The sequence below is a fragment of the Mesomycoplasma ovipneumoniae genome (assembly GCF_033343935.1).
Lineage (GTDB): Bacteria > Bacillota_I > Bacilli_A > Mycoplasmatales > Metamycoplasmataceae > Mesomycoplasma > Mesomycoplasma ovipneumoniae_G.
The window spans coordinates 57,672-115,342 of record NZ_JAWPGQ010000002.1 but is presented as its reverse complement, the minus strand read 5'-3'; the positions used below and the strand labels follow the sequence as shown (position 1 = coordinate 115,342).

The 57,671-nt window shown below is 28.6% G+C and carries 34 protein-coding genes and 5 tRNA genes (1 of these 39 only partly in view); 21 read left to right on the top strand and 18 right to left on the bottom strand.

Translation table 4 applies throughout. The features are described from left to right. From R7X45_RS00955 to R7X45_RS00945, 3 genes are all read right to left on the bottom strand, one after another. Nucleotides 1-700, bottom strand: the 5' portion of a protein-coding gene (locus R7X45_RS00955; protein WP_318055577.1) for a P97 family adhesin. 2,198 nt of this gene lie to the left of the window's left edge; the window shows 700 of its 2,898 coding nt (coding positions 1-700); its start codon is at nucleotides 698-700; the stop codon falls past the left edge of the window. Nucleotides 701-1,022: 322 nt separating this feature from the next. Further along, complete coding sequence (locus R7X45_RS00950; protein WP_318055576.1) at nucleotides 1,023-7,046, bottom strand: SGNH/GDSL hydrolase family protein; 6,024 nt, start codon at nucleotides 7,044-7,046, stop codon at nucleotides 1,023-1,025. A 1,212-nt stretch (nucleotides 7,047-8,258) separates the two neighbouring features. Further along, nucleotides 8,259-9,641, bottom strand: coding sequence for a DUF2130 domain-containing protein (locus R7X45_RS00945; protein ID WP_318055575.1), 1,383 nt, complete (start codon nucleotides 9,639-9,641; stop codon nucleotides 8,259-8,261). A gap of 138 nt (nucleotides 9,642-9,779) precedes the next feature. On the opposite strand from R7X45_RS00945, the gene R7X45_RS00940 reads away from it, so the two are divergent. The 6 genes from R7X45_RS00940 (at nucleotide 9,780) to R7X45_RS00915 (ending at nucleotide 19,950) form a co-directional block, all read left to right on the top strand. Further along, nucleotides 9,780-10,115: a hypothetical protein gene (locus R7X45_RS00940; protein WP_318055574.1), complete on the top strand. Its 336-nt coding sequence runs from the start codon at nucleotides 9,780-9,782 to the stop codon at nucleotides 10,113-10,115. Nucleotides 10,116-10,317: 202 nt separating this feature from the next. Continuing rightward, on the top strand, nucleotides 10,318-12,834 hold the full coding sequence (locus R7X45_RS00935; protein WP_318055573.1) for an RNase J family beta-CASP ribonuclease: 2,517 nt from the start codon (nucleotides 10,318-10,320) through the stop codon (nucleotides 12,832-12,834). A gap of 3 nt (nucleotides 12,835-12,837) precedes the next feature. Continuing rightward, the gene (uvrA, locus tag R7X45_RS00930; RefSeq protein ID WP_318055572.1) at nucleotides 12,838-15,681 is read left to right on the top strand and encodes an excinuclease ABC subunit UvrA; all 2,844 of its coding nucleotides are present in this window, start codon (nucleotides 12,838-12,840) and stop codon (nucleotides 15,679-15,681) included. A gap of 489 nt (nucleotides 15,682-16,170) precedes the next feature. Continuing rightward, a complete protein-coding gene (locus tag R7X45_RS00925) occupies nucleotides 16,171-16,725 on the top strand; it encodes a hypothetical protein (protein ID WP_318055571.1) in 555 nt (184 codons plus the stop codon). A gap of 46 nt (nucleotides 16,726-16,771) precedes the next feature. Beyond that, nucleotides 16,772-17,584, top strand: coding sequence for an MAG4940 family membrane protein (locus R7X45_RS00920; RefSeq protein WP_318055570.1), 813 nt, complete (start codon nucleotides 16,772-16,774; stop codon nucleotides 17,582-17,584). 20 nt (nucleotides 17,585-17,604) lie between these two features. Then, a complete protein-coding gene (locus tag R7X45_RS00915; protein WP_318055569.1) occupies nucleotides 17,605-19,950 on the top strand; it encodes an MSC_0775 family lipoprotein in 2,346 nt (781 codons plus the stop codon). A gap of 701 nt (nucleotides 19,951-20,651) precedes the next feature. Here the strand turns inward: R7X45_RS00915 and R7X45_RS00910 are convergent. The 5 genes from R7X45_RS00910 to R7X45_RS00890 form a co-directional block, all read right to left on the bottom strand. Then, a complete protein-coding gene (locus tag R7X45_RS00910) occupies nucleotides 20,652-21,131 on the bottom strand; it encodes a PTS sugar transporter subunit IIA (RefSeq protein ID WP_303571599.1) in 480 nt (159 codons plus the stop codon). Between the two features lie 33 nt (nucleotides 21,132-21,164). Continuing rightward, nucleotides 21,165-21,455: a PTS sugar transporter subunit IIB gene (locus tag R7X45_RS00905; protein ID WP_069099495.1), complete on the bottom strand. Its 291-nt coding sequence runs from the start codon at nucleotides 21,453-21,455 to the stop codon at nucleotides 21,165-21,167. 777 nt (nucleotides 21,456-22,232) lie between these two features. After that, nucleotides 22,233-24,002, bottom strand: a complete 1,770-nt coding sequence (locus R7X45_RS00900; RefSeq protein WP_277446685.1) for a PTS ascorbate transporter subunit IIC — start codon at nucleotides 24,000-24,002, stop codon at nucleotides 22,233-22,235. A 69-nt stretch (nucleotides 24,003-24,071) separates the two neighbouring features. Next, on the bottom strand, nucleotides 24,072-25,133 hold the full coding sequence (locus R7X45_RS00895; protein WP_303466394.1) for a phospho-furanose lactonase: 1,062 nt from the start codon (nucleotides 25,131-25,133) through the stop codon (nucleotides 24,072-24,074). A gap of 922 nt (nucleotides 25,134-26,055) precedes the next feature. Continuing rightward, nucleotides 26,056-27,888, bottom strand: a complete 1,833-nt coding sequence (locus tag R7X45_RS00890; protein WP_318055568.1) for a P68 family surface lipoprotein — start codon at nucleotides 27,886-27,888, stop codon at nucleotides 26,056-26,058. Nucleotides 27,889-28,026: 138 nt separating this feature from the next. Here R7X45_RS00890 and R7X45_RS00885 point away from each other — a divergent pair, with 138 nt between their 5' ends. The 5 genes from R7X45_RS00885 to R7X45_RS00865 all read left to right on the top strand — a co-directional run bounded on the left by R7X45_RS00885 (nucleotide 28,027) and on the right by R7X45_RS00865 (nucleotide 34,561). After that, nucleotides 28,027-29,187, top strand: a complete 1,161-nt coding sequence (locus tag R7X45_RS00885; RefSeq protein ID WP_318055567.1) for an ABC transporter ATP-binding protein — start codon at nucleotides 28,027-28,029, stop codon at nucleotides 29,185-29,187. Then, on the top strand, nucleotides 29,174-30,103 hold the full coding sequence (locus tag R7X45_RS00880; RefSeq protein ID WP_318055566.1) for a hypothetical protein: 930 nt from the start codon (nucleotides 29,174-29,176) through the stop codon (nucleotides 30,101-30,103). Before R7X45_RS00885 ends, R7X45_RS00880 begins: the two co-directional genes overlap by 14 nt. Continuing rightward, on the top strand, nucleotides 30,087-30,926 hold the full coding sequence (locus tag R7X45_RS00875) for a hypothetical protein (protein WP_318055565.1): 840 nt from the start codon (nucleotides 30,087-30,089) through the stop codon (nucleotides 30,924-30,926). Before R7X45_RS00880 ends, R7X45_RS00875 begins: the two co-directional genes overlap by 17 nt. Before the next feature lie 9 nt (nucleotides 30,927-30,935). Beyond that, on the top strand, nucleotides 30,936-31,424 hold the full coding sequence (locus R7X45_RS00870) for a YigZ family protein (protein WP_318055564.1): 489 nt from the start codon (nucleotides 30,936-30,938) through the stop codon (nucleotides 31,422-31,424). Nucleotides 31,425-32,260: 836 nt separating this feature from the next. Further along, nucleotides 32,261-34,561 carry an ABC transporter ATP-binding protein gene (locus R7X45_RS00865; RefSeq protein WP_318055563.1) on the top strand — a complete coding sequence of 767 codons (2,301 nt, stop codon included), beginning with the start codon at nucleotides 32,261-32,263 and terminating at the stop codon, nucleotides 34,559-34,561. A gap of 28 nt (nucleotides 34,562-34,589) precedes the next feature. Here R7X45_RS00865 and R7X45_RS00860 read toward each other — a convergent pair whose 3' ends face one another. Then, nucleotides 34,590-35,204, bottom strand: a complete 615-nt coding sequence (locus R7X45_RS00860; protein WP_318055562.1) for a thermonuclease family protein — start codon at nucleotides 35,202-35,204, stop codon at nucleotides 34,590-34,592. A gap of 11 nt (nucleotides 35,205-35,215) precedes the next feature. After that, nucleotides 35,216-35,653 carry an SsrA-binding protein SmpB gene (smpB, locus tag R7X45_RS00855; RefSeq protein WP_129644446.1) on the bottom strand — a complete coding sequence of 146 codons (438 nt, stop codon included), beginning with the start codon at nucleotides 35,651-35,653 and terminating at the stop codon, nucleotides 35,216-35,218. A gap of 61 nt (nucleotides 35,654-35,714) precedes the next feature. Between smpB and R7X45_RS00850 the strand changes: the two genes are divergently transcribed. Then, complete coding sequence (locus tag R7X45_RS00850) at nucleotides 35,715-38,330, top strand: cation-translocating P-type ATPase (RefSeq protein ID WP_318055561.1); 2,616 nt, start codon at nucleotides 35,715-35,717, stop codon at nucleotides 38,328-38,330. Here the strand turns inward: R7X45_RS00850 and R7X45_RS00845 are convergent, their stop codons facing one another. From R7X45_RS00845 to R7X45_RS00825, 5 genes are all read right to left on the bottom strand, one after another. Beyond that, entirely contained in the window at nucleotides 38,331-39,281 is a 951-nt protein-coding gene (locus R7X45_RS00845; protein WP_318055560.1) for a nucleotidyltransferase, read from the bottom strand. 62 nt (nucleotides 39,282-39,343) lie between these two features. Continuing rightward, complete coding sequence (yihA, locus tag R7X45_RS00840; RefSeq protein ID WP_318055559.1) at nucleotides 39,344-39,886, bottom strand: ribosome biogenesis GTP-binding protein YihA/YsxC; 543 nt, start codon at nucleotides 39,884-39,886, stop codon at nucleotides 39,344-39,346. Between the two features lie 56 nt (nucleotides 39,887-39,942). Continuing rightward, complete coding sequence (locus R7X45_RS00835; protein ID WP_318055558.1) at nucleotides 39,943-41,241, bottom strand: hypothetical protein; 1,299 nt, start codon at nucleotides 41,239-41,241, stop codon at nucleotides 39,943-39,945. Between the two features lie 21 nt (nucleotides 41,242-41,262). Then, complete coding sequence (locus tag R7X45_RS00830) at nucleotides 41,263-42,519, bottom strand: hypothetical protein (protein ID WP_318055557.1); 1,257 nt, start codon at nucleotides 42,517-42,519, stop codon at nucleotides 41,263-41,265. 280 nt (nucleotides 42,520-42,799) lie between these two features. Beyond that, nucleotides 42,800-43,105, bottom strand: a complete 306-nt coding sequence (locus R7X45_RS00825) for a hypothetical protein (protein ID WP_318055556.1) — start codon at nucleotides 43,103-43,105, stop codon at nucleotides 42,800-42,802. Nucleotides 43,106-43,335: 230 nt separating this feature from the next. Between R7X45_RS00825 and R7X45_RS00820 the strand changes: the two genes are divergently transcribed. Next, on the top strand, nucleotides 43,336-45,117 hold the full coding sequence (locus R7X45_RS00820; protein ID WP_318055555.1) for a surface lipoprotein: 1,782 nt from the start codon (nucleotides 43,336-43,338) through the stop codon (nucleotides 45,115-45,117). A 732-nt stretch (nucleotides 45,118-45,849) separates the two neighbouring features. Here the strand turns inward: R7X45_RS00820 and R7X45_RS00815 are convergent. From R7X45_RS00815 to R7X45_RS00805, 3 genes are all read right to left on the bottom strand, one after another. Next, complete coding sequence (locus tag R7X45_RS00815) at nucleotides 45,850-47,508, bottom strand: MIP family Ig-specific serine endopeptidase (protein ID WP_318055554.1); 1,659 nt, start codon at nucleotides 47,506-47,508, stop codon at nucleotides 45,850-45,852. Between the two features lie 127 nt (nucleotides 47,509-47,635). Further along, nucleotides 47,636-50,668 carry a P110/LppT family adhesin N-terminal domain gene (locus R7X45_RS00810; RefSeq protein WP_318055553.1) on the bottom strand — a complete coding sequence of 1,011 codons (3,033 nt, stop codon included), beginning with the start codon at nucleotides 50,666-50,668 and terminating at the stop codon, nucleotides 47,636-47,638. A 10-nt stretch (nucleotides 50,669-50,678) separates the two neighbouring features. Next, a complete protein-coding gene (locus R7X45_RS00805; RefSeq protein ID WP_318055552.1) occupies nucleotides 50,679-53,801 on the bottom strand; it encodes a P97 family adhesin in 3,123 nt (1,040 codons plus the stop codon). Between the two features lie 270 nt (nucleotides 53,802-54,071). Between R7X45_RS00805 and R7X45_RS00800 the strand changes: the two genes are divergently transcribed. The 8 genes from R7X45_RS00800 to R7X45_RS00765 all read left to right on the top strand — a co-directional run bounded on the left by R7X45_RS00800 (nucleotide 54,072) and on the right by R7X45_RS00765 (nucleotide 57,638). After that, the gene (locus R7X45_RS00800) at nucleotides 54,072-54,752 is read left to right on the top strand and encodes a hypothetical protein (RefSeq protein ID WP_069099377.1); all 681 of its coding nucleotides are present in this window, start codon (nucleotides 54,072-54,074) and stop codon (nucleotides 54,750-54,752) included. Nucleotides 54,753-54,760: 8 nt separating this feature from the next. Next, on the top strand, nucleotides 54,761-56,917 hold the full coding sequence (locus R7X45_RS00795) for a phenylalanine--tRNA ligase subunit beta (RefSeq protein WP_318055551.1): 2,157 nt from the start codon (nucleotides 54,761-54,763) through the stop codon (nucleotides 56,915-56,917). A 25-nt stretch (nucleotides 56,918-56,942) separates the two neighbouring features. Next, nucleotides 56,943-57,140: a 50S ribosomal protein L32 gene (gene rpmF / locus R7X45_RS00790; RefSeq protein WP_010320856.1), complete on the top strand. Its 198-nt coding sequence runs from the start codon at nucleotides 56,943-56,945 to the stop codon at nucleotides 57,138-57,140. Between the two features lie 71 nt (nucleotides 57,141-57,211). Next, nucleotides 57,212-57,286 (top strand) — tRNA-Asn (locus R7X45_RS00785). A 2-nt stretch (nucleotides 57,287-57,288) separates the two neighbouring features. Further along, nucleotides 57,289-57,364 (top strand) — tRNA-Glu (locus R7X45_RS00780). Between the two features lie 6 nt (nucleotides 57,365-57,370). Next, nucleotides 57,371-57,446 (top strand) — tRNA-Val (locus R7X45_RS00775). Nucleotides 57,447-57,449: 3 nt separating this feature from the next. Further along, nucleotides 57,450-57,525 (top strand) — tRNA-Thr (locus R7X45_RS00770). A gap of 29 nt (nucleotides 57,526-57,554) precedes the next feature. After that, nucleotides 57,555-57,638 (top strand) — tRNA-Leu (locus R7X45_RS00765). The last annotated feature ends 33 nt before the right edge of the window (nucleotides 57,639-57,671 follow it).

The window sequence follows — 57,671 nt, the reverse complement described above, 5'->3', positions numbered from 1 at the left end:
TCTCATCAAGGTTAAAATATTTACTAATAATTTCTCTAGCTTCAGTGTCATTTTTTGCACTATTAACTTCTTTTTGAAAATCTTCAACTGAAATTAGCTTTGTTAATTCTTTTTTAAATGAAAAATTAACCTCACTATTTGTGTAAGGTCTTAATTTTTTGAGTTGTTCTTCTGAATAAGTTGAAAAATTAGAAAGTGAATAATCTGGAACATAATTATAAGCAACTTTTTGTTTAAATAAGTCAGAAATTGCTGTTTTATTGTCATCTAATTTTTGTGAAACTCTCCAAAAAACCTCGAATGTTTGCTCATTATCGTCAGGTTTGATATCAAAAATTTCCAGTTTGAATGGTTTTCAATTATGATCGGTTGAAAAATTAACGGGAATACTAGAGTTATTGGTCTGGTAAAAATCAAAAAAATCTGTTAAATCTATGTCAGTTTTTTTGGTGTTATCGTCGTTCAAAAGTTTCTTTTTTAGATCTAAATAGTCAGAATTAGCATTTAAATATTTGTCCTTTATACTAATGAAAGAAATTGATTTTGCTTGGTTTTGCACATCAATTCGCGGGTTTTTTAGTTCTAAATTCGCAAAAACGAGTAGCGGAGTGGCAATAATTACTCCACCAGCAATAGTGCTTAGCCCTAAAAGAAAAATATTTTTTTTAGTTAGTAGTTTTTTAGTGATTGTACTTTTCATCACCTTTCCTCCTATGTATTCTATAAAAAATTTTAACAAAAAAAAAAAAAAAAAAGAAAGGAATTCCTTAAATAAGTAAATAAAGAAACTTTTTTATAATAAAATTTTTTTAAATTTTTAAAATAATTACTTTTATCATAGGAAGAATTTATGAGCGAATAGCTTAAAAGTTGAAAAGACTAACCTGAAAAAATCTTGATTAATTAGGAATCTTAATTTTTATGAGATAATCAAAAAATAAGTTTTAAAGAAGCAATTAATCCAGAATTAACTAAAAAATCAATTATTTATTGCGCTAAAATTAACTATAAATTAAACAAACTTATCTTTTTGTAGTTGGATTTTCATAGTTATCAGGATAAGTTCCGTCATGGATTTGTTGAAAAATTTGGTCTCTTAATTTAGGTTGACCAGTATCATGAAAAAATCGATTAGCATCTAAATTATAATAAATCATTGTTAGCATATCGTTTAATTTTACGTCGTAGGACTTATATCAAGTTGTTCATCAACCGCTGGATTTGACAGGATTACCTATTATTTTGTCGATGAAAGTTTTATATTCATCATCTTTTGTATTGTTTTTATCAGATTGTTCGCCACTTTGTAGCGATGCGCGGATTACTTCAGATGCAGTATAGGAAGACAAAAGACCACCGTAAAATGCTGAGGATTGAATTATATAATTAGCTTGAGAAATTCTTGATTCGTATGTATAAAAAAGAAGAATTAACACTAATCTATAAAGAAATCTTCCTTTCGCGGAGTCTTTAAAGTTATCAATTGATATTTTTGACTTTGTTTTTTCAGAATACCATATTTTGTGAAATAACTTTGAAATTGCGTCTAATTGAGAATCTTTTCCACCCGATCCATTATTTACACCTGATCCACCTTTTCCGCCGGATCCTTTATTGCCGCTGGATCCAAAAACTTCCTTTAATGAAATTCCGGTGTATTCTATGTTATTTAATTCGTTTAAAATTGGAGAATTGTTATCTTTATTTGTAGAATCTCATTTTGGCGAGGTGAGGAAAAGTGTATCAAAAAATTCGGCAAACAACTGTGTTGATATTTTTTGACCAGTTGGTGTTTTTATTGACAAATTAGTCTCATCTATCAAATTTTGGGTTTCTGTTTGCGAAGTTTGTTGAGTAGAATCACCAATTTTTGGTTCAATTTTGACCACTAAATCAAGATTGAGAACTTTTGAAAGGTCTAATTTATTAAACAAGGTTTCAAAAAAACTTTTTGCTTGTTGGCTAGTATCTGAATTTTTAATTGATTCAACAATTTGATCCAAAATGCCAGAAATAAGGGGATTTTCGAGACCTAAACCAATAAATTTTCTTAAAAACTCTTTTAGTATGTCTCTTGGTTTTTCAATTTTAGAACTATAATCCTTATTATCTAAATTTAGCTTTAAATATGAAGCAATTACGTCAATCACTAAATTAGAAAATTTATCATTTTTTACTAAAAAATGCACCACGTATCATAAATATGATTTTAAAAATTCACCATTATTTTGTACTTCAGATTGGCCTTGACTTTGGGTGCTTTGAGTTGATGATTCATCCTTTAAAAAATTAGCCAAAAGAGAAGAGAAAGTTTTTACATCTTTAAAAACCATTGGATTTTCATTTATATACTTCAAAAGTCTAAAAATTAAAACTTTGTTTGCAGAATCTGGTAAAAATTGCAATAACAATTCTTTGAGTAATGGCTCAATTCCCTGTCTTTTTTCTTCTGACAGATTGCTAAACAATGAAAAACTACTTACATCACCAATAGTTAAGGAATTAATTTTATCTTTAAAAAACTTAGATTGGAAAATTTTAGTTATAACTTTTCAAAGATTATCTTTTTCAGATTCATCAATTTTATTATAAACTGATGCAACTTGTTTAATAAGTTCAACAATAAATTCTTCTTTTGCAATTTCTGATTCTAAAAGCAAATTTAAATCTGAAGCTGAAAAATCACCGCTAGTGAACTTGCCTAAAATTGAAATAAACTTTGTAAGTAATGCATTATCTTTTGTATAATTTGCCTCGGATTTAGACAAGGTTGTTTCGCTAGAAGTTGTTGGTGATGAAGAATTTTGGTCAACATTAGGTTCTGTATCACTGAAAAGTTGAGTTTTTGCTAGCCCTTCAGAAAAATCCCGACTTACATTAACAGTAGTGGCTTCGGGAATGATAAGTTCCTTTGGATCGCTTTCATTCTTGTAAAAATTATCAATGTTGTTTTGTATTATTTCTTTAACTAATTTAAAAAGTGGCTGAAATTCAGTTTTTTCGAATTGAGTTTCAAATATTTTTCCTGCTAGTTTTCCAAAATTATCAATTAAAGTGTCATTGTTTTCATCTAATTTAACAATAAATTCACCAATAATTTTATTGAAATATTGTTTTTCAAATAATGTTTTAATTAATGAAAAATTATCTAAAGGTTTTTGGATTTGTGCTTTTGCAACTATTTTAAAGTAAGAATTAAACAAATTTTTTAGTTCTGGTGATTTTAAAAATCAATCAAAAATTGGGAGAATATTCTCAAGATAGTCTTGTGGAACATTTTTTAAACCTGCACGAATTTGTTCAGAAATTGGGGTGCTACTAATAATTTCAGAAATCAAAGTTGAAATACTATTTTGAGAAATTTTGCCTTGATTTTCTCTATTATCTAAAGTGTTTGTTTGCTCTGTTGAATAATAATTATTTGCAATATCAACGCTAAAACTGTCAAATAAAGTCTCAAGAACTGGTTTTTTAGGGGTAGAATTACCTGAAATTGCATCAAATATAATTGAAATTAATGCTTTTATTATTAGTGGGGAATGAGTTTTTGTTTGATCATCAAAATTTAAAGTTGAATCTTTTAATTTTGAGAAAATATCACGAACTAAATCCAAAATTGTCTGAACTGATTTTTCTGACAATTTTAAGTTATATTCTTGCAAAATTATTTTTAAAAAGTCAGAAATTGAATTTCAAGTTGAAGAATCTCCTAAAAAAAGTCTAAAAACTTCCTCAATTAGCGAAGTGTTTTCTTTAATAAAATTTTCAACTAGTGAATTAAAGTTTGGATATAATACAAATTTCTTTTCGTCAAAAAAATACTTAATAAGTTCTGAAAGTAATTTCTCAACTTCCTTTGATTCAAAAAAGTTTGTTAAAATGCTTAAAAGTGAATTTTTGATTTTAGGCTTGCTAAAAAAACTATTTTGGTTTAATTTTTCAAGAAGTTGTTTGTGCAAAAATGATTGTCCAAAAAGATTTTTGAAAAATAGAATTAAATTGTCATTTGAGATTTTAGTTTTAAAATCAAGACTTGCAAGATTTTTTAAAAGTTTATAAATTGTTTCCTGACTAAAAAAATTATTTAAAAAGTATGATGAAAAATTTTGAAAAGATAATGTTTCATCAAGTGAAGCCATTTTGTGAGAATATTGTGCAATTTCAACTGCTTTTTGTTGTTTTTGGGCCTCTTCAAAACGCAATTTTACTGAATTATATTCGTCAAAATTTTCTTTAGTAAAAGCTTTAAAATTTTCTAAGGCTGACTTTACAAAGGTAAAAATTAAATTATCAGTAGGGCTTGTATAGTCTTCTTTTAAAGCTTGATATTTATCTCGAAAATCTTGGAAAATTAGTTTAATTATTGATGTAAAAGTTGAAATTGATTGCTCATTTAATCCTTGTGAACTTAATGAATTTGAAATCAAACTAGTAAGATTGGACAAAAATTGGCCATTTTCTACATTTCTAGCGATAAATTCGTAGATATTTTCCTCAAGTTTTGGCAAATTATTAGCTAAAAACTGAAACCCAAAACGATTTAAGCTGTCAATTTGCTGATATGTGCTTTTATTTACTAAAAAATCGTTAATTGCTTGATTTACAATGTCAGCAAGTGGTTTAAATGAATTTGAAGCCAAAAAATCTTTAGCTGAGTCAAAAAAGAATGAAAAACTAGTATAATTAGGGTCTGAATCATCAATAAAATTAGTTATGTCAAATTTTGTTAAAATTGGGTAGAATTTATTGAGTAATTTTTTTAGTGAATCAATTTGGTTTTGGCTCAAATCAAAACTTAGAAGTTCGTGAAATAAATCAAGTAAATTTTTGGAATCTTTAAAAAAAGATGAATAATTTGTGTAAATTTGCTCTGAAAAAATTGAAGCAATATTTTCAGCAATATCAGTAGTTTTGATTCCTTTAATTACACCTAAGAAATTTTTGGCTGCTTGATCATTTAATTTAGCCCAAACATTAGTGCGAACAACAACATCGGCAATTGAAACTAAAAGATTAACAATCGCACTCTGATCTGCCTCGTTCAAATTAAACTCAAAATTATCGTTAATAATCGATACTAATAATTTAACAGATTCATGATGTTTTAGTGTTTCAGAGATAAAATTTCGAATAAAAATGACATTATCATTGTCATTATCAGGATTTTCTAAATAAGTTCGAATTATTTCGTGAAAATTCTGTGAATTCTTATATTCACTTGAGCGAAGATGGTAGTCAGTAATTATTTTAGAAAATAATTTTCTTATTGAGTCAAAAGTAAAGACAACTTTTAAGTCTTCTTTATTTTTAAGGTCGATTTTGATAATGTTATTTATTAGCAAATCTTGGATTATTGTTTGGCCAAAAATGGATGAAAAAATTAATTCTTTAATTTTTTCAGGATTTTTATCTGCAAATTCAGAAGTTACAACAGTATTTAAAACATCAATTATTTGTTTTTCGTCAAAATCAGCAAAAATATAATTAACAAGGCCAGAAATTGTTGCTTTTTCTCAATTTTTGCTATTAGTTACATCTTGAACATAATCCTGAAAACGGTTGATAATTTTGCTAAAAAATCCACTTGAGTAAATTTTTTGCAAAATTTCGGAGAAAGAAGCCCCTGAATTTTGGTTTTGTTGTCAAAAATCAGTCAAAACTTTTTGTACGCTTGAATTATTTTGAACAGCTAACTGAACAAAACGGCTTAAAAACGCACCAAAATTATTATTTAGTATAACGTTTATAAAATTTTCTATCGGTGATTTTGTTGCTTTTTTAACATTTTTAGTTGTTAATTCTTCAATTTCAGAATTTTCTGAAATAAATTTTTCAGGTGAATTGTCAACTGTTAAAGCCTTCAAAATTTTTGAATTTTGACCTAAATTTAGAATTCGACGGTAATAATTAGCGTCTTTTTGGACATAATTTTCGTCTCAGTTTAATTTAGTATTGGCTTCGTTTTTGAATTCTAGGTTTTGTTCAAAAGCTAATTTAAACAATAAATCCTGGGCCATTTTTTTATAACCCTTAGTTGATGGGTGAATATCTAAGTCATTTGTACTAAATTCAGAACTTTTTTCTTGTCAAATTGATTCGTTGTATAAATCAACATAGTTTACTTTTTGGGTTTTTGCGGCTTTTTTGATTGTTGAATTCAAACGTTTTATTACTGAATCAGCATAATTTTCTGGAACGCCAATTTCGTTTGTGAGCATTTTTTCAAAAAATTTAATAATTTTTGAAGACAAAGAATTATAGCCAACTAAAACTATTTGTAAATCAGGATTGATTTCTCGCAAACGATGAATTAGTAATTGTAAATTTCTGTAAATTTTTTGGTTTGCAATTTCAATGTTTTGGGCAAATTCAAAATTTGCTTCACCTTTTGAAGCAAGTTTTTGCATCGGCTTAGCAATTGTGCGAAAATCAATGGATTCCATTAAATCATTTGCACCTAATGAAAGAGTTAGCAAATTAGAATTTTTAATTTTTTGATATAGTTTTGGGTAGCTATTTAAATTAAAATCACCAAAAACGTCACGAATTTGCTGACCATATGGTGAGTCTAATTTTTTGTCTAAATGATAATTAAAATTAAAATGCGTCTTATCAGAATTTTTATAGAATTGATTTTCAGGATTAAGTAAATAAAGTCAATCGCTAATTGTTGTTCAAGACAAAGCCAAATTATCAAAGGATTTAAGTGCATTTGGTTTTATTTTTTGAATAAAACTGGCAAAAAAAGCAGGATATGATAGACCATTAATTTTGTTATTTTCATCAATTTTTCCGCGGAGGTCAACAGAATAATCCCAATTAAAACCAGCAGAAATTGAATCACCTATTGATAAATAGTTGATTTGATCTAAAAGTTTTTCAGTTTGCTGGTCTGAATGGGTTATTGGTACATTAAAGTGCTCGGTTTTATCGCGATTTTTTATTCCAATCAAAGTAATTCCAGAAATGGCCAAAGATAAAGTACCAAAACTTAAAAATATTTTGAATGCCTTAGTAAAATCAGGTTTGGAGATATTTTTTTTCATCATTTTACCCCGCTTCTTTTTGTTATTCCAGATTTTTTTAATACAAATCGATTAGATTGGTCCAATTAGATAAGGAGCAAACTAGAAAAATTAAATTAAATTATACACTAAATTGACATAAAAAATCAGATAATTATCTTTTTTCTATATTTTATTTTAAATTGGCTTGTTATTTTTTTATAATTTGTTAATTTTTTTCAGAAAGATGCTTATTGTGTATTTGTTTTTTTGGTTACACGGAGATTTATTTTTGGCCGGGTACTTGTCAAATTTTTTGCCCATTTTACAAAGCTTTTTTGTCAATTTCTTATTAAATTATTGTCATATACATGTCTAAATTTGTCTGAAAAATGCAAAATTGGGATTTTTAGCCTTTAAATTCAGCAATTTTGATGTATTTAGTTTTTTTAACCCTTAATTTTTATTGTTTATTTTGGCACACCGTTTTGATTGTGTCAAACATTAATATACTAATTCATCAAATATTTTAAATTATTTTTTTGATATGAAAAAACTCCGCGGCTAACGGAGTTTTTTCATATGGTGGAGGTGCGGGGATTCGAACCCCGATCCAATTAAAATAATTTAGTGGAGTCGACAGTTTAAACTAAAAAATCTAATTATAAAGGTATAAAAATATAATAATTTATAAAAAAGAATAAGAATTAAAGAATATATTAATAAAAAGAATAAGAATTAAGAATAAGAATAAGAATTAAAGAATAAGAATTAATAAATCAAAGGAGTTAAATAGTCCTGTATTTTAAAATGTATTTGAAAACCAAAAACAAATATTTACTAATTATTTTAGTATTTACAGGGAAAACTTAATATATTGAATTAAGGAAGATATATTATGTTATTTATATTATTGAAATAAAAAACTGATAGGTTTTATTATGAATTAAAGTGTTGCAAAATTTAATTGGGTATTCATCATTGCGTAATTAAATGTTGCATCGTCTTTAGCTTTAATTGAATCTTTTGCGTTTAGATTTACATGGTATTATGGTCTACCAAACCACTGCATCCAAAAAATTTTTTTAATTGTCAAAACCAGAGTCACCCCCATTTATGTTATAGCTATTTCAAGGTGTTTATAGAAATAGCTATAACACATTATAACATATTTTTTAATTGCTATATAAAAAAAAAAAAAAAATATTTTAACTACATGGATTCAAAATTGGTACTAACTAATAGGTTTTTAAATTATAAATTGGGGTTATTTTTATTAATTTTGTCAATTTTTTCGGTTATTTTAGTAATTTTAAATGCATCAATTTTTTGTGTTAAATTATTTAAATAGGTTTTGACAATTTTATTAAGGTTCTCTTGAATTTCGCCAGCATCTTTGATAATTCTTTCTGCTAATGTTCTACTTCTTTCTGCTTTAGTGTTAATTTTGTTTATTGATGCTTTTAGTGTTTTTTCTTTTCAGTCATCAAACTTTTGAATGATTTTACTTGTTTCTTCAAGACTTTGACTTTGAATCTCTAATTTATTTTCTTTGAGAATTATTGATTTTAAAAGCATTAAAAGTGCTAAATAAAAATGTGGGCGGCAAATGAAAATTTTTTCATAATTAGGGGCAACATCAATTGTAAAGTATTTCTCAGGTTCGAGTTCTGTTACTAAAATAGCATAGCTAGCTTTTTTCTTTTTACGGTCTTCCTCAATTTTTTTGAAAAAATCTTTGTTTTTTTGTTTTCCAGATTTTTCTTTTGATTCAGATTTTGCTTCTAAAATGATTTTTGTTTCAACATTGCGATTTTGATCGTTAATTGTAAAAATAAAGTCGGATTTTGTTGCTTTTTCTCCTGGTTCATCCTTAATATTTACAGTATCTTTTTTTAGTTCAACAACAACTGAATCATTGTCATCTTTGCCAAAAGGAAAAACGTCTCTATACCTTTCTAAAATTCAGTTTTCAAGATTTTCTCCTATTTGTTTTGAGCTAATATTTTTATATTTATATTTATTTAATTCCTCTTCTAGGTCATTTATTTTGGTATCTTTTTCGTTAAGGGAATGTTCAAATCCTGCTTTTACATCAGCGGTTGTTTTTTCACGCACTTCAGCTATTTGTTCTAGCCATTTTTTCTCAGTATCTTGCTTAAATTGCTCATATGCTTTAGATTGAGCAGATAAAAATTCCGATTGCTTATCTTTAATAGCACTATTAATAATGTTATCTTGGTTTTCTTCAAGAGCTTTAATTTTTTCTTGCAGTTGCTTAATTGTTCCTTCCATTTCAGCAATTGCAATTTCTTTTTTACCAATTTCTTTTATATGTTGTGTACTTAAGTCTGATTTTACCTTATCATTTTGGGATTTTAATTCCCTATTTTCCGCATTAAGTTTAGAATTTTCATCTTTTATTTTTTTAATTTCAGGATCATTTGTAAAAATATCATTGCGGATTTGTTTAGTATGTTCGCTTAATTTCTTTTTTGTTTGGTCATCTATATAATTTTGTACTTCACTTACAAGGGAAAATCAATCGCCTTTTTTGGCATCCTCTTGAAGTTGATATGTTAGTGTTTCTTTATTAATTAATTTGACTTTTATTTCATTGTTTTTCTTTATTTCCATAACAAAATAATTTTAACACATATTTAAAAATAGCAAATTTTACAAATTGAATAAAAAAAATTAAAAATGTGGTATAATTAAATTTTAGTTAATTTAAGAACGACCTTAAATTAAAACAGTCAAACTAATTATCTTAAAATGAAAATTAAAAAGAAATCAAAAGAAATTCACTTTGGTGAATGGGATCAAATATTAGATTTAACTCAAAGTCAAAAAAATAATATTTTTTCAAATTTTGATTTTGATGATAAAATAAGTTTTGACTTTCACGGTTTAGACACTCAAAAAACAGTAGCAATTGTTGAAAATTTAATGTTTGAATTTAAAAAATCCAATAAAAAATGTATAAATCTAATTTGTGGCGTTGGTTTAGGACATGTTCGTGAGCAAATTTTGGATAATTTATCATTTTATTCTAACGAATTTGTAATTGGATTTGAAAATCAAGGTCTAATTCGTGTTTGCAAAAAGTAAATTTTCGAAAAAACTAAAATTTTGTTAAAATTTGTTTTTATTTAAATTCAAATGAAACCAATCCAATTTTTAGTCTAGCAGGTGTCACTAAAAATTGTTGTTAGTTTGAAAATCATTTTTATAATAAATAATTCATTTTTATAAATTTAGAATTTATTATCTTTTAAAAAATATAATATTTGATAATTATGACAGGAAAAATATGTCACTAACTACTAATCCAACGCGTTTTTTTGGTCTTGGCGGAATGCAAGAAATCGGGAAATCAACCCTTGTAATTGAAGATAATTATGATATTGTAATTATTGATGCTGGTATTAAATTTGCTAACCTTTTTTCAACAGGAATCAAAGGAATGGTTCCAAATTACCAATATCTTTTAAAAAATCAAGCAAAAATTCGCGGTATTTTTATCACCCACGGTCATGAAGATCATATCGGCGGAATTGTCTACCTTGTTCAAGAAGTTCCAATTAAAAAAATTTTTGCGCCAAAAATTGCAATTGAATATTTAAAAGCCAAATTTGTTGACCATAAAATTAAAAGGGAAATTGAATTTGTTGAAATAAAAAAGGACGATGTCTATCATTTTCAAAGTTTTAAAGTTGACTTTTGAACAGCTCAGCACTCAATTCCTGATGCCTTTGGTGTTCGGGTGACTTCAAAACATGGCTCAATTATGTGTACTGGCGATTTCAGGTTTGACTATACACCAATTGGAAATTACACAGATTTTGATAAACTAAAACAAATCGGGAAGAACAATCTCACTGTACTTTTTTCAGATTCAACTAATGCAATGCGGCCAAACCACTCGCCCTCTGAACGGGACATTCTTGCTGATATTGAAATGCACATGCGTGCTGCGACACGAAAAATTATTATTACGGCATTTGCCTCAAACTTAACAAGAATTAAGGCACTAATTGAAATTGGAATTAAATTAGATAAGAAAATTCTTGTCTTTGGAAGATCGATGGTAAATGGGATTAATATCGGTCGGCGTTCTGGTTATATTAATGCCCCTGATGAGGCCTTTCTTGGTAAAAATTTATCAGGTGTTGAAGAAAATCAGATGCTAATTTTAACAACAGGATCCCAAGGTGAACAACTAGCTGCTCTTGATCGAATGTCAAACAAAAAACACCCTAAAATCAGTATTGAACCGCGTGATATGGTCATTTTTTCTTCATCGCCAATTCCAGGAAACAAAATTAAAATTGAGCATTTGATTAATCGACTTTATAAATTAGGGGCAATTATTAAAGAAAATGGGCCTGATGGTTATCTTCATACTTCAGGACATGCTTATAAATCTGAGCACGAAAAAATTTTCCAACTGACAAAGCCAAAATATTTTTTCCCTTATCATGGCGAATACCGAATGGCGCTTGCTCACTCTCAGACGGCAATTGAATCTGGAGTCAGTCCAAAAAATGTGATAATCCCGGATAATGGCGAAGTTTTTGAAATTGTTAATCAAGAAGTTCGTAAAACCAAGAGAAAAATTCCATGCGAGCCTATTTATATTGACGGAGATACAATTTCCCGTGATAATTCGCGGATTATAAATGAACGTCAATACATGCGTGAAAACGGTGTTGTTTTTATTTTTGTTCCTTTTGATAAAAAAAATAATGAAATTAAAGGTAGAATTTCAATTATTATAAAAGGTGTCTTTTCTATTCGAACAGGAAGTCCAATTATTGCTGATATTAGGCGAATTAGTTATTCATCAATTCGCTTTTTTGTGCAAAAAGATCCAAACTGATCAATGCCGCAATTAAAGCAACTTTTAAAAAATAGATTGGGTGCATATTTCCATCGGTCAAAACGTTGAAATCCGGTTATTTTGTCAAAATTTATTTTTGTTGATGAAAAATTTGATTTTTTAGCAAACTATGAACAAAAAGAAGCAGAAAAATTTGTTGACTATAAAGCAGAGCAGACAAAATTGGCAAGCCCAGTTGACAAAAAAGTCGCAAAACCAAGTCCAAATAATAAGCCCTCAAGCTTAAATTCACAAAAAAGTGCCAATTCTAGCGAAAAAACAGCTGTTAAGCCGAATAATTCAAGCAAAAAAAATCTAAATTATTATAATATCCCAAAAAGCACAGATGAAAAATTAAGTCAACCAAGTCAAAAAAATATCCCAAATAAAATAACAAAAAAATCATTAAATTCGCAAAATATTGTAAAAAATGAGGCTCAGACTAACTTAAATCAGGAAAAAACTTTTGCTAATGGCGAGTCTTCTCAAAACAAAAAAACACGGATTATAAGAAAAAAACCTGATTATTTGACAGCAAATTCAGCCAATTCTGGGGATAATTTAAACACTAAAAATATTCAGCCAAAATTTAGAAAAAATCAAAATACAGCCAATTCTAAACAATTTTTTGCAAAAAATATAAAAGAAAATCCTGTTGCTTTTTCAAAAAATGCTGATAGTGATAATTTTGAAAACTTAAATTATAATAATAAAAAATTTAATAAAAACAGTAAAAATTTAAACCAAAATTTTGTTAAAAAGCCAACCGCCCGCTTTAACAACGCTAAAATGTGCCCGGTTTTTTACCCTAAAAGCCCTGATTCTACGCAAGCAACTTTTCATAAAAAGCCAATGGCAGCCAAAAAAAATTATAAAAGCCAAAATTTGAATGATAAAATTGGCAAACCTGAAAATTCAAAACCTAAACAAACAACAGAAAGCAATTAAGAAATGTTAAAAAATAAAGACACGCATAATTTTATTTACATCAAAGGTGCAAGTGAGAACAATTTAAAGAATTTTGACCTTGTAATTCCTAAAAATAAATTAGTTGTCTTTACTGGGGTTTCAGGATCAGGAAAGTCATCTTTAGCCTTTAATACGATTTATGAAGAAGGAAAACGACGTTATATAGACTCTTTGAGTTCATATGCGCGACAATTTTTAGGTGGAACTAAGAAACCAAAAGTTGAAGCTATTTACGGACTTTTGCCAACAATTTCTGTTGAGCAAAAAACAAGTCATAACAATCCCCGTTCAACTGTTGGAACAATTACCGAAATTTATGACTATTTTCGGCTTTTATTTGCCAAAATTGGTAAGCCCTTTTGTCCTAATCATAAAGCTGAAATTGTTCCTCAAAAAATTGTCAACATTTTAAATTCAATTTTGTCGCGACCAAAAGGTACTAGAATTGTGATTATGGCTCCGGTTGTCCAATCTGAGCGCGGATCGCACCGAAATTTAATTGAAAATCTTAAAAATCAAGGTTTTTTGCGACTTAAAATTAATGATGTTACATATTATCTTGCAGATGAAATTAACCTTGATCCAAAACAAAGACACACAATTTCTGTTATTATTGATAGATTTGTTCTTGATGATGATGAAGAAACTAGACTTCAATCTTCACTTGAATTAGCATTTCAAATGGGAAAAGGAATTGCACTTTGCGAGTTTGATGAGTCTGAAATAGTTAGATTTTCAAAATTACAGGCTTGTCCTTTTGGCGATTTTGAAATGCCGAGTCTAGAAAATCGACTTTTTTCATTCAATTCACCTTATGGAATGTGCAAAACTTGTAAAGGATTAGGGACAAATTTAGAGGCTGATTTTGATCTTGTTGTTCCTGATAAAAATTTGTCTATTAATCAAGGTGCCATTAAATACTTTGGAAAATCAATAAATACAAAATCACTAGAATGGCAAGAGTTGCAAATTTTGCTTGAGTATTTTGAAATTTCACCTGATAAAAAAATCCACGAACTTACAAAAAAAGAGCTTGAAATTATCAATTATGGCTCAAAAGAATCAATAAATTACTCGCTGGTTTCCGAAAGTGGAAAAAGATATGACTATTTTCGGCCAATTGAAGGTATTTTAAGTCGAATCCAGCGTAAATTTTGGGACACAACTAGTGAAGATCTTCGTGTTTGATTTAAGAAAATGATGTCTGAATTTTTGTGTAGCACATGTCAAGGCGCTAGACTAAATAATTATGCTCTTGCTGTAAAAATTGAAAATTACAATATTTTTGAATTATCACAGCTGTCTATTAAAAATCTAATTGAGTTTTTTCAGAATTTAAATTTATCTGATTTTGATCAAAAAGTTTCTAAATTGATTCTTTCAGAAATCCGCGATCGACTTTCTTTTTTAGATAATGTTGGACTTTCATATTTGAACCTAAGCAGGTCAGCAGCAACACTTTCTGGAGGAGAATCGCAAAGAATTCGGCTTGCAAGTCAAGTAGGATCGCAATTAACTGGAGTACTTTATGTTCTTGATGAACCTTCAATTGGACTGCATCAAAAGGATAATGACAGATTAATTGCAACTTTGAAAAAAATGGTTGAAATTGGTAACAGTTTAATAGTTGTAGAGCATGATCTTGAGACTATTTTAGCCGCTGATTTTTTAGTTGATATAGGTGCTAATGCTGGCGAAAACGGTGGTTATTTAGTTGCTGCCGGAAAACTTGAGGACATTGAAAACGAACCAAAATCGATTACAGGGCAATTTTTAACTAATAAATTAGCAATTCCAGTTCCTAAAAAACGTCGCAGTGGCAATGGTAAATTTATAATTATCGAAAAAGCAAGAGAAAATAATTTAAAAAAAATCAGTATCAACATTCCTTTAGGTAAATTTGTTGTTATAACAGGGGTATCAGGTTCGGGTAAATCCACATTGGTAAATCAAATTTTGGTTAATGGGATTGCAAAACATCTTGGCGCAACAAACATTCGAGTCGGGAAATGTGATGAAATTAGGGGACTTTTTAATATTGACAAATTAGTTGCAGTCAATCAAAGTCCAATTGGAAGGACGCCTCGCTCAAATCCAGCAACATATACATCTGTTTTTGATGATATTCGTGAGATTTTTGCAAACACAGAGCAAGCAAGATCACTTGGATTTTCTAAGTCAAAATTCTCTTTTAACTTACAATCCGGAAGGTGCGACAAATGTCAAGGCGATGGGCAAATAAAAATTGAAATGCATTTTATGCCCGATATATATGTTTTATGTGATAACTGTCAAGGAAAAAGGTATAAACCTGATGTTCTGCAAATTCGTTTTCACGGTAAAACTATCGCAGATATTCTCGAATTAACAGTCTCAGCGGCACTTGAGTTTTTTCATAACTGGCCGAAAATTGTAACAAAATTGCAAACTTTAGTTGACGTTGGTCTTGGGTATATAAAATTAGGTCAATCAGCAACAACACTTTCAGGCGGCGAGGCTCAAAGAATTAAATTAGCGACATTTTTACAGAAAAAACCAACAGGAAAGTCACTTTTTGTTCTTGATGAGCCAACAACAGGGCTGCATAATTATGACGTTGCAAATTTAATTAAAGTACTTGATAGAATAGTGGATAATGGCGATAGCGTCGTGATTATAGAGCACAACTTGGATGTAATTAAAGTTGCAGATTATATTATTGACCTAGGACCTGAAGGCGGACAAGAGGGAGGAAATATCGTTGCAAAAGGAACTCCGGAGGCTGTTGCAAAGGTAGAAAAATCCTACACTGGCGCTTATTTGAAAAAGATTTTAAACGTTAAATAAGCCCCTTAATTAATAGAAAAACCACCAAAAAAATTGTTTTGGTGGTACAGTTTTTTGCTTTAACTACAACTGCAAAGTCAGAGAAGTTCATTTGAGCGGTTTGAACATAACCAAAGCATAACATACCTAAAAAGGTAGCTCAAAGGTAATTATACACTATTTTTGAAATTTATTTTTTTTTTTTTTTTTTAGAGCAATTTTGATGATGCTCAAATTGATAAAGCAAGTATCGAATTTTTAGACTGGACTTATATAGTAAATATTCTTGCCGGTGTAAAAAAATCCTTACTTGATAGTTTACAATATTAAAAAGTGATTATTTTTTACTTTTTACTCACAAAATGAAATTTTCATAGAAAAATATAGTAATACTTGCATAATTATTTTGCTATAATTTTATTTGCTTACTACTTACTCTAATAAAAAATAGGAGAATATTTGAAAGTAAAATTAAAAATTTTCATAGGCACTAGCATGAGACTAGCTCCTATGTCTTTTTTGGTTGCTTGTAAAGTTCAAAGTAATGATGATGAAATCTTTTTTAAAGCTTTTCAAGGTTTGCCAAGACCATTTACGCAAGCTTTAACAGGACAAAATTGATTAGTAAGTTATTATAAAAAAATCTTGAAAAATGATCAAGATTTTTTGGCACTTAAATCTCAAGTTAACCAAGAAAATCTTAAAAAACTAAAAAAATTAGAGCAAAAATATTTGCAAGAAATTAATATCCGACAAAACAAAAAAGGAATCAGTGTAAAACAAACAGACAGTAGTAAGATTCACTGAAATCCTTATTTAAAAATGCTGAATTTAGGAAATTCAGTTATTATTTGGCTGAAATTAATGTTGAATTTTCTTAAATCACAAAATACTAGACTTGTCTGGAAAACTAAAAACAAAAGTATAGCACAAATTTCTAACAAAATTGAAGATTTTTTAGTTCAAAATACTCGGCTTAAAAATCCAATGATTACTAAAAGCAATAAAATTCTAGAACAATTGACGGTAGTACAAAATCTACTTATTAGTCAAAAAAGTCTATAAAAATAGACACTTTTTATGAAAAATGATTAACTTATAAGGTTGGCTAATGACAAAATTTGAAATGCTTTCTGTCTTTTGAAATACTAGAGTTGCCTTTATTGAATTTTTAGGATCACTGCTTTTAATATTTTTCTTTTTGACATCAAAACATATTGTACATCAACTAAAGTCAAATATTTTTGTTTCAAGTTTTCTCTATACTCTTTCGTTTTTTTCAGCACTTTTTATCGCGCAAGCAACTTCTGGATTTTTATCAAATTCAGATATTAAACCCTTTTTAATACCACAAATTGTCATATTTGAATCAATTATCAAAGGCCTGACAAATTCTTTTACAGGAACATTACTTTATCGGGGTTATTTTTACATTTTTGGCAGTCAAATTTTAGGCGTTATTTTTGGTTATTTGGCCTTCTTTTTATATACAAAAATGGTGAAAAACATCACAAAATATAAAGAAGATTTTCACAAAATAGTTATGGTCGAAAAAGCACCTAAAATTGGTACTTATTTACAAAAAGAGATCTTTTTTGGTTCACTGTTTGTCTTTATTTTAATGAGTGTTCCAAGAATTCCTTTTAGCGCAAATTTAACTTTATTTGATCATCAGATTGTTTTATTTATCTTGTTGCTATTTTTCTTTATTATTAACACCAATACCGGTTTTATCAATTTTAATTTATGGTCAACTTTAGTGATCATACCTTACTTAGCAATAAGAAAAGTTAATAATTTTAATATTAGACTTTATTTGTGGCAAATCATTATTAACGTACTGACAACTATTTTAATACCTGCGATTTTAAGTCTAATATTTTTAGGCATTGCCAGTTCTTCAAACTTAAGTTTCAATTTATAAAATCTAACAAAGGAAAGAAAATGTTTAGAAAAAAATACAAAAAACTATTTTTAGGTGTACTAACTTCTGCTTTGTCCGTCTCAGTTGTTGTTTCTTGTGGAATAACCAATGACGCTAATGTATTTACGAGTTCTACTAATTTAGAGTTAAACAAAAACAACCCTTACTATTCAATTTATGAGCCACAATTTAATATTGATTTGTTTAAAGCGAATAATTTAGAACAATTTATAACAGCAGAATTTGCTAAAGTGCCTTATCAAGTGCAAAATTCTAACTCCAAATTAATTAACATTAATCAAGACTTTCAAGTATCGCATATTTCTGACTTACAACAACTTAATTCTAACAATGAAATAATTAATCCAACAGTTGAAAATAATACTTTAACTTTAGATCAAGCTAAAGTGGAAATCAAAAATTTTAAGCAAAATAAATTAGCAAATCGCTTTATCAAATTAAATTTAGATCTGCAAGGCCTAGAATCCAAAGCTAAACAAATCAATATGGACTTAAATAATTTCTATTATGAAATAAACTATAATCAAATTCAAGAAAATAATGATGACACAAGAATTTTAGATATTCCTATCACTATTAGATATTATAATGCTGATGACAAACAAAACCCTTATAAACGAGAAAATTTCATTACAATTTATAAACAAATTAGTGGTTTTGCTCCAAATAAAGCAAAGCAAGATAATATTAATAAAGCCAAAATGATTAGTAAAATTAACTATAAAAATAAGGCTAATGTTTCTATTTATAGCGCTCTAGAAAATTTAAATTCTAAAGAAGAAATCAAAGGTGAGACTGATACTTTAATTAGAACTAAATATCTTGATAAACAGCTAAAAAATATTGATTTGTTTACAGTAGAAATTCCTGAAAATACTAAAAGTCAATATTATCTAAAAGATGTTGCACTAGGCGAAGATCTAAAATCTATTTTAGTGACTGTTGTGACAACTACAGGCAGTGGGCAAAATGCTTACAGCACAGAAAAAGTCTATAAAATTGAAGGCTTTAAGCAACTAGATCAACAGGAAGTCCAGCAACTATTTAAAAAATATTTAAAAGTTCATGTCAAAGGTGGAATTAGTTTTTTTAACTATGATTTTGCCAATGTCAATAAAGATGATTTTGTAACTAACTTTGATAAAAATAGATTTTTTGATATTCAAATTAATATTTCAGAAAAAACTAACGATACTAGTTTAGCTCCATACACAACTAAGGCTAAAATTAGCTTTAAATCAAAAAGTTCTATTTTCCAAGATTTTGATATTGACGATTTTAATATTGGAGTACCAAAATTTGTTCCTTTATTTGATTCATCAACCTCATTATTAAATAAAAATCAAATTTTTTCACCTTATAATGCTTCAGTTTATATACCAGAATTAGAAAGAAGAAATATTGGTGAAATCAGCAATAGTATTAATGAAGAGAGTAAATCTTTTGTGACTTCTGGTGGTTACAAAGAATTTCGTACCTTCTACACTGATAATAAATTAACTCAGGCCGTTCACTATGGTGAAGATGTCTTAGTGCCAAGTGGTCTACCGCTAAAAACTTTTTCAAAATCAAAATTACTAGGGGCTTACTACTTACCAAATCAAGGGGCTGCTGAAGGAATTGGAACTACCGTTGCATTACAAGTTGATGTTAAGGACTTAGAAATTAGCCAAGAAACTAAAGACAAATATTTGCGTAATGTAGATGCTGTTGTTTTCTTTTTTATTCACTTAGACAATAATACACTTTCACTTTTAGGTCAAACAGCACAAGTTGAACAAGGTAATAAAAATACTTCAAGAATAGCAACTTATCTAAAAGATGCTAGTCCGATTAGTCCAAAAGAATTAGAAAAAAATACTACTTTTGGTACAATTGGACAAATGACTAACAATGGTGGTTGATCACCGCACGTTCACATTGAAGCTTATCCAATTAGATATGAAATCAAAAATGGTAAAAAAGTATTTGCAGAAAAATTTTTAAATCAGAAATATTTGCTTGAACCACAAAGAAATATTAGAATAGCACCAAACCGTATTAATAAATATATCGATGTAGATAAGCAAAATAAGCAAATTATTAACTTAACCAGTCTTAAAGCTGCGGGTGTACAAATTGATCAAAGCAAAGACATTAACTTAGTTGATAATAGTGGGAAAGATACTAAAAAGCTTGATACACAATTTAAGGGTTATAAAAACAGAGATTACACTAAATTAATCGAGGATTTATTTATTAGAAATCAGGCATTAGATCCAAATATATTTTTCCAATTTCGTGATGATAAATCCTCGCGAGTAAGACTGGATAATTTATTTACAAAAGCTAAACAAAATAGTTAAAAACTAAAAGATAAAAACACAAAGTTCGCTGTTGAATTTTTATCCCGAGTTTCCCGTTTAATGAGATAATCTTAAAAAAGTGTCTGTTTTTTGGGCACTTTTTTAACTTTTTTGGCAAACCCAGAAAAAATAACTATCAAAGCAAAAAAACTAAATTTTAAATCTACCACTCATGAATCCAAAATCTACTTATTAATAAAATAAGGCAAACTAAAAAAGGCTAAATTTTAACTTAAAAAGCAAAATTATGAAATGTTTAAACTACCTTTTTTAGTTAAAACGCTGACAAAAACAATATAAAAATACAACTACTATTTAAACTCAATGCAAATAGAAAACTCGTTTTTATTTGCAGCGAGCCTAAAAAAACATATGAAGTTTTGAAAGAACAATAACTAAAAGCCATAAATTTATAGATTTCTAAACGGTTAAATTTACGGCATACCATCATATTTAAAAATATAATGGATAATTCGCAATATCTGATTTTTTTATGACAAAAACATTCTTAATTCCCCCTAATTCAATATTAAAATTTATTAATTATTCTTAGTGACTCTATTATAACATAATTTTTTCTTAGATCAAACATTTTTTTTTTTTTTTTGGAGCAAATTTTGTTGGCTAATGAATAAAAGCTCTGAAAAAAATAAAAAACCCACGAATTTGTGGGTTTTTAGCTTCAAATTTTAAAGAAAAAGTTATGAATTAAGGTATTTTGAAAAATCAACTTTTTCAAGGATGGCGATTATTTCTTCTTTTGATGTAGCTTTAATAATTTTGTCAATATTATCAACATCTTCAAAAGCGGCAACTATCTGAGGCAGGGCAACTGCGGTGTGAATATCAGCACTTGTTGCGCCAAGAGTTATTAAAATTTGAACAGGACGGCTATCTTGGTCAAAATAAAAAGGCTTATCAAAAACAACAAGTGAAAAACAGTCTTTAAATACGTCTTTTCCGGCTTCAGCATGAGGCATTGCCAAAAAAGGTGCTAATATATAATAAGGTCCGTGTTCGATTGTTGAGTTGACTATCAAGTCAACATAATTTGGGCTTATTAAATTTTTTTCAATAAGCGGCTTGCATGAGATTGCAATTGCTTCTTGCCAGGTTTGGGCTTTTTGATTAATTAAAATTGAATCATTTTCAATTAAATTTGTGAGTAAATTAACTGACATAAGATTTTCTCCTAAATCAAAAAAAAGATAAATCTAAACAAGTTGCTCAAGAACTGGACTTAATGCGGTTTTAATTTCATTTTCGTCCATTAAATTAGTTACACCAACAATTTTAGCTTTTTGGTTTGGATTAAACTCACTAACAAGATGTTTTGAGGCGATAATTATATCTACTGAATTGGTTAGCCCTTTTGACTGACCCATTGAAAGAGCCTCAACAGAAGCTTCAACCCCTAATTCCTTTACTATTTTTTGAACTTTCAACTTAATTATCATTGAAGTTCCCATTCCATTTCCACATGCAGCAACAATTTTTAATGACATAATTACTCCTTTTTTTAGTACAAACAGACAAACAAAAATAATTTTTAATACTATTTTAAAATTATATAACAATTTTGCAAAAAGCAAATAAAAAAATCTCCTGAGTTTCCCAGTTTGATGGCAAAAATTAACTTTTTAGGGAATATAAATATGCAAAAAATACCCGGATTTACAGGTATTTTTGATGTAAAAACCTTAATTTTGATTATTTTAAATTTAACCCTTTACAAAAAAAAAAAAAAAAATTATTTGGTCTAAAATAAAATTATGTTATAATAATGCTCACTAAGAATAATTAATAAATTTTGGTATTGAATTAGGGAGGACTTAGTTATGTTTTTTGCATGATAAAATCAGATAGTGCGAATTATCCATTATGTTTTTAAATATAATGGAATGGCTTAAATTTAACCGTTTAGAAATCTACAAATTTAGGGCTTTTAGTTATTGTTCTTTCAAAACTTCATATATTTTTTAGGCTCAATGCAAATAAAAACGAGTTTTCTATTTGCATTGAGTTTAAATAGTAGTTGTATTTTTTTATGATTTTTGTTATTTTATCCTTTAATTGATTTTTGCTAGTGTTTTAAAATAGGTAATTAACTTTTGCCAAAAAAAGTTAAAAAAGCCCCAAAACGGGATACTTTTTAAGATTATCTCATCAAACTGGGAAGCTCGGGTATTTTAATTTTACAAAAAAGCAAATAAAAAATCCCGGTTTTTGCTAGAACCGAGATTTTTTATACAAAAAGTATAAAAATTTGAAAAACTAAATAATTAGGCTTCTTTTTGAACTAAATCAACATTGACTTTCAGTAATTTTTGCAGTCATGTTTTTTTAGTTTGTTTTGTTGAGTCAACACCTTGGGCTAAAAGAATTAGGCCAATCATTCCAACAAAAACAGTAATTCATCCTAAAACATAGTGGAATTGACCGATAATTAGACTAAGTCCAAAGAAAAGATTTCAGTCACCCATTCCTAAAAATCCGGTTGTAACTGGATTTTGAAGAACTGGATTTCCAGCATTATCTTGAAGAACAGGAATTCCAACATCGACAATATTTTGTACCAGTTTTAGACCAAATGAAATTACAATAATTTCAAAAAATCCAATAATTGCCGGAACAATAAAGGCAGCTTTTCAACCTCCAGAGGCATTAGCATAAACTCCCATTGCCCCTGAGTTGAAAAATAGTGTAATAAAGAGTGGAATTGCAACTAAGGAATAATTATTTCCTGGAATTGCAGCAAGTCCGACAGTAATAAATACGGCCAAAAATTGTCCGAAAACCCCACCAAGGAATCCGTAAGTAACGGCATTAATTGAAAATCCATAAGTAGCGGCAATGTCAACAGCAACAACAGCACCAGGAATTACTTTTTCAGAAATTCCATGGAAAGACTGTTGTAATTCAGTAACAAACATTCGAACACCAGTCATAATTGCAATTAAGGCAGCAATCATTCTGAGTACTCCACCAAAAATTATGAGAACAAAGTTTGCACCACTATATGATCCATTTCAAGTAGCTCCGATTTTCTCTGCAGCCCCAGTAAAGCCACTGTAAGTAGAATTAATGGTACTTTCTAATCCATGGTATCCAATAATTATCGCAAATAAAATTGCAAAGAGAAATAGCATAATTATTGTTTGGGTAAAAATATTGTCTTCAAAAATTTTGAGTGACTCAGGTAGTTTACGATTTTCAGCACTGTGTTCTTTGTTTCCAAAAAAGCGACCCATTTTGTAGCTAGTAAATAAAGTAAGCATTTGTTGGTGACCAACAGCAAAACCAGCATTTTGGGTGACAAGGTTAGTTATTTTTAGTGTTGCAACCGATGAAGTTGCCCAGTAAATTCCTAAAAACAGACCTGAAATAAGTACAAGTCCGACCTGAGATCCGGTAGAAATTGCCCCATCATCAAGAAGCGGAATTGAACGGAATAAAATTACATATAAAAGTGCGGTAACAATTGTTGACTGCTGGAGCATAATATGTCCGGTAATCACAATTGAATTTGTGTTAGTAAACCTTTTTGCTAAAACCATTAAAATATTAACAATAAAAGCAGCAATGAAGGTGAATGATGCTAAGGTAAGAAAGTTATTTGCCTTTCCAAAGCTTGTTTGAAGAAAATTCTCAGCAGAAGTCCAACCTAAATAAGGATCAAGCGGAACAACACCACCGGATTTAATATCTCCAATTGCGCGAAAAACTGGAGCAGCCAGACCAACTAGAATACTTGCTCCAATTCCTAAAAGGAAAACTCCAATAGCTGTCTTGAGCGCCCCAAGAAATGCATCGCGACCACCACGGCCTAAAACAAGATAACCAACAAGAACTAAAGATCCAAGCAAAAGTGGATTTTGTCTTAAATAGTTATCAAGATAAACTACTCGAACAAGAAAAACCAAGGCGGTTGAAAAACTCTCGCCATTGTGACCCATTCGAACACCGAGGGTGATCCCGATAATTAAAAGGTTAACAAACAAGAAAATAAGTAGGCCAAAAAGTAATTTATTATTTTTTTTACTAAGCGACATTTTATTTCCTTTCTTAAAATTTTTTTAAAATTTAAACTAACAAAGCAGTTTTGTTAGAATTTAAAATCGTTAGATTTTAAAGGTTTTTTTGAGTTCTAATACGTACTCAGGAAGAATTGACGGATCAAATTTTCGCGGCTGATCAAAGGTCAATATTTCAGCTGGATTGTTAATCAAAATATCATCAATCGCTTCTTGACTAACACCAACTTGTCTTAAAAGTGGAATAAACCGATCAAAAAGATAAGCAAATCCATGGCTCATTTTCCCTTTTTGCATTCCGTAGTTTTTTTGATATAAAACCCGACCTGCATCAAGTGATAAAGTTATATGCTTTTGGAGACCAAGATCAACTAGATATTTAATGTTTTCGGCTAAGGTTGCATCAGTATAATACTTAACACGATCAGGGCCATCAAAACACAAAGTCACACCTAATTCCTTAATTATTTTTGCATAATAATATTTGTCAGGATTTTTATTTAAGTGTGAAAGTTGAATTTTACGCGGATTAGCGCCAAAATCAATTAAATATTTAGCAGCCTCATAAGCCATTGTTCCTAGTTGGGTGTGAACCAAAATTGGCGCACCGGTTTCAATTGAGGCTCTTGCGGCAACTTCCAAAGATTTTAATTCCAGACGATCAATTGCCCCATAACCTGTTCCGGCTTTAATTATTCCCGCTTTTGCCTTTGAACGTTTAACAACTGGGCCAGAATAATTATACTCATCCATTCCTTGGGTTATTTCGGCAACAACCATTTTGGTAATTTCATCAGTTGGAACAAGCGCGAGTCAAGAAGCACCTTTGTCATAAAAAGCGGCCTTGTGAAAACCGGTGGACATAATAATATGAACTTTACCAGCTAATTCCTGGGCGATTTCGAGCATGCGATAAACATCTCTACCAACATTTGGCGGGTCCATTGTCACCAATGTTTTCCCGCCACGAGCTGCAAATTCGAGCGATTCGGCAATTGCAGCTTCGTTTGAAAGCATCACAAAATCAGGGTGTTCATGAGCTTCAGGACCATAATTTTTAATTAAATGGTCATGACAGTCAACAACTCCTAACTCTGAGGGACAAATATCTCCTAAAACAGTTCTAGAAAATTTTTCCGTATTTTGCATTAAAAAATTTTTTTCCTTTCTTTAGTTTTAAAGTCAACACTTAACAAATAAAATTTGTTTTTAAAATATATTTTTTATTATACCACTTTTTTAACAGAATGTGAAAAAAGCAAAACAAAAAATGTTTTGCGATTATAAATAACTATATTAAGCTTCGTTAAGCTTCTTTGAAAATATAAAATCCGTATTATTTTAACAAAAAAATAAAAAATAAAAACTAAAAATTTTTGGAATTTTCATGAGCTTGACAGTTTGATAGAAAAAATTCACTTTTTATTGAGTATAAATACGTAAAAATACCGATAAAAACCGTGTTTTTTGACACTAAAACCTTAATCTTTATTATTTAAAATTACCCTTTTGCAAAAAAAAAAAAAAAATGCTTGGTCAAAAATAAAATTATGTTATAATAACTCTCGCTTAAGAATAATTAATAAATGAATATTAGAATTAAGGAGGAATTAGTTATGTTTTTTGCCATACTAAAATCAGATAGTGCGAATTATCCATTATATTTTTAAATATGATGGAATGCCTTAAATTTACCCGTTTAGAAATCTACAAATTTATGGCTTTTGATTATGGCTCTTTCAAAACTTCACATATTTTTTTAGGCTCAATTTAAATAAAAGCGAGTTTTCTATTTACATTGAGTTTAAATAGTAGTTGTATTTTTATCCATAAATTGATTTTTGTCAGTGTTTTAAAATAGGTAATTAACTTTTGCCAAAAAAGCTAAAAAGCATGAAAAACCGGACAATTTTTTAGGATTATCTCACCAAATTGAGAAACTCGGGAAAATATATAAAGTGCGTATTATTTTAAGAAAAAAATAAAAAATAAAAACTAAAAATTTTGCGAATTTTTAGTTTTTATAAACAGCAGAATTTCTAATTTTTTAAAATTACCGCTAATTTAAGTTTTATTGGTTAATTAATGTTAGTAATTTATCAGAACTTTCGGCTTTACTATTTTCGAATTTTGTTGATTCAATTAGTGAATCTGTAATTGTTGCCGAAATTTTTGCTTCTTTAAAATTACCATTATCACTTAGAATTTTAACTTTGGATGCATCTTCTTTAAAAGCATTAAGCATTGATTCCATTGAAATTATAACTGATCTGAGATTTGCCATTTTTTCATACAAACTTCAGTCGATTTTTTTGGCATCTTCGCCAACTAGTTCAATACTTTTTTTGTTATTAGATTCAAATTCGACAATTTTATCATAGTATTCTTTATATTTTTTCTTTACTTGTTCCAATTTTTCCTGAGTTACAACCGCTTTTGTAGGAAGGAAATAACCAGTATTTTCCATTAAATAATCAGCATTATCGACCATTGTTCCGGGTTTGTCAATATCATTTTGACCAGTAAAGAGTCATTCTAAAAATTTAATTGCTGCTTTATTAATTTTTTCTGTGTCAGTTTTAATTGGGATTAGGGATGATCCACCTGAGTTATAGACAAAAAATTGAGAATCTTTGCGTGACTTTAATGGTTGGTTTGTTGTGAATACGTCATTAAATGTTGCAAAACCTTTGGCAAGTTCAGGGTTGCTTTTTGCGAATAGGCTACGGGTTGTTGCTGTGTCAATTGATTGCTTAATCCCAACTCCAGGAACATAGCCAAAAACGGTACGATATTGAAGAATATCATGACTTCCTCATTCACCAATGCTATCTTTTTTCTTAAAGTTTTTAAACTGAAATGCTTGCAAAATCTTGGTTTTTTGACCTACTTTTTGTTCGATTTTTTTGTTAGTTTTTGTAAATTTTTCGTAAGTTTTTTTAAATTCATCTTGCAAGGATGTATCTGTCGCAATATTAAAAGTTAAATCTTTACCTTTTGCTTCTCAGAATTTTTTACCTGATTTTGAAATAATATTTTTGTGGAAAACTAGACCTGAATAGTCAATATCAAAAATAGACGCATTTTCTGTATTTTCATCAATTTTTGCATCAGCTTTTAATTTTACACCATCAATAAATTTAGTTGAAAACTCAAGTGCTTCTTCAATATTTGAAAAAGTATCATAATTTACGTTCAAATCTTTGAAAATTTCGGCAGATTTTACTTCAAGATTGCTAAAAAAACTGTTTTCAGGAGTCGAGTTTCCTTTTTGAGCTGATTCTTGTGCTTTTTTGTAAATTTCGGCTGACTCATCAACTTTTCCGCCACCTTTTTTTACTAAGTCAAAAATAATCCGTAAATTATCAAGGTTAAATCCAAGTGCATCAACATCATTTACGTTAAAAGGAATGTTATAAAACTTATTTTCGCCAAAATTAAATGAATTGTATTTTCCTACAATTTGATCAGTGAATATTCCTGGCTTCAATTTATCACTTGTTATTTCTAAAAGTCGATTACGTTCTTGTAAAACACTCGCAGTTGAAGAATCCCCTAAAACAATTGATGGAAGTTGATCTGAATTTGTGTCCAGTAATTTTTTAATGTTTTCGGTTGTTTGTTGTTGAGTTACTGCTTTTGACTCATCACTCAAAACAAGTCTAACTGGCGCAAAATCAGGATCATCTTTAAACTTTTGGTTGTAATAAGGGATTAATCCTTTTTGATTTTTACCATAAACATTAAGTCCAAAAATTAATGGTCAAAAAGGACCTTGACTTGTTGTCATAACAACTTGAGTTTTTGGATCAATTGTATTCTCGCTTACTCCACAAGCACTCGCAATTAAGAAAAGACTTGGTGAGGTAAGTAACAAAGGTTTAAAAAATTTTTTAAAATTCATATATTTCTCACTTTTTCTAATTTTATGAAATTTTTTTCAGAAATATCAATAATTAAATATTAGTTATTTATAATTTTAATAAAAATAACTATACAACATTTACAAAAAAATTTTGAAAAAAAGGTAAAATTTTTTAATATGAATCACTTAACAATTGCTATAAGTATTAAAAACCTTATATTTTCGTATGATAAAAAGGCTTTTCTTAAAATTAATGACCTCGAAATACCAGCAAATAATATTATTACAATTTTAGGACCCTCAGGTGCAGGAAAGTCCACTTTCCTTAATATTTTAGCGGGTTTTTTACCAGTAAAGACAGGTATTGAATACCATGAAAAATTCAAAAATTTTGGATATATAATGCAGAAAAACAACTTATATGAAGAAATTTCGGTAAAGAAAAATCTTTGGATTAGTGCTAAAAATTCGCCTGAATGAACCTCAAAAGTATGAAAATTGAGCTGTGAAAATTTCGAAAAAGACAAAAATAGTCAAGATTTTAGCGACTCTATCGGAAATTTACTTTCAAATAAATCTACTTTAGGCGTACAAAAGGTTATAAAAAAATTCAAATTTTACTTTTATATATTGAAAAATATAAAATTTTATATTTTTTTCCTGAAATTTAGAAAAAAATATTTCGAAAAAGAAGTCCTAAATGTATTAAAAGCTTTAGAAATTGACGACATTTTTTTAAAAAAAGCCAAAAATATTAGTGGGGGGCAGCAACAACGCGTGGCTTTTGCAAAATCAATTATAAAAGGGGATAATTTAGTTTTAATGGATGAACCTTTTTCATCACTTGATGCAAAAATTAAGGAATCAACTATTAAATTATTACTTAAAATCAAACAAGAATTTAACATGACAATCGTTTTAGTAACTCACGACCAAACCGATGCAATGAAAATTAGCGACAAAATTATCCTTTTAAATAAAGGGGAAATTTTGCAATATTCTAATCCAGAAGAACTTTTTGAAAATCCTCATTCTATTTTTGCCGCAAAATTTATCGGAATGCCAGAAATCAATTTTATTGAAAAACAAGGAGAAATTGAATATTATATCCGTTCTAAATACATTAAAATTTCATCAACATCTGAACCAACAAATGGAAAAGTTTTTTATAAAAAAAATATTGCAGATAATTTTTATTACCAAATTCATGATACTGAAAAAAATATTGACCTTGAAATTATAAGTCCTGTTGATATTCAAGGCCAAAATGTAAAAATAGAATATAATAAAGATAAAATTTTTGCTTTTGATAAAGGCGGAAATCGTGTTAATAGTTAATAAAGAGTCCGTAAAAACAGTTATTTTTCACAAAAATACAAAAGCAATCTTACTTATAGGACCACTATTTATTTTTCTGTTTATTTTTTCAGTCTACCCTATTCTGGATTCGTTATTTAACTCTTTTAATGTTGGATCTGGACAAAACACACATTTAGGATTTGACAATTTTAGGGAATTATTTGCAAAATCAAATTTTAATGACGCACTAAGAAACAGCACTTTATTATTTTTTATTAGCTCTCCGATTGCACTTTTTCTAGGATTTGTTGTTGCAATTTTGCTCTCAAAACTCAAGAGTAAATTTCTTAGAATGTTAATAATAAGTGGACTTTATTCCCAGTTTTTCATTTCATCTTTTGCAATTGGGACTGCTTTTTCTTTCCTTTTTGGTCAAAAAAATGTTTTTGCAAAAATGCTCAATCTAAATTTTTCATTTGTCGGTGGAAACAATAAAATTGATTTAATTTGACTATATTTAATTTATCAACTCTGAAGGGCAATCCCGTTTAATTCAGTGCTTTTCTTTTTTGCAATTTCGAGCATTCATACAAAATATCAAAAAAACTTACAAATTGACAGAATTAACCTTAAAGACAAGATTTTCAACCTTTATCTTAAAGAAATTGGCAATCAATTTTTAGTTATCGCCTACACAAACTTCATTTTTGCAACAATGTTATACCCAAATGTTATTACGGGCGACATAAATTTGGATCTAAATAGAGGCCACACTCTTGCTTCATATATTTTATCTTCAAGCGATAATTCAGGGCTGCAATCTGCCGTGAGTTTAATGACTTTCTTTTATCTTTTAGCAGTTTTTTCAACCTTTATTATTTTTAGACCAAAAACATGGAAAAAAATGTTAAAACTTATTAAAAATAAAAGGGGTAAAAATGTCATTAAAATTTAATTTAAATAGTTTTTTTCTCCAATTTTTGCTATTTTCCTTTTTAATAATAGTACTTATTTTTTTCCTGTTTCCTTTATATTATTTAATTGTAAATGCTTCGCTGCCTAATGAATTGCAAGATAATCCTAATTTGACTTTGAAAATAGGCTCAAATTTACTTGAAAACTTTAAAAATTCAATTAATGATAATTTTTGAATTGGAATTACCACTTCAATTTTTGTGATTATGCTCATTAATTTTTTTAGAATTCTCCTGTATTCACTAGCTTCTTTTGGACTTTGAATGGCAAAAAAAAGACTGAAATTAACGTTTATTTCTCTTTTTGTGGCAATTTCTTTTATTCCAGAAATTAGCACTTATATTCCGCTGGCAAGAATTTTAAACAACAATCAGTTAGTAACAAATTCGCCAGTTTTTGCGCTGACAGTCAACCAAATTTTTTCCTTTTTTAACTTTTTTTACCTTTATAAAAGTATTAACAAAATTGACAAAAAGCAACTTTTACTTGCAAGAATTGATAATTTATCACTGTTTTTAAAAATAAAATTGATAATTTTTCCAAAAATAAAAATTTCCTATTATTTATTAATTATTTTTACAACAATTCAAGCTTGAAACGACTTTTTATGACCAAATTACATTTTTTCAAACCGTTCATACCAGACAATTTCGACTTGATTTCAGTATTCAGGCCAAAGTAGCCTTGGATTTCTACAAAACATTCAAGCTGCAGGTTCACTTTTTACAATAATTGTGCCATTATTTTCCTATATAATTTTTTCCAAATTTATTAATAATGCAACGGCAAACAATATTAAATAGTTTTGAAAAATGCAAAAAATTATCACAAAAGAAGCTGTTTTTGAATTAGAAGTCAAGAAATCTAAATTTATTTCTTATAGTTTCTTAGCAGAATCAAAGGAACACTCAGAAGCACTACTCTCAAAAATTCAACAAGAAAATAAGCATGCAAGTCATATTGTTTATGCAGTTTGTTTTGATTTATATAATTGTAAATTCAGTGATGCAGGCGAGCCAAAAGGTTCGGCAGGGCGGCAAATTTTTAACATTTTGAGAACAAAAAAAATTACTAATTCATTAATTATTGTTGTCAGGTACATGTATGGATCTAAATTAGGGCTAGGTTTATTACAAAATAGTTACAAAAAAGCGGCAATTGAAGTCTTAAATCTTAGTTTAGTTAGTGATTTTAAAATTTCTTATCACTATTTGTGCGAAGTTGACTTGGAAAAAATGAACTGGGTACTTCAATTAATAAAGAAAAATGGCTGCAGTATCCAAAAAAAGAATTTGGGCTAAAATTAAAAATTGAATTCAGCTGTCCTTTAAAATTAGAAGAAAGTTTTGAGCTAAATTTTAAGGAAATAATAAAATAATTTAGTTGAAAGAAATTATTTTCTGAGTTTACCATTTTGATGGAAAAATTCACTTTTTAGTGAATGTAAATAAGCAAAAATAACGGTAAATACGTGTTTTTTTACGGTAAAACCTTAATTTTTATTATTTTAAAATTAACCTTTTGCAAAAAAAAAAAAAATGTTTGGTCTAAAATAAAATTATGTTATAATAAACTCACTTAAGAATAAATTAATAAATTTAGATATTAGAATTAAGGGGGAATTAGTTATGTTTTTTGTTGTATTAAAATAAGATAATGCGAATTATCCATTATATTTTTAGATATGATGGAATGCCTTAAATTTGACCATTTAGAAATCTACAAATTTATGGCTTTGGTTATTGTTCTTTCAAAACTTCATATGTTTTTTTAGGCTCGCTGCAAATAAAAACGAGTTTTCTATTTGCATTGAGTTTAAATAGTAGTTGTATTTTTATGATTTTTGTTGTTTTATCCATAAATTGATTTTTGCCAGTGATTTAAAATAGGTAATTAGCTTTTGTCAAAAAGGTTAAAAAAGTGCCAAAAACATAGACTTTTTTAAAATTATCTCATCAAACTGGGAAACTCGGAAAAAAAAGAATTTGGGCTAAAATTGAAAATTGAATTTAAGGGTCCTTTAAAATTAGAAGAAATTTTTGAACTAAATTTTAAAGAAATAGTAAAATAATTTGGTTGAAAAAATTATTTTATATTAAAATATACACAATATTAAAAAAGCTATCTAGGTGCAAAAATGATTCAAATTCGTAACATCACAAAACGACTCGGAACAAAAATAATTTTAAATAACATTAGCTTTGATATTCCAACTAATAAATTAACGTTCATTTCTGGTCAATCTGGTGTTGGAAAAACGACGCTTTTGCATATTATTGCCAAGATTGCCAAAGCTGACAGCGGCCAAATTTCCTTTTTTGATAAAAATCAACAAGTTTTAAAAAACCCAAATGTTGACATTTTTTTTCAAGATGTCAATCTTATTGAAAATATTTCAGCTATTGACAACGTTCGAATTGGGACAAGTATTTTAGGTTATAAATTTAAGCAAGATGAATTTAGTAAAAATGCAAATTTTTTAAATCTTGACCAAAGTGTTTTTAAAACAAAAATGGAAAATCTCTCTGGTGGCGAGAAACAAAGAATCGCAATCCTTCGTTCTCTAAATCGTGGTTCAGAATTTATTTTGTTTGATGAACCAACTGCCGCCCTTGATAAAGAAAATGAGCAAATTATCTTTGAAAAAATTAAGCAAATGTCAAAAAATCACACAGTTGTGGTTATAAGCCATAATACTGAAATGATTCACAAATATGCTGATCAAATAATTTTTTTACAAAAAGACAAGCCACCAATTATTAAAATTAATGACACTAATATAATAGAAGACCAGAATTCTGAACAAACTAGCGAAACTAAACATAAAAAAGTTGCAAAAGTAGTTCAATATAAGAATAAATTAAATATTTCGCCGATTTTTGTTATTGCTGATATTAGTAAAAAATTAACGCTTAGTATTTTAATTATAATAGCTTTTTTAGCGGCCGTCTTTTCGATTAGTTTTGCTTTTGAATTAAATCTTGGGACGGCAAAAGTCGAACGGCAGCAAAAATATACCCTCTCACTTGACAAAAATTTAATTGAAAAAAAATCAAACGCTGCTTTTAACCAAGATGAAATTAAAAAAATTAGTGAGCTTGAATCAGTCAACGCGCTTGTTGCAAACAGGCCAACGACAAATATAAACTTGCACTATGAAAATCGAAAAATTAATCTTAGAGATGTTGATCAAGTTGAAATTAATAGCTTTTTCAAAAACAGAATCGAAAATGATCTTGTTAATTTTGAAGGAAAATTCATTGAAAATGCTCGGGAAATTATCCTTTCAAAATCAGCAATTGACATACTTAAAATTGAAAATCCAATAGGAAAAACAATTCATTTGGTTTATGATTCTAATAAAGAAATTGAGGAAAATCAAAATAAAATTGAACTAAAAATTGTTGGAATTAATAATGGAATTAAAAGTTCCGTTGCCAGATTAGATAGTTTTAATTTAATTAGTTTTCCATCTTTTATTAGCACTCAATCAATTAAAGATCTTGAAAATTTAGTTAAGCAAAATACAGTTAAAGAAAGCAAAGACCAAAACCTTCAACTTTTTAAGGAAATTAACTCGTATATTCCTAGTGAAAATGCCCAAAGCTCCGCACTTGAACCATTTAAAATTCCGCTAAAAAACACAAAAGTTTTCCCGCAAAACAATCTAAAATTAATAACTGGAACATTTCCAAGAAAAGTCGATGAAATTCTACTTTCAACAACAGCAATTGATTCAAATGCTAAATATAAATTAAAAGTTGGCGATATAATTCAAACAAACTCACCTTTAAATCAAACATTTAACTTACTTGTTGTTGGAATTTTTGACTCGCCAGATTCAGAATTATATTATCACCAAGATGCCAAAGAATTTTATACCAGCTTCCAACCAGCCAATCTTACTGCTTATTTAACAACAACTGACGAACAAAACAACCTTGATTTAGAGGCAAAAAATGCTAAATTTGACCTTAGAATTACTCCACCTTCAAGCTTAATTCGGGTGATAACTAGCCAATCTTTAGCGATTATTTCGATAGTTAATAAAGTTACTTTTGCGGTGTTTATAATTTTTGTTATTATATTAATTTCATTCATTTTAGTTTATGCCAAAACAATTTCTGAATCAAAACAGAGAATGATTGGAATCCTAAAATCGCTTGGTGGTTCAACTTTACTAACACTTTTTTATCATACTTTAAATATTGTTTTGATATCGATTGTTGTTCTAATTTTAAGTTTTGTAATTATTTTCCCGTCAATGGAATCGATTCATATTTTAATAGTTGGCAATGATTTTCCCGCCGCTTCTCAAGAAAATATAGCCCTGATTTTATTATCGTCCTGAGCCGGACTTTCAGCTGCTTTTATTCTAATTTATGTTTTAATGTCGTTAATTACGTACAAAAAAACCACTCAACAGTTATTAAAATAAAAATGAAAGGTATAATTGCCTTTCATTTTTATTTCTTTAACTTTTTAAGGCCATAAATTGTTGAAATATCTTCTTGTCAAAGCATAAATTTACTTTTTTTGGCAGATTCTTGGGCTTTTAAAATTTGGTCAATTAAACTTTTATATTCAGGATAATAATAAGTTTTTTTAGGGTTTTGATATTGGGCATAACGATGAATTGCAAGACCTTCGCTAACCATTTTGATATTAATGATCTCACCTTTTTCGTTTTTTAGAACAACAATAATCCTCTCATAGGGGTCATGTCCGACAATTTCAAATGAAATTCAACGATTTAAAATTAGTTGTTCTAGACGTTTTTTGGCTCTTAAACCGTGAAATTTCATAGTTTTTACGTTAATCAAACGATTTGTACGCTTAAGTTCGAGTTCAGGAGTGTCAATTCCAAAAATCCGAAAACGCATACCATTTTTATCAGTAAAAGTGTCGCCGTCATAAACACTTTTTATAAATGTTGTATAAGTTAAACCTTGTTTAATTCGTGAATTTTTAGAAAAAATAGGTAGTTTTTTTATTGGATTTAAGCCATCAGTTGGAACTGTTTTTTCTGAAATAATTTCTGAAAGATAATCATAACAACTTGTAAGTGAAAAAAGTGGCAAAAATCCTGGAACTAATAGTAGTTTTTTAAAAATTTTTGTGCCTCCCTTTTTTGATCTCGTTCTTTTATGGCGTTTCTTTTATCAACCTTAGTTTTCCCTTTTGCAAGTGCAATTTCGATTTTGATTCTACGGTTTTTTAGACCAACAAAAAGTGGAATAATTGTTAATTTTTGTGTAACTTTCTCTTTAAAAATTTTTTTTAACTCATGTTTGTGCAATAAAAGTTTTCTTGAGCGATCAGTTTGACCTCGGGATCCTTTATAAGCACTAATTGTTGCATTTGACAAATAAAGTTCTAACCCCTTAAAATAACAAAAAGAACCTACAAGCGATATATTTTTTGCTTGAACAGATTTAACTTCTCATCCTTCTAAGACAATTCCCGCTGTAAATTTGCTAATTATTTCGTAGTCAAAATAAGCTCTCTTATTTTCAATTAAAATTTTCATTTTTGAACCTAAAAAATTATATAATTATATTCTAAATAATTTTATATAAAAAAGGGCAAAAATGATCAAAAAAGAAAAAAAAGAGAAAATCAACTATAAAAATACCGATAAAATTACATTTTTAGAAGAAATTGACAAAAAAAGGGGGCTTAGTCAAGAACAGATTGAAAGATCAAAAAATTTTTTTGGCGAAAATAGACTACCAAAAATTCCGGAAAAATCAATATTTTTCCGTATTTTATTGCAACTAAAAGAGCCTCTTACCTTAGTTTTAATTTTTGTTATTATTATTTCGGTTATTATTAGTTCGGTTTTTGAACATGATTTGCCTTTTTGAGCTAAATTAATTTCGTATCTTGAGCCAGTAGTTATTGCTTTAATTATTGCAATTAATGTTTTTTTCTCTTTAGTTCAAGAAACTAAATCAAAAAAAGCAATAGATGCAATTTCAGATCTTAACTCACCAGTTTCAACACTAATTCGTGATGGAAAAAAAATAAGCCTAAAATCTGATGAGATTTTAGTAGGAGATATTCTTGAAGTTAGTTTTGGTGATTTAATTAGCGCCGATGGATTTGTCATTGAAAATAAAGAATTATCTGTATCTGAGGCAATTCTAACTGGTGAGTCAACATCAGTTTTTAAGGATGAATTTAAAAATTGGGATGATAAATCCGCAAAAGTTTACAGTGGAACAAGCGTCTTAAATGGACAGGCAAAAATTTTAGTCTCAGATGTTGGTCAGAATACTGAACTTGGAAAAATTGCTTCACTTGTAACAAAAACAGACGAATTAGAATCTCCACTTCAGAAAAAAATTGCTAAATTTTCGAAAATTATCACTTTTATTGCCGCATTTTTAGCAATTTCTTTCTTTTTTATTTATATATTTTTAGTTGAAAATGGCGATTTTAGCCAGTCAAAACACGCAGTTATAATATCACTTTCACTAGCAATTGGCTTTATTCCCGAGGGTTTGATTCCACTTGTTACTATAAATTTAATTATTGGTGTTAAAAAATTAGCAAAAAATAATGCGATTGTAAAAGATTTAAAAACAATTGAAACTCTTGGAGCAGTTTCAATTGTTTGTTCAGATAAAACTGGAACAATAACTGAAAATAAAATGCAAATTAAGGAAATTTATTATCACCAAATTGAGTCAAAAAATTTCTGGACACAAGCTGTTTTAAACACAACCGCATATAGTTTTTTTGATAACTCAGTTGAAAAATACTACGGTGATCCTGAGGAAATTTTAATTTTACAAAAGGCAAAAACTTTCGAAATCCAAAAAGAAGTAGTTGAAAAACAACACAAATTTTTAGACAAAATTGTCTTTAGTTCCAAGCTCAAATTTTCAGCTACTTTTTATGAAATTGACAACAAAAAGTTTCTTTTTATCAAAGGGGCACCTGAAATTATTTTTAAAAAGGCAGACAATTTAGACCCTATTTTAGAAGAAAAATTAGCCCAAATGCAAAATTTAGGATATCGTATTTTTGCATTTGGATATCGTGAAATTGAAAATGAACTTCAGCCTAATGAAAATCTAGAAAATTATGTAAAAAACATAAATATTTCAGGACTTGTATGTTTTCAAGATCCACCACGAAAAGAAATTAAACCAATTGTCAAAGATCTTTTAGATGCAGAAATTAAAACAATAATGATAACAGGAGATAATTTTCACACTGCCGCAACAATTGCAAGAAATGTTGAAATTTTAGGCCCTGAATCACTTGCAACAGGCAATCCTGATTGAAAAAAAGATGACTTTTGACGTGAAAATGTTGAAAAATTTCATCTTTATTCACGAGTTCAACCTGAAGATAAATTAGAAATTGTCGGCGCACTACAATCAAAAAAACATGTCGTTGCTATGCTAGGTGACGGAGTTAACGATGCTCCATCATTAAAAAAAGCTGATGTTGGTTTTGCAATGGGAATAACTGGCTCACAAGTTTCAAAACAAGTTGCAAATGTTGTTTTAGCTGATGATAATTTTAAAACCCTTTATCAAGCAATAAAAATTGGCCGTAATATTGTTGCAAATATTAAAAAACTGTTTGTTTTTTTACTAGTTGCTAATTTTTCAATGCTTTTATCAGTTATTTTTGCAACTTTAATTTTTAAGGAACAAATTTTTACATCACTACAAATACTTTGAATAAATGTTGTTTCTGAAACTTTCGGGGGAATCGCCCTTGGTCTTACAAATATTTCAAAAAATGTTATGAATCAAGGTTTTTTAAATGAAAATAAATCACTTTTTAATAAAAAACTGATTTTTAGCATAATGTTTTGAGCAATTTTCATCTCATTTTTAGCGCTGCTAAGTTTTTGAATCACAAATTCACAAACCTTTTCCTTTTTAATTATCAGCATTAGCCTTTCAAGTCTTTCTTATATACTTGCCGCCGATGAGAATATTTTTAAATATAAATTTGCAGATTTAAAATTTTTACACCTTGGATTTTTAGCTAGTTTTACTTCAATTCTAATTGTTTCCTTTATTCCCGGAATAAATTTTGTCTTTTCACAGAATGATTTTAGCGACTCAAACTATCTTATTTTAAAGAATAATTATAATTATCTGTTACTTTTAACAATTTTTGCCCCGTTTGTATTAGACCAAATTTTAAAATTTTTTAAAATATACTTTAAAAAATTTTAGCTAATTTTGATTTTTTCAACAATCAAGTTCAACTGTGGTTTCATCAAATTTAGCTGGGTCTTCAATATTAAACAAAATATACAACATTGTTCGTTTTATGCGCGAATTAGTGTAACGTTTTGAATTAGTGGCGCTCAAAAAACTATCTAAGTCAGGTTGATCGATATGTTTTTTGAATAAATTTTCAATTCCTTCTTTTACTAGTCAGATTTTTCTTAGTGATTCAGGCGACTTTTGTCGAATAATTTCCTGAAATTTTGGATATAACAAAGCTAACGAGCAAACTGGTTGGCTAAATTCCATTGGTGAAAACTGAGAAATTGACTTATTTTGGCTAATTAATTTTCGCAAATATGTTGCTGAAGCAAACTTTCCAGTTGGTGTTTCTTCATTATAATCAACAGTTCTTTTAAGACTATATGCCTGAATTGGATAATTATTTAGCACAATTTGTTTAACATATTCAAATCCAAGAATATCATTAGGGTAGATAATTTTTTTCGAACTGATTTTTTCAAGGGCAATTGCCGCTGCATTTGGAAAAGAATTCCCTAATTTTAATGCTTTTTTAAGATGAATATTATATTCATCAATGTTATTTTTCCACAAATTTGCTAAATTATATAGATTTTGAACATCATTTGATTCTGATCCAAAAATAATTTTGTCGATTTTATGGTCAAAAATTAATTTTAGCGCACCTTGGGCAAAAATATGAGCGGCTTGACTTGTATATTCAAAAGGCAATCTAATTACAAAATCAGCTCCATATTTTAGTGCTATTTTCTTTTTTGTTTCAAAATTAGCAAGACTGATCTCGCCTCGTTGGGTGAAATTTCCGCCTAAAATTATGTAAATTTTGTCGTTAGGAAAGTTTTTTTTAACATACTCAAGCTGATAAATATGACCATTATGAAAAGGATTGTACTCAGCGATAATTGCAATTGCCATTTTTCCTCTTTTTTTAAAAATAGTATTACTTTTTAATTTAAAAAAACCTATGAATTTATAGGTTAATTTTTTTCTTGATTAATTATTTGGTGAATTTTATCTAAATTTGTGCCAGTTTTTGCCGAAACATTTAAACACTCAAGTGATAAATTTTTACACACCTTTAACAGTTTTGAGCGCTGGGACTGATTTGTTTTATCAATTTTATTAGCTAAAATTTGCACCTTTATATTTAATGAAACCAAAAACTCAATCATACTAAAATCAAGATCAGTAAAACCGATTTGACTATCAATTAGCAAAAAAACTAATAAAATATTGCTATTTTTACTAAAATAATTAAAAATCATTGATTCAATTTGATCTTTCTTTGCATGAGAAAGTCGCGCATATCCATAACCTGGAAGGTCAACAATTAACTTATTTTGACTAGTTTGATAATAATTTAAAAGTTGAGTTTTTCCAGGAGTTGATGAAATACGGGCAATTTTTTGCCTTGCTAGTGCATTAATTAGCGAGGATTTTCCAACATTTGAACGTCCAATAAAAGCAAATTGATCTTCAGAAAAACAGTGTTCTGGACATGATTTAAGAAATTTTCACATTATATACTTCTAAAATTATAAATTAATTATACAATCCTTTTTTAACTATGACTTACCTATCCAAAAACACCACCAGTTTGAGTGATAAGACTAATATTTTGATTATTTCCGGTAGTTTGTAACTGTAATTTTTCAATTATTTCATTTCTTCACATCTCGCGAACCCGATCTACAGTAGCTTCATTTGGATAAAAACTGGCATAAGAATTAGTTCAAAAGGTGATTAAATTTGAGATAGCTTGATTAGTTTTAACTTCTGGCAATTTTTCTAAAAATAATGGCATTTGTGATGCTTTTGTAAATTTGTATTTATCCAAAAGTTTGTAAGCAAAACCGTGATTCAAATCAGGGTCTTTTGCCATAGATTTTACCATTTGATCAACTATTTCAATATCAGATGTGACTTCAATTTCAGGGCTTTCTGGACTTGAAGAATTAGATTTAGAACTATTGTCATCTTGGTTATTTTCTATTATTTGTGATTTTTGTTCTTCTTTTTGTTGGTGCAATTCTTCGGGAGGATTTTGGTTTTGAGTTTTTTCTTGACTTTCAGTTTTAGGTGTAATTTCTGTTGGTTTTTGATTTTGGGATTCTATAATTGGTTGTTCAGTCAAATTTTGTACAGGTTCACTAGACAAACTTAATGGAAGTTTTTCCTGAGGTTCATTTATTTTTTTGATTTCAGATTCAACTATTACTTGCGAAGATATAGGCGGATTTTTGGATTTAGTTTTTTCTCTTGAGTCTAAAACTGATGGTGAAAATGGAGTTTTTGGCTTGACTTCATTTTTGTCAACTTTTGGAATAACAAGAGGCAAATTATCCGGTTTTTCAGTAGATTTTTGAATTTTTGGACTTTGAGATCTAGGGGTTGCAAAACTTCTTTTTGAAGGTAAACTTTCAATTTTTTGTTGCTTTTTTTCAATTTTTTTTAGTGGAACTGCTTTTTTAGACAAAATTATTATATTCTTTGGGGTCTTATTAGATTTAGGACTTGGCGGCAAAGTTAAGGGAGTTTTAACTTGATTATTCTGAGTTTGATTCATTAACTTTGAATCAATTTGACCTTGTTTTTCCGTTGTTTTTTTAGTATTTAAATCAGAAACACTAGAATTTTCAGCTTCCTTTTTATCTTTAGCTAAACCTTGTAAAATTATTGTATCAGCAATTTGATTTCCAGCTTTTTGTGAATTTACAAGCGAAGGCGCCAAGGTACTAACCCTAATATTTCCTTCACGAACTTCATTTTGATTCAAAGGGAGGGTAGAATTACCTAAACTAAAATAAACTACCGCCCCTACAGAACCAGCAACAACCGGGATAAACCCTAGAGCTAACTTAAATAATTTTGTCATTTTTTCTACTTTTATAAATTTTTAGGATTTTTTAGCACCAGCTGGCGTTACTGGTTGAGCCTCAACTCACTCATCGCTATTTATATTTGTTTCATCGATAATAAACACATGACCACCTGTTGTTCTATTAAAAGCCCCAATTTCTGGTGTTTTAATAATTGTCAAAACTTTTTGAAGCTCTTTTCTTCAATTTTCACGAGTTTTTTTTGATTTAGCTAGTCGAGGATTAAAATGAGCGTAATTATTCTCCCAAAAGTCGAATAAAAAGCGTGCTTCTTCTTCAGTTAATGGTTTTTTTGGGAATCTTTCTTTAAAAATTCTCATTTGATCTTTTGTTTTAAAGATATATTTATAAAGTCGCTTTTTTGCTTGTGAATAATTTTGGGGATCCTGATATTTTGAAGGTTGAGCCAATATTTTTAAATCATTTTCTAGGTTTTTAATAATTTCATCAACTTCACGCTCTGATTCGGTTGTCGCAGGAGAAATTGAATAGGATGATGTTGACTTTAAAATATCACTTTGGGTTTGTGTTTTAGGTTTAGGAGTATCTTCTTTGTGTTCAACTTTTGGAGTTTCACTAATAACGATAACTTCAGGAGTTTTTACAATTTTTGGTTCTAAAACTGGTTTTACACCTTCATTAGAAACTACAGGCGAACTTAATGGGGTTGGATCTTGAATTTTCTCTTCAGTTTGAGTCGGTTCTTGCTTAATTATGACAACTTTTTCAACAATTTCAGAAGAGTTTGATGGGGATTTGTCTAAATTTGTTGGCTTTTGAGGTTCTAAAACTGAAATAGAAGAATTTTTACTTTCACTACTTTGAATTTTACTAACTGAAACAGATTTTTTTGTTTCATCAACTTGTTTTTTGACAGGTTCGACCAATAAGATTTTTGGTTGTGTGTTTGGTGAATTTTTTGGTAGTTCAATTTGTTTATTAGAAAAAATTATTTTTGGATTTTTTGTGTTTTTAGTAACTTTAATAGGTTGAGATTTTGGAGAATCTTTTGAGACTTCCGGACTTTTTAGAACAATTGTTTCATCATTTTTTACAGTTTCCTGGGTTGATAATTCTTCAGAATTTTGGTTGAATTCATTATCTTGTGAATCAGAAAGTGGTGAAAAACGAGTTTCAACTTGAAGTGTTTGACGTGCTAAAGTTGTATTGTCCAAATTAGAAATAGCATTACTAGAAGTCAAATAAATAGCTGTTCCTGCTGAGCCTGCAACAACTGGAACTAATCCAAAAACCAATTTTAAAGATTTTCTCATATTTCACCCCTAGAAATTAAAACCAACACCAATAATTTATAATAATACCACGAATATAAAATTATTTAAAAAAATAAAACAGGAATGATCTAGCTCATCCTGTTTGTTTGATTTACTATATTTATTAATTATAAACCAAAAATTTTAAAAGTCAAGCAAAACCTAAAAATTTATTTATATCAATTCTTCAAAGTATTAAAATATTTCTAACTTGAAAAATAAAACACAATTATAATAATGCAGTATTTTAACTTCTTTTAGTCTATAATTTAAGGATATTTTAGCTATTTTTCAAATATAACTTATTTACTAGCAATAAAATTTTAGACTGATCTTTTGATGAATTTGCTGGAATATCAGGATTATCGCTGGACGAAATTATTTCTGGTTGATTTATTTTTTCACTAGATTCTACGGGTTGAAAGCTTGGAGGCGGATCAAAAAGACCATCAGGGACTTCTACGGTAATTGAATTTTTTTCGTCTTCTTTAGTATTTTTATATTTATAAATCAAAACAAACGCAGCTGTTCCTGCTACAACAACAGCCGATCCTAATATAAGTGCTATTTTTCAAAATTTTTTCATATTTCACCCCTAATAATTAAGGTCTAAACCAAAATAAATTAGTATAATTATATCAAAATATGAACTTATTTATAAAATAAAAATTGAATGTACCTAGCCTAGCAAGAATCGACAAAAATTTTAACCAACAAAAAACACATTTCTATGTTTTAAATAATAGTATTTTTTAAGATATATTAGAAAACTAGCTATTTTTATGTTATAATTTAATCTAACCTGTGAGGAGAATTATGAAAAGAATATATCCAAAAAAATGGTTTTTAGGAAGTTTTACAGTTTTAATTCCAACGTTTTTTGTCGCTGCAGCATGTGGCCAAAATAACGGTGATAAAAATAAGGAAGATAACAAAAATCCGAAATTAGGCAAGGAAAAACCTAATCCACCAAAGGAAAACCCTAGCCCACCAAAAGATGATACTAATGTGCAAGGAGATCCTGTTGCTTTTCTTGACACACAAAAAGGCAAAATTGATTCAGACACTTTAAAATTAATCGAAGAAACAAAAAAACAAAAAGAAAATATCGAAAAAACAGAAGAACAAACAAAACAAATTGAAGAAAAACAAGCAGAAATAAACAAAGAACTTGATAAAATTAAACAAAATCAAGCTTCAACTGATGATCAAAAAGGCACTAAAATTTCAGAAGAAATCAAAAAAGAAAAAGAAAAACTAGAAATTGAAAAGGAAAAATTAGAAAAACAAAAAAAGGAACAAGCCGAAAAACTACTTAAAGAAAAAGAACGCCTTTCAAAACTTGAGGAAGAAAAAAGGCAAAAAGAACTAGAAAAACAAAAAATAATACTTGAAAAAAATAGACTACATATCCAAACAGTCAGTGATTTGAATGCTGTTTTAGCAAAAATTCCAAATTCTTTAGAAATAGCCGAACAAGAAAAAAAATCATCAATTAATGTTGCAACCGTACTTTTTCATTACAAGCAAAAACCTTCAACTTTTCATTATGAAAATTTTGTAAAAAAAATTGATAACTTTGATGAGCAAAATTATACAATTAGCTTTAGTTTTCCTTTTGAGGTTAAAACTGTTGGAAATAACAGCGATATTAATCAAAGCAGGCTAGAAGGTGTTGAACTTTCAGTGTCCAAAAAGGGTTCAGACACAAAAGTCACAAAACGAGTAAACCTTTTTTGAGATTTAGAAAAATCAAAAGAAATTCAACAAAATGAAGAGCCAGAATTATACCAAAAAGAATTACGACCTGTTTTTAGCAAAATAAGTCCTTCAATTTTGGCATACGCCTTAGTCAATTCTGATAATGAAGCTGTTTTAAATTCGGTACTTTTTGGCGATTTTAATGCTGCTTTTAGCGAAGTTTCCCTTTCAGTTGGGCTTAAAGATGAATTTTTAGGGATAAAATCACTAAATGAAGAAGAAAAATTTTCCTTTGATATTATAAGTGCAACTCCTAATGATGAAAATGGGACTTTAAAACTTAAAGTCAAAAAAACAAAATTTAAAGAGCAAAAAGAAGAAATTGGCGATCTTCAAGAATTTACTTTTTCCAATTTAAAGAAAAATGACAAAAATACGGCTGAATTTGAGTTTGAGGTTGACAATAATAAAGTTTGGCCTCAAATAAGAGAAAAAGGAATTTTTAAAAACAATAGACATAATAATAGCCAATTATCAGAGATTCAAAAAGGCCTAATAGCTAAAATAATTTTTGACAGTCTTTATTTTAAAATAAAAAACCCTGATCCTGAGATTCTTTTAAAGGAATTTTTAGTCAAGGATCATATTAAAAACAACAACTTTTTCCCTTATCCGCAAATTATTTCCCTAGAATGAGATGGCATGATCAGAAATGATGCCCACAAAAAAATTGCACTCAAACTAGAAAATAAGAAGTTAAGTTATAGTTTTGAACTAAAATATGCAAATCTTTTGCCAAATTCAACGCTGACTCCTCAAGATCAGACGCTCCAATTTTCAGATTACAAAACCACTGAAATTAAAGGCGAAATTCCCCTTGATCAATTTTTAATTTAAATAAAATTTTGTAATTTTACCAACAAAATTATCCTTTTATTTTAGAGCAACAACTAATAAACTAGATGTTAAAACCCTTTGATTTAGATGATAATTTGTATTCTAGGTACATTTTTTAATAATTTTGGCAAAAAAATGTGTGGTCATCACAATTATAAATTTTGTTGGTAAAAAACCGTTGGAATTAGTTGTTAAAAAACCTTAATTTTTTGAGTTTCACAGTTTGATGGCAAAATTCACTTTTTTGAATGCAAAAACGCAAAAATACCCGTAAATCCGGGTTTTTTTATGCTAAAATCTTAATTTTTATTATTTTAAAATTAACCCTTTGCAAAAAAAAAAAAAAAATGTTTGGTCAAAAATAAAATTATGTTATAATAACACTCACTAAGAATAAATTAATAAATTTTGATATTGAATTAAGGGGCACTTGATTATGTTTTTTGTCTAAAAAAATCAGACATTGCGAATTATCCATTATATTTTCAAATATGATGGAATGCCTTAAATTTACCCGTTTAAAAATCTTTAAATTTAGGGCTTTTGGTTATTGTTCTTTCAAAACTTCACATGTTTTTTTAAACTCAATGCAAATAAAAACGAGTTTTCTATTTGCATTGAGTTTAAATAGTAGTTGTATTTTTTTATGATTTTGTCAGTGTTTTGAACTAAAAAAGTAGTTTAAAAATTAATAATTTTACTTTTTAAGTTAAAATTTTAGTTTTTTAAGTATTAAGGGCCATCTGGAAATAGTAAAGTTTTGCGAAAATCTTTAAATTCACCTTCATTTTCAGATAATTTTTTTAAGTTTTGCCGATATGATTTTTCTTGTTTGGGAAACAGTTTTTTATTTGTACCATCAATTAAGTTGTGTGCTAGTCCATAAGAGTCAAAATCAGCAATTTGGATAAAAGGAGTATAACCAGCTTTGCCACTAATGTCTAAATTACCTCCTTTGGTTTGAACAGCAGAATAAATACCAACAGGTAAGCCATAATCGTTAATGACGAGCGACCCAGAGGCTCCATAATATAGTCCACTATTTTCAATAAAGGTTATAAAGCCAAAAGGAGAATAACTTCTGTTAGGGCTGAGGATGTCATTTAGCACTAAACCATTGCTAAAACTATCGTTGGAAATTGCAAAAGCCTTGTTAGTTAAGTTTTTTGGATAATTTCTCATCAAAAATTGTTGTCCATCAAGGCTTGGATAACCTAATAAATAAAGTTTTGTGGTATTAGGAGATAAAATGGCAGATTCGCTAATTCCTAATTTTTCTGGCTCAGCAATACCTTTTTGATAAATTGAGGTATAATCATAACTTATATAAGGCACTGCCTTTTTGTCATGATTTGGATACTGTTGTGTCTGAAACTTAGCAATATCTTGCTCGATGTCTACAATCGCCTTTTCGATATGCTCTTTGAATAATTGAAGATTTTCCTTGTTTGCATCATTTTTTGAAATGAACTCATCTAATTTTGCTAAATTAACTTTTAGTCCAAAAACGGCAAAATCTTTACCAATTCCATTGTTTATTTTTTGACTACCAGGAGATGCGGTCGATGTTTGTTTTAGTTGCTCATTTATTTGATTATCAAAGATATTTAAAGCCACAAAGACAGTTTTGGGATTATCAAAAATTCCTTCAATACCAATCTCTCTCCCTCCTCCTGATTGCTTGTTAATAAAGTAAACGGGAGTATTGTTTACATCCGGTTTTGAGTTATTATCAATTGCTTGGATGTTAGCTTCTTTTTTTGGCACACCAATAATAAAGCTATCTACTTTTTTGCCTTTGTTTGGCTCAGTAAAATATTCAGGGAAAGTGTCTTTATATTTTGAATCTAAAGTGTTAAAAGATCTAGCAAAAACGTGAGCATTTGTAGCAATATACAACATTACTTCCGTCTTGTTTTCATTATAAGCAGCATCTAACAATCAACCTGTTCCTGTCGGCTCATATTTGACAACATCATCAGGATTGTTCTCATCTGTTTTGTCAACGCTATTGAAAGCGATTGCAAAAGTTCTGTTTTTTAGCTTTTCATATGCTTGCGCATCTGTTAGTTTTGCTAAATTAGATGCTAATTCTTGTTTTTGTTGTTTTCTTAAGCGTTTAGCATTTTCTATTCCTGTTTGTATAAAATTCGGATTGAAATGAGGGGCAAAATTCTGTTGGCCATTTTGCGGGTTATTTTGTGATGGAGTAGTTATTGTTTCTTTTGTACTATCTGATGGAGTGTTTGGTTTTTGTTCTATCTCTTTTTTTGGTTGTTCTTTTTCATGGCAAGCAACTAGAAAGGCCACTGCACTTAAAGGTGTAACAATTGAACCAGAAGTGATTAAAAATGTTTTCAATTTTCTTATTTCTTTATTATTTTTTTTCATAAGTTTGCACATCTTAAAATAAAAGTTTGATTAAATTAGTAGAGAAAATTAAGACAACTAGTTTTTTATCTATGATTTTGATTAACCACTTTTGTTAATTTTTTCTACTAATTTAGGTGCAAAGATTTTATTTTAAATATGCATTAATAAAAGAACGTTTAATTTCTTCGCGAGCTGGTTTTCCTAACGGGCTAGTCAATTGAGAATCGTTATAAACAGCAAGACCTTTAAGAATTATAGAGGCATTTGATTCTTGACTTTGAGTTGAATCTGATCCATCTAAGCCAGTATTAGTTGTCATTTTTTCAGGATTAGGGCCAATTTGAGATCAATCAAGATTGAAAAAATTAGGAAATGGGGTTCACTCGTGAGTTAAATGGTTTATATTATAAATTGTTTTAGCATTTAAACTAACTGAAAATGGCGAATTTAGTTGATTATTTGACGAAGAATAAGCTGTGATTTCAATAGATCAAGGAGTTTTAATAATTTCAAGGAGAATATCCTGGTCTTGTTCGATTATTGGATTAATTTTTTGGCCAACAAATGGCGAAGAATTTCGAAATTCTTGTGAAAAAAAACGGCCTTCATCTGTACGATTTGCGATTTCCATTGATGGGCGATATTCAGAATTAGGCGGAAATCCAGTAGAATTTTCATTTATATCTGCCGAAAAAAACCTATTTTTTATATTTCAAGAATTATGACCAAGAACAACAGCTTGTTTTTCTTTTAAAGAAGTTGAAAATGATTCTAATCCTAAATGCAGTGAATTTTGACCCTGGCGAAAATGATTATTATACGATTTAAAATCTTCGACTTGTTGAAAATCAAAACCAATAACATATTCGTCAATTTTTGCATCAGCCTGTTTGGTATCTATTGAAGGACTGGGATTAATTCAAACCTTACCACCTCCAATTTTCCCTTCAATTGGTTTTGATTTTTCAACATATTTAGATCTTCCAACTTTTTGAATGAAAAGTCCACTACCATTTGAATCTGAAAGTAAATAATGTTTTTTATAATCATTAATATTTTTTGGTCTAAAAGCTAAGTAAACAACTCCTGAATTGACTCTTGAAAATGGGGCGGGATTTGTTTTTGGTTGCTCAGTTGAACTAGAAGTATTCTCGGTTTTTGGCGAATTATCCATGAATTTAAAGGCTTTTTTGATTTCAAAACCATTGTGGGTTAGCTTATTTTCGATAGAATTACTATCCTGAAAATGAATGTCGTTATCAGATAAGTCTTGAATTTTTAGCAATTCAGTTGATGAAGCTTGGGAAAAACTGGCTTTTCCATCAAGGAAAAAGGTTGGATAAAATTTGGAAACAACATCAAAGGCACTTTGTTGTGAACTTAAAACATTATTAATCTGGATTTTTGAAGAGGCCAATTTTTCGTTGTTTTTAGTAGAAACCAGTGAAAATTCAATGACAAAATTATCACTTTGTTTTTCAAAATTTATTTCTGGTTTAACATCAAGTGAAATAAAATTATGCTGTAAATTTAAAGCTTTTCAGATAGATTTTCCCAAAGTTAATGGTTCATTTTTACTTTGATTTTCATTTTTCTGCTCTTCTGAATCTGAAAAAGTTTGGGCTTGAATTGCTTGAGATTTTGAACTTTCTGAAATTTCTATTAACTCTTTTTTATACTTTTCAAGCGAATCCTTAGTTGGATTTTTACCAAAATCAAGCAAATAAAGTTGAGTAACTAATTTTTCACTAGGATTTTTGGTGTCAATTTGATTAGATGATTCCTTAATTTCATTAAAAATTTGAACTAATCTATCCGAACTAAGCGCTGGAGTATTTGAAGCTTTTGGCACAGAAAAATTTTGTAATTTAGTTTGAGGTAAATTCTTTGCAAAAATACGTGAAAATTCGTTTAGGTCAGGTTTGATATCGGTATTCAATTTAAAATCTAAAACTTTTATAAATTTTTGATGGTCTCTTTTTGTTAAGGTTCCGCTTAAACTTAAACGAACTTTTCCGTCTTTAATTAAATTTAGCCGATCTTGTTCACTAATTTCCGACAAATCTTTAAGAACAATATCTATATTTACGAAATAATTTTTTAATTTATTAGTATTTAAACTAAATTCATTGCTAGTGTAATTAAATAATTCTGAAAAATTTTTTGATAGTGATCTGTTAGTTTCATCTTGAGTTGAATACAAATATGATCCAAGTGATAAATTTTTGCTAACAAGGTCTTGCTGTATTTCAGGTTTTAATTTTATTTCAGGAATTAACTCATCATTTATTCAAAATTTTATTTCTGATTCAATTTCTTGATCAGTTGCAATTCCTTTTATTTCCAGCTGAATTGGAGTTTTTTTATCCCCGTCAATTAACTCAAAATTAAGGTAATTTTTACCAGCTTCAGAAAAAAAACTAAGATTATTGTCAACAATTGTCGGTTCAAGAGTCAAACCATTGCGAATAAAGGACGGATTTCCTAAGCTATTTACAAAATTATAACTTCCTTTGAGTGCTAAAAGTGCTTTTTCAAATGCAATAAATTTTTGGCTTTCTGTGGCTTGAGCCCCACTGAAACTTGCTTGAATTTTCGATTTAAATTCAGCAAAACTAATTAAATTTTTTGAGTCTATATTAATTGATGACTTTTTTTCATCAATTTCAAATTTAGAAAAATCAACAACTTTATTTTCATCAGCAAAATTTTTGATATCAATTGCTTTGGAAAAAATTTGATTGTCATTTTTTGACTTTAAAAATAAGACAATATTTTTTATCGAATTTCCACTAACTTGCGCATTTATCAAATCATAAGTAATCTGATATTCATTTTCATATAATTTATCAAGATCTATTAATGATAAAAGGTCAAAATTATAAATTTTGCTTTTTGCCAAATTTAGTGCGGTAAAAGCGGTTAAATTTTTAAAATCTTCTTTAACCGTCAAATTATCAAACAAACCAGCTAGCCCATTTTTAAAAGGATTTTGTTCTTGATCTAAACTCAATGTTTGGATTTCTTCATTTAATTTTTGATAGTAAGAACGGTTATAAGAATAAATTCCTAAGGGAATTGAAATAGCAAGCCCGCTAACTATTGTTAAAGATGAAATTCCGATAACTATATTTGATGTTTTACTTGAAAAATGCTTAAAATTGAAGAACTTTTTCATTTTGACCTCGTTAGTTTGATTGTTGACCTGAAGTGGATGACTGAGAATTATTTGATTTTTTTACTGAAATTTTTAAACTGCGTGAGGCTAAAACTTCGGCTTGATTTGTGTTATTTTCGCCAGAATTTTGAGTCTGAGAATTTTTATCAAGAATAGAAACTGTTAGTAAAAAACTTATTGTATCTGTTTTTATTGAATTTTCGAAACTAGGAAATATATCAAATTTTAGTTGGTCATTTCCTAATGGTTTTGAAAAATATTCTTTAGTTTTTTTCAAATTATTAAGATCGGTTTCTAATGATGAAATTTGTGAAGTTTGACCACTTTGTTGTCCAGTTGTGCTAGTTTGAGATTGACTAATTTTTTTAAATGTTTCTTCATTTACTTCAAAATTCAATAATTCAGAAGGAATTGAGTCTGCTAGTGAATTGAGTTTTTCTTGATCTAAAACTTTTGGATCAATTTTTTCGGTAGATAAATTAATCAAAATTTTTCTAACAGGTGTTTGAAGGGAAAATTTGTTAGTATTTTCATCCCCAATATTGTAATAAAAATTTAGTGTTAAATATTCATAATTTGGATTATTTGGTAAATTTTGCGGAGATTCTTGGGGCAGTTGAGACTGTTGAGTCCCTTCAGACTGAACAGTCTGTTCAGTCGATTCAGCCTGTTGAGCCTCTTCGGCCTGTCCTTCAGTTTGTTGTTGTTCAGTTTTAGGTTGCTCTGTTATTTTTTTAATTTCTTGTTCGAGAGTTTGCTTTGAAATTTCATTGCCTTTTTTAAAAACTATTTCATAATTTAAATTTGAATCTATTTTTTCTCATGCCAAAAAATTACTCAACTGGGCTGATTTTAAATAGAAAGCTAATAAAACATCAGCAAGAGTAGAAAATTTAACACTTTTTTTGTAATTATCCTTTATTTGATTAAGATCAAAATGAGCGTTAGATTCCTTAAAAATTTCTTGATCTTTCAATGCTGCTAAAACATCTGAAGTTGATTTTTCTTTCAAATCACCAATTTGAGTTTTTATCGTTTGGGGTAAAAATAATGTTGAAAAAAAGCCTTGATTAAAAACATCTTCAAAATGATTATTAAAGCTTAAAACTTGAATATTTTTGTTATCAAGATTAATTTTTGCTGCTTTTTTAAAGATATCTTCCTGCAAATCATCATCAAAAAGTTGCAAAGAAGAACGATTTTGATTAAGAAGCCCAAAAAATTTAGCTAATTCAAAAAATGTTTTAGCAATTTTATTCGGTTCTTGCTGAATATAGTTTGCAAAAAAAGCAGCTACATCAGATGGATTTTGAAAAAAAGTATTTGAAACTAAAGAACTAACTGTTAAATTTTGAGATGAATTTGAGGAATTTATACTAGTTATTGTTTCAAACTTTTTAAAACGGGAAATATCGTCTAGGTTAGGAATCAAAGTTTTGCCTGCTCAAGATCTAACTTTTGCCTCAAAGTTATCAAAATTATAATTATAAGATGAAGGCAAACTCAATTTATCGGCCAAGGCTTTATAATCCTGTTTTAGTAATAAATTGTCTAATTCTTCTTTATTTAACGGGACTTTTGCAAAAACAGGTTCACCAAAAGTTGAGATAAATTGAGCTAAATTAGCACTTTTATTATCAAAAAGTGGATTTTGTTGATAAATTATCCCTTTTTGTGTTCCAGGAATAGAAAAATTACCAAAAGCATTTCCAGAAGCAGCATTAGAATTTATAGGCAAACCAAATCCTTCAATTCTTAAAATTAATTCCTTTTCATTGATAATTTCGTTTGAATTATTATCAAAAAAAGACTCATTTAAGACAATTTTATACGGTAATTCGATAATATATTTTCCGTTGTCATTTATTAGTTTTGCATTTGGTGTGTCAAAAATAAAATCAATACCTTGTTTATCTGAAGGGATTGACTTATTAAAATTACCAAAATCTAGAGATAAATTTTCAGCTAACAATGGGTTTATCAAGTCTTTAATGCTTGAATTTTTTAAAAAAGGGTTGGATTCAAATTTTATTTTTGCAAAAAAATCAAAAGGATTTTGCTTGCTTATAATAAGTTTATTATCTTTTTCCTCTGTATTATAAATTAATGGTTTTAATTTGAGATTTGCAAAAAAATCATTAACATCCAAAAATATTGATTTTTTATCTTTGGATTCAAGGTTTATATCGATAATTTTATTTCCATTATTTTCAAAATTATCGCCTAATTGATCAAGTGCTGACTGAGTCAAACTAGCCTGCAAAAACATTGTCACAATATTGTTTTGAACACTAACAAATTGATTGGTTGAGGCATCTTTTGCAAAATTTATATCGAAAATTTGGGCATTTGTTTCAGGAATTAAATTTTCTTTTGAATTTTTAACAGAAGAAATTAAATCAGTAAGTTTTGGAAAAATTTGACCTAAACTATTTTCAACTTCTGAAGAATTTTGGCTAGAATTAATTTTAGCGGCAAAATCTGATGCTCGGTATAAATTATTTTGCGCTAAATTCGAATTTTCCTCAGAAAAATTCGATATTGTCGTATTGAAATTAGAAACTGCATCTTCTATTTTTTTTGTAATTTTTTGCAGCGCAAAGTTAAAATCTGCTTTCAAAAATTTTCTTGAGTCATAAAAAGAAACAGGATATAAAACAAAATCTGACTGTGCAAAATTTTGGTCAGTTATTTGTTGTCTTGCTCTAAATTTAATAATAAAATTTTGATTTAAATCATCAAAATTTAAATCAACAAAGTCTAAAATTGGCGAACTAGCTTTTTCATTTTGCTGTTCAAATTTAACAAGTTGTTTTGAATCTTCACTAAAATAATAAGGAATCAAATACTCATCAAGTTTAATCGTGTTTTTAAGAGCATTTCCGTCAAATAATAAACTTTTGATTGCAGAAAAATCGCTATTTTTGCTTATTTTTTCAGGATTAAATGCAACATATTTTACTTTCTTTACAAATTGCTGGACTTCTTCGCGCGGATGTTTTCCGTTATATTTAAATGTAAAACTAATTCCGACTGTTATTCCAACAAAAGCTAATCCTGTGAAAAATGATGACAAAATTAACACTTTTCTTTTATTTTTTTTAATTTTTGCTGCTAAACTTGATGAATTCATAGTCCACTCCTAAATTTTAATAAATTAATAAATTATAGCATATTTTGGCTTTTTGGCATAGAACTGCTATTATTATTAATTTTATGTTTAAAAATAAAAGCAAATTGATTTTTAAAACATAAAATAAGAAAATTAGCAACTTTTTTGCTTTATTTGCTAAAAAAGTAAATAAAATTTTGCTTTTGCTTTTGTAAGTTATGCTATAATTTTACCTTATTTAATTTAAATCTCTTTCTATTTTAACATTTTAAAACTTAAAACTCTTAGATCATGCCAAACTCACTTAATTTAATATCACTTTTAACTAAAAGAATTACTGATTTTTTATCTATCTACGGTTTTGAACACATTAAATCTGATGAACTGACAACTTTTGAGAAAAATTTTGTAAAGCTAAATATTGACAAATCTCACCCTGCTTTTGACCCAACTCAAAGTCTTGTTTTTGATAACGAAAATTTGTTGGCAACTCATAAAACTGGTGTTTCAATTGAAGCAATTGCAAAATATCCTAATCAAGAGCGAGCTTTTTTCTCTTTTGGAAAAGTTTTCCGAAACGACGAAGAAGACTCTACTCATTCTCATCAATTTAATCAATTAGATTTAGTTGCAACCGGAAAATACACTGTCTCACATCTCAAAGGATTGCTTAGTGATTTGCTTGAATTTGTCTTTGAAACAAAATTAGAAACCCGTTTTCGGCCATCATATTTCCCATTTACGCAACCTTCTTTTGAAGTAGATATTTTTTATCAAGGACGTTGAATTGAGGTTTTAGGATGTGGACTTTTACACCCGAAAGTTATGAAAAATGCCGGATTTACTGATAAAAATATTTACGGAATTGCCGCTGGAATTGGGATTGAAAGACTAGCTGCTATTAAATTCGGGATAAGTGATATTCGTGAATTTTATAAAAATGATTTACGTTTTTTAAAACAATTTTGATAGGTAAAAAAATGCTTTTTTCATTAAGAAGATTAAAAAAAATAGCTAATATTGATCATATTAGCGACGAAAAAGTGATTGATGCTTTGATTAGTCTTAGTTTTGAAGTTGATAAAATTTCAAAACTAAACGAAATTTCCGGCATAAAATTTGGAAATATTCTAGAAGTTAAAAAAAATGAAAACGCTGACAATTTAACGATTTGTCAAGTTCAATTTGACGACAAAATAAGACAAATTCAAACTGCAGCAAAAAATGTCCAAAAAGACAAGCAAGTTTTAGCTTTTGTTCCTGGTTCAACAAATGGAAAAATAACTTTTGAAGCTAAAAAATTGCGTGGTCACATTTCTGAAGGAATGCTAGTTTCAGCTAGTGAATTAGGATTTAGCACTAAACTTTTAAGTCCAGAACTAGATCAAGGAGTGCTTGTTTTGGATCCAATTTTTGATCTAAAACAAAATCCGCTTGAAATTTTAGAATTATCTGACCTAATTTTAGATATCAAACTTTTATGAAACCGGCCAGATGCAAATTCTTATTTAGTAATAGCAATTGAACTTGCTGCTTTTTTTGGCACAAAATTAGATTTGGACTTTGACAAACTAAATTTTGATGGCAAAAATAAGTCAAATTTAGAAATTATTACTGAAAAAAATGAGTCAAAAGTTGCTGCTATTGAGATTGAAAAAGTTCCTAATCTTGGCTTAGTAGATATTTTTTTACTTTTAAAATCAGGTGTTAAAATTACTGATTTAAACCAAAATTTTGCTAATTTTGTCTTAATTTATACAGGTCAGCCATCTTATTTTTTACAAACAAATAAAAATCAAGACCAAATTAAATTGACTTATCAAGAAACAAAATTACCGGAAATTCAAAATTCATTTGCTACTTTCCAATTTTGAAACAATGATGAATTAGTATTAATTCCTGAAATATTCCAAAAACCAATAGAAAAAGATCAAAATTTATACCTATTAATGCCTAAATTTGACTCTGCAAAAATTAGGCAAATTAATCATAATTTTAATTTAAGCAGTCCTTCAGCAAGACAATTGGCAAAAAATTACAGTCAAGGAACAACACTTTTAAGCTTTATTTTTTTAGAATTTTTCCTTGAAAAACACGGGATTAATTTTTCTGCACCAATTAATTTTGACAAAAATCAATTTGACCAAAGATCTAGCATTAATTTTGGACTTCAAGAAGTCCAAAATATTTTAGGGATTGAACTTGAGCAAAAAGATTTTGAAAAAATTAACTCAATTCTTGAGAAAATCTATTATAATTTTAACTCTCAGAGTTTTTTAGCGCCGTTTTATCGTGTTGACATTGAATTTTTTGCCGATTATGCAGCTGATTTTCTTAGATTTTATGGACTTGAAAAATTAGGAAACAAAAAATTAGCTAAAGTAAAGAGATCAATTTCTGTTGTTGATCCAAAGCCAATCCAACTAAAAACTTTAGGTTATTTTGAAGCTAATTCGTTCCTTTTAATTTCCCAGTCAGAAAATTTTAATCCTTTAAATCTAAAAACTCAAACTTTATCGACTTATACATCCCAAGAACATACAACAATTAGATATTCGCTTGCCTGACAGTTAGCAAAAATTGTAAAATATAATGTTAAGCGAAAAATGACTGATATTAGTCTTTATGAAACAGGTAGTGTCTCTGAGAAACATCAAGTTTTTGCTATGGCTTCGACAGTTTATAATCTTGAAACTCTCAAAGATCATTTAAAAATTTTATACAGTGATAACTTTAGTTTTAAGCCGGCCAAATCTGAATTTCTAAATCCTTCAGTGTCCCAATTTATTTATTGAAATAATACTTTAGTTGGCTGAGTTGGACAAATAAGTGAAAAATATGACTACCAAAATATCAATTTTCTTGAAATAATTGTTTCAAAAATTGATCTTGAACAGAAAAATAAACTTGTTAAGTTCGAGCAATATGATAATTCGCAACTTAAATATCGAGATATTACGCTATCTTTAGATAAAAATGATATTCCTGACACTTATTTAGACGTTATTAAAAAAATTCCAGAAATTTTTTCAATAAAATTAAAAGATTATGTTATAATTAATAATCGCCAGAAAATTACTTACAGAGTAACTGGAACTGACAAGGTTTGTCAGGAAATAGATAAATTTTACAAATAATTTCTTCTATTTTTAAAGGAAAAAAATGGCTATAGTTCCGAAACGAAAAACCTCCAAGCAAAGAAAACATAAGCGAAATTCTCATTCGGCATTAACATTGCCAAACCTTGTGAATTGCAGTAATTGTTCTAATAAACAATTACAACATCATGTTTGTCAATTTTGTGGATTTTATAAGAATCGTAAAGTTATAAATTTCCGAGCAATCAATGATAAACATTAACAAGAAAAAAATTTTAAAAATTTTCTTGTTAAAATAAAATTTTATAGTATAATTACTTTTGGTTTTATTTTGCCGATTTAGCTCAGCGGTAGAGCAGCTGGCTGTTAACCAGTTGGTCGCAGGTTCGATCCCCGCAATCGGCGCCATTGGCCCGTTGGTGAAGCGGTTAACACACATGGTTTTCATCCATGGATTCACGGGTTCGAGTCCCGTACGGGTCACCAAAGATTGGAAGATTAGCTCAGCTGGGAGAGCAACGCCCTTACAAGGCGAAGGTCAGGGGTTCAAGTCCCTTATCTTCCACCATTAGCCACTTTAGCTCAGCAGGCAGAGCAGTCGCCTTGTAAGCGAAAGGTCGTAGGTTCGATTCCTATAAGTGGCACCATCTTTTTAGATAGAGTTTCTAAGTTATGCGCGCAAGTGGTGAAATGGCAGACACGCTAGATTTAGGCTCTAGTGCCTTCGGGCGTAAGGGTTCAAGTCCCTTCTTGCGCACCAGCTTAAGATCAACTTTTAGTTGATTTTTTTATT